Raw genomic sequence first — 56,846 nt, forward strand, 5'->3', positions numbered from 1 at the left:
CTGGGGTTGAAAGCGGTAGCCGTTCAGCCCCGATTCGACTGGTTTCGCGTAATGGTCGGCGACCGATTGCTTCGGGCAGACGACCAGAACGGTGACGTCGACCTTCATCATCAGCCACGCGGCGGCGGCGTAGCGCGCGAACTGCCGGGCGTCCTTGTTGCTGTCCTGCTGGACTTCCACAATGATCACGTGGACCGGGCTCTGCTTCGGGCCAAGGGTGAAGACCAGGTCGGGCTCGATGTCGTCGGACGTCCGGGTGTTGAAGGTGCGATCCTCCTCCTGAATGAGGGGGGTGTCAGGTAGCTCGACACGCATGAGGTCGCGCAGGATCTCCGTCACCAGCTGAGGGCGATCGGAGAACAATTGGACCAGAGCGTCATGTGAGGGGGACGGCATGACGCTTAGCGTATCTAAACGCATACCCACTGTGACGAAAACTTGGGTAAGGACGGGTGGTCCGATCAAGACGGCAGGCGAGCCGCCTCCCGATCCGCGTGCGAGGCCGCGCCCGCGAGGGTGGCCGGGCGCATGGTCCAGATCAGTACGGCCAGCCCGGCGAAGATGACCGCCGCGACCGCACCGTTCACATGCAGACCGGCGGTGAAAGCCTCCCGCGCGGCATGCAGCAGCTCGGCCCCCAATCCGGTGCCGAGCGCGAACAGGGGGCCGGTGCCCAGCGCCAGCACGGTGATGCCGATCATCACCTGCGGCAGGGCGCTCGCGACGGTACCGACGCCGACCAGCAGCAGGCTGCCCAGCGACGACACCACCAGCCCGCCGGCGATCGCGGCCGGCTGCCGCATCCGCCGGGCCAGCGCGGGCGCCGCCATGGTGCCGGCCGCCGTGCCCAGGCCCATGGGTGCGAACAGCACCGCCGACGCGACGGGCGAGAAGCCCAGGACGCTCTGCAGGTACTGCGTCACCAGCAGCCCCGTGCCGGCCATCGCGATGCCCGCGAAGACGAGCGCGACGATCACGGCCGTGAACGGGCGGTTCCGGAAGAGCCGCAGGTCCAGCAGCGGCGACTCCAGGCGCAGTTGCCGGCGTACGAACAGGGACCCGAGGCCCGCCCCGGCGGCGAGCGCCACCGCCGGCACGGCCACCAGGAACACCGACCCCCACCAGAAGTGCCGGAGCAGGAACCCGGCGAGCACGGGCCCGAGTGCGCCGCCGGTGAACTGGCAGGTCGCCCAGATGGCGATGGCGCGCCGCTTCTCGACATCGGTACGGACGGCGCGCGGGAATCGGGGCGGCGGCGTCACCGTGTCAGGAGGACGACCAGCAGTCCCAGGCCGAGCACCAGGTCCAGCACGCCGCACCACTCGGCGTACGACCGGGCGACGATCTTGTTGGCCCGGTAGTGGAAGCCGTCCCACAGGGCGTGGCCGAGGAGGCCCGCCGCGACGAGATAGCCCCCGGCCGTCGGCGGGACCGAGAGGGCCAGCAGGCCGGAGGCCAGGAAGGCGAGGGCGCCCGCCGGTTGCAGGGCGTAGATCCGTGGGCTGCGCAGGCGGCCGTTGACGAGGCCGAGGGCGGTGAGGGCGATCACGACCAGGGCCAGCGGGGGCCACGGGTCGATGTCCAGGGCACGCAGGATCACGACCGTCGCGAGCAGGGCGATCACCACCGCCCAGGAGATGCGTGGGCGGTCGGCCACCGCCAGGAACAGGTAGCCCGCGGCGGGCAGGACGAACAGGATCACGTACTCGAGGCCGTCGCCGACGTCGGAGAGGCTGTAGACGGCCCAGGCCAGGGCCAGCAGGCTGGGCCAGCGGCGGCCCGCGGCGGTCAGTGCGCGCAGCCATGCGGGCGGGGGCTGGGCGTCCCGGGTGGCGGTGGGGGCGTCGGGGGCATCGGGGGCGTCGGGAGTGGGGGCAGCGGAGTCGGTCATGGGCACACTGTGGTCCGGCTCGTGCGGCGCATCGGCGGCTTGCTGGCAGCCGGTCCGGAATTCTGCGTTGTCGGTCCTTCGGCCCCGCCCGCCTGCCGCGTGCGCCCGCCTGCCGCGTGCGCCCGCCTGCCGCGTGCGCCCGCCTGCCGCGTGCGCCCGCCTGCCGCGTGCGCCCGGTGGCCGCACGACGTGAGCCGCCCTGATCAACCTGTCCGCGGGTACGTCCCCGCTCAGCGCGCTACCCCACCGGCGCCTCCCCGTACGGAACCAGCCTGACCGGCCCGATCAGCCCGTACGGCTGCCGCGCCAGCCCGCCGTACACGGCCGGGTCCGCCACCCTGAGCCGGTCGAGCCGCAGCGAGCCGCGCCGGTCCGCGGTGTGCCGCAGCACGACGACCTGGTCGGGGTTGCTGGCGAAGACCTCGCGCTGGTGCCGCACGCCGTCACGGGTGAACCGCACGCTGGTGACGGCGCTGGTCAGGTCGAGCTCGCGCCGGTAGTCGGTGAACTCGGCCGAGCCGGGACAGCTCAGCGTGAGGTCGCCGAGCACCTGGTACCACGCCTGCTCGCTGGGCGTGCCGAGCAGGTTCTCGTCCGCCAGGTTCCGGGCGGCTTGCCACTTGTCCTCCCAGACCAGCCGCCTGATCTCCGGCAGCGCCTCCAGCCCCACCTCGGCCGGGCGGGTGTACCAGAGCTCCAGCGCATCGGCCTGCCTGTCGTCAGCCCATGCCGGGAGGGCGTCGGCACCGCTCACGATCAGGGACCCGGCCGCCGCGCCTGACCCGGTGGCGAGCACTCCGCGCCGCGTGTATCCGTTGCCGGCCACTGTTGATCACTCCTGCCCCATACATAGGATGTCTGTCGTGAATCGCATCGATGCCCACCATCACGTCTGGGACCTGTCCGCGCGCTCCCACGCCTGGCTCGACGCCGCCGGGATGGCTCCGCTCCGCCGCACGTTCACCCTCGACGACCTCGCCGGTCACGCGGCCGCCAACGGTGTGACCGCGACCGTGCTGGTGCAGGTGCTGCCCGATCTCGACGAGACCAGAGACTTCCTGACGCTCGCCGCAGAGTCAAACCTTGTGTCGGGAGTCGTCGGATGGATCGACCTGGCCGAGCCCGGCGCCGCCGACACGCTCGCCGCCCTGCCGGAAGGGCTGGTGGGCGTGCGGCACGGCGTGCAGTCCGAGGCCGACCCCGCCTGGCTCAACCGGCCCGACGTGCGCAGGGGGCTGGCCGCCGTGGCGGGCGCGGGGCTGGCCTACGACCTGCTGACGCTGCCCCACCAGCTCCCGGCCGCCATCGACACGGTGAGCGCGCTGCCGGAGCTGACGTTCGTGCTCGACCACCTGTCCAAGCCGCCGATCGCGTCAGGGGAGCTGGAGCCGTGGTGCGGCCGGATCCTGGAGCTGGCCGCGCGGCCCAACGTCTACTGCAAGCTGTCGGGGATGGTCACCGAGGCCGACTGGGGTTCGTGGCGCACCTCCGACCTGCGGCCGTACGCCGAGACGGTGCTGGAGGCATTCGGCCCCGAGCGGGTCATGTTCGGCTCCGACTGGCCGGTGTGTCTGCTCGCGGCCGGGTACGACCAGGTCGTCTCGGCCGCGGACGAGCTGTGCGCCGGGCTTTCGGAGAGCGAGCGGGAGGCGGTGTTCGCCGGGACGGCGCGGCGGGCGTACCGGCTAGGAGGCTGACTCCACCCGGAACGTCGTGTGGTAGGTGCGCGACTCCTGCGGCCCGAGCCAGATCATGCTGCCGTCCTGCCGGGCCGCCGCGTCGCCGGACACGTGGTGCGTGGACGGCTCCGGGCCGGCCGCGTAGTTGCCCGAGCGCAGGTTCAGCCACTCGAAGACGTACGGGAACTCCGCCGCCCGCCACTCCACGGCCACCCGCATGCCCAGCCGGCCGTTGACCACGGCCACCCGGTACAGCCCGTCGGCCCGGGGGGACGAGGCGCGCTCGTACACTCACCCCGGCGCGCGATGGAGATCGTCCGACCCGCGTACAGTCCTCCAAGTCAATATGATATAAGCGCCTTTGTCCACGTGGCCATTTATGTCCGGATTCTGTGACACAAGCCCTTATGAGAGCGCCGCCACACCCCCATCGGTAAGCCGTATTTCCCCAGGTGGACAGCCGTATTGAGCCCCCCGGAACCCCCTAGTCGATCTATTGTGAGTGACCTTACCGTTATATGACGCCGTTTCTGACTGTTATATTTTTGCTTATATTCTGCGCCCTGATCGCCATCCCGACATCGCGTTGACATTTCACGATGCGAGATGGGTTTTCGTTGCGGGGGGCGCCTCTCCGCCTGGAAGGTTGCGCCCCCGGTCAGCGCGAACGGAGAGTGATGGGCAAGTACCTGCTCCGCAGGTTGGCAATAAATGTGATCCTGGTCGCCATAGCCGCGAGCCTGGCCTACATGCTCGCGGCCACCACCATGAACCCGCGGGCGGCCTACGAGGGCCGGCAGCCGCCGGTGCCCGAGGCGACCATCGATGCCACACTTGACGCCTACAACCTGAACGACAAGACCCCCGTGCTCACGCGCTACGCGACCTGGGCCAAGGGTGTCGTGACCGGAGACTTCGGCAAGACCTGGAACGGCGGCTCGGTCAACGAGGAGATGGGCCGCCGCGTCATGGTCAGCCTGCGCCTGCTGCTCATCGGCACGCTGCTGGGCTTCGCCCTCGGCGTGGCGCTGGGCGCGTACTCGGCGGTCAGGCAGTACAAGCTCAGTGACCGGTTAATCGGTGTCACCTCCTTCGTGATCATGGCGATCCCCGTGTTCGTCCTGGCCACGCTGCTGGCCATCGGCACGTACAACCTGAACAGGGGGCTCGGCTTCACGCTGATCGAGTACACCGGCGAGTACAACCCGCAGCTGTCCGGGTGGGACCAGTTCGTCAACCGGCTGAACCACCTCATCCTGCCGACGATCTCGCTCAGCCTCGGCTCGATCGCCTTCTACAGCCGGATCCAGCGCAACATGATGCTCGACGTGCTCGGGCAGGACTTCGTCCGCACGGCGATGGCCAAGGGGCTGCGCCGCAGGACGGCGCTGACCAGGCACGCGCTGCGGACCGCGCTGATCCCCTCGGCGACGTACTTCGCCTTCGCGTTCGGCACGATGTTCACGGGCGCCACGTTCACGGAGAAGATCTTCGCCTGGCACGGCATGGGCGCCTGGCTGGTCGACTCGATCAACCAGAACGACGTGAACTCGGTGGCCGCGGTGACGTTCTTCGCCGCCGTGTGCGTGCTGGCCGCGTCCTTCCTGTCGGACCTGCTGGTGGCGGCCCTCGATCCACGGGTGCGGGTGAGCTGACATGCGATCCAAGGTCGTTCTCGGGCGCCTGCTGCGCAACAAGCAGGCCCGCTACGGGTTCATCGCCCTGTTCCTGCTGGTCGTGCTGGCCTACGTGGGGCCGTTCTTCGGCGCGTACGACTGGACGGAGAAGGACTTCCTGTCCTTCCTGTCGGCGCCGGACGCCGACCACTGGTGGGGCACCACCTCGATCGGCCAGGACATGTACGCGGTCACCCTGCGCGGCATGCAGAAGTCGATCATCATCGGCCTGCTGGTGGCGCTGATCTCCACGGGCCTGGCCGCGGTCGTCGGGGCGTTCGCCGGATATTTCGGCGGCTGGGTGGACAAGGTGTTGATGTGGGGTGTGGACCTGCTGCTGGTCCTGCCCAGCTTCCTGATCATCGCCATCATCTCGCCCCAGCTCAGGAACGGTTCGTGGCTGTGGTTCGTGGCGCTGCTGGCCGCGTTCTCCTGGATGATCACCTCCCGGGTGGTCCGCAGCATGACGCTCTCGCTGCGTGAGCGTGAGTACGTGCTGGCCGCCGCCTACATGGGCATCCCGCGCTGGAAGATCATCTTCCGGCACATCGTGCCGAACCTGGCCTCCCTGCTGATCATCGACGCCACCCTCAACGTCAGTGGCGCCATCATCGGCGAGGCCGCGCTGTCCTTCTTCGGCTTCGGCATCCAGCCGCCGGACGTCTCGCTCGGCACGCTGATCGCGGAGGGCTCCCGCAACGCCACCGGCTACCCGTGGCTGTTCGCCTTCCCCGCCGGACTGCTGGTCGCGCTGGTGCTCAGCGTCAACCTCATCGGCGACGGCCTGCGTGACGCACTCGACCCGGGGAGCAACTCATGAGCATCTTGGAGGTCAGGGACCTCACCGTCACCTTCCCCGGCGGCATCGAGGCCGTGCGCGGCGTCAGCTACGACGTCGAGCGTGGCGAGGTGCTCGGCATCGTCGGCGAGTCCGGCTCGGGCAAGTCCGTGACCTCGCTCGCCGTCATGGGCCTGCTGCCGCAGAACGCCGTGGTCAGCGGCTCGGTCAGGCTGCACGGCCAGGAGTTGCTCGGCATGAAGGAGGACGAGCAGGTCAAGGTGCGCGGCAAGGCCATCAGCATGATCTTCCAGGATCCGCTGTCGGCCTTCACCCCCGTGTACACGATCGGCGACCAGATCGCCGAGGCCGTCCGCATCCACCAGAAGCTGAGCAAGGACAAGGCGGCCAGGCGCGCCGTCGAGCTGCTCGACCTCGTCGGCATCCCGAACCCGAACCTGCGGGCCAAGGCGTTCCCGCACGAGTTCTCCGGCGGCATGCGGCAGCGCGCGATGATCGCCATGGCCATCGCCAACGACCCCGACCTGCTGATCTGCGACGAGCCGACCACCGCGCTCGACGTCACCATCCAGGCGCAGGTCCTGGAGGTGCTCAAGACCGCGCAGCAGGAGACCGGCGCCGGCATCGTGATGATCACCCACGACCTGGGCGTCATCGCCGGCATGGCCGACCGGGTGCTCGTCATGTACGCGGGCCGCCCGGTCGAGCAGGGGCCCGTGGACGACCTCTACTACCGGCCCCGCATGCCGTACACGATGGGGCTGCTCGCCTCGATCCCCAGGATCGACGGCGAGGAGGGGCCGCTGGTGCCCATCGAGGGCAACCCGCCCTCGCCCGCCTCGCTGCCGCCCGGCTGCCCGTTCGCGCCGCGCTGCCCCATGAAGGTGGACATGTGCGACGACGAGGAGCCGCCGCTGACGCCGTTCGGCGGCGGGCGCCACGTGGCCTGCATCCGCGCGCACGAGATCGAGCACAAGGGCCTCACGGGCGCCGACGTGTTCCCCGTGCCGGTCATCCCGCCCAGCGACGTCGTACGCGTGCCGCGCGCCGAGCGCGCCACCGTGCTGGAGCTCGACGGGATGAAGAAGCACTACCCGCTGATGAAGGGCGCGATCTTCAAGCGCCGCGTCGGCACCGTGTTCGCGGTGGACGGCATCAGCTTCGACATCGCCGAGGGCGAGACGCTGGCCCTGGTCGGCGAGTCGGGGTGCGGCAAGACCACCACGCTGCAGCAGATCATGCAGCTCCAGCCGCCGCAGGACGGCCGGGTGGTGGTGCTCGGCAAGGACAGCGCCAAGCTGGACAAGGGCGCCCGCAAGGCGCTGCGCGGGGACCTGCAGATCGTCTTCCAGGACCCGATGGCCGCGCTCGACCCGCGCATGCCGGTCGGCGACATCATCGCCGAGCCGCTGCGCGCGCACGGCAAGAAGGACGTCAGCGCCAAGGTCGCCGAGCTGCTGCAGCTCGTCGGGCTGGCGCCGGAGCACGCGCAGCGCTATCCGCAGCAGTTCTCCGGCGGCCAGCGGCAGCGCATCGGCATCGCCCGCGCGCTGGCGCTGGAGCCGAAGCTGCTCGTGCTGGACGAGCCCGTGTCGGCGCTCGACGTCTCCATCCAGGCAGGCGTGATCAACCTGCTGGAGGAGCTGAAGAACAGGCTGGGCCTGTCCTACCTGTTCGTGGCCCACGACCTGGCCGTGGTGCGGCACCTGGCCGATCGTGTGGCCGTCATGTACCTGGGCAGGATCGCCGAGATCGGGGCGGTCAGGAACGTCTACGACCGCCCCGCGCATCCCTACACGCAGGCGCTGCTGTCGGCGATCCCCCTGCCCGACCCCGAGATGGAGCGCACCCGCAAGCGCATCCTGCTCGAAGGAGACCTGCCCAGCCCGGCCGACCCGCCGTCTGGATGCAGGTTCCGCACCCGCTGCCCCAAGTTCGCCCAGCTCAGTGAGGCCGAGCGGCGGCGGTGTGTGGACGAGGAGCCCTCGGTTGCCCGGCTGGCGAACGTCACCGACCACGGTGCCGCCTGCCATTACGCGGAGGAGATCGAGGTCATCACGGCCTCGGACAATCAGGAGGAAGAGTGAAGGTTCGTTACCGTGCGGCCGCGGGGCTGGCGGTCCTGGCCCTGGCCGTCGCTGCCTGCGGCGGAGGCGGCGAGTCCGGCAACAAGCAGCCGAACGCCGAGCAGACGAAGCAGGCGCAGCAGCAGATGGCGGAGACCCCGTCCATCGCCATCAACCCTGTCCCGTACGAGCAGGTGAAGGACGGCGGCACACTCACCCTCTCCATCGGGCAGTGGCCGACGCAGTGGAACGGCAGCCACGTGGACGGCAACCAGGCCGACACGGCGGACATGCTCGACCCGATCATGCCGCAGCTCATGCTGTCGGACGAGAGCGCGGTCTTCACGCCGAACCCCGACTACGTCACGGACGTGAAGAACGAGACGACGGGCGGCAAGCAGGTCGTCACCTTCACGCTCAACGACAAGGCCAACTGGTCGGACGGCACGCCGATCACGTACAAGGACCTGCAGGCGCAGTGGAAGGCCAACAACGGCGAGGACAAGAAGTTCAAGCCGGCCTCCACCGACGGCTGGGACAAGATCGAGTCGATCGAGAAGGGCGACTCGGACAAGGTCGCGGTCATCACCTTCAAGGAGCCGTACCTCGAGTGGCAGGGCCTGTACAACCGGGCCAGCTCGTGGCTCTTCCCGGCCTCGGCCAACGAGACGCCGGAGGCCTTCGAGAAGGAGTACCTGCAGAAGATCCCGGTCACCGCGGGTCCCTTCAAGGTCGAGAGCCTCGACGAGGGCACCAAGACGCTCACGCTCGTGCGTGACGACAAGTGGTGGGGCAAGAAGGCCAAGCTCGACAAGGTCATCTTCCGCGCCATCCCCGACCCGTCCGCCGAGGTGAACGCGTTCGCCAACGGCGAGCTCGACGGCGTGCAGATCCCGGGCGGCAGCCCGGCCGACCTGAAGCGGGCCAAGGAGGTGCCGGACGCGGAGATCCGCAAGGCGCTCAGCCCGAACTGGCGGCACATCACGGTCAACAACCAGAGCGAGTTCCTGAAGGACAAGTCGGTCCGCCAGGCCGTGCAGTACGCCATCAACCGCGACGTGATCACCCAGTCCGACCTGAAGGACATGGAGTGGCCGATCCACACGCTCGGCAACCACGTCTTCATGAACAACGACAAGCGCTACGTCGACAACTCGGGTGACCTCGGCAAGTACAACCTGGAGAAGGCCAAGCAACTCCTCGACGCCGCCGGCTGGAAGCAGGAGGGCGAGGTCCGCAAGAAGGACGGCAAGGAGCTCACGCTCGACTTCGTCATCCCGGCCTCGACGCCGAACTCCAAGACGGAGAGCGAGCTGACCCAGGCCATGCTGAAGGAGGCCGGGATCAAGGTCGAGGTGGAGACCGTCCCGGTCGACAAGTTCTTCACGGACTTCATCATCAAGGGCGACTTCGACCTGGTGGCCTTCTCCTGGATCGGCGTGCCGACCCCGTTCGGCTCGCTGCCCCAGATCTACAAGACCGGCTCGGAGAGCAACTTCCCCAAGTCCAACGACCCGGCCGTGGACGCCGCCATCGACGAGGTCGGCAAGGCCACCGACCCGGTGAAGGCGGCCGAGCTGGCCAACGCCGCGGACAAGCTCATCTGGGACATGGTGCACACCATCCCGCTGTACCAGCTCCCCGACATCCGCGCCGTGAAGAAGACCGTCGCGAACTACGGCTCGCGCGGCTACAAGTACTACGACTGGGCGTCGATCGGCTACACCGCCTGATCCCCGCCGCATGAGGAACCCCCGGCCGCCGCGGCGACCGGGGGTTCCCGCGTTGCTCAGCCGTGCGAGTCGGCCACCCCGCCCTTGAACGTGGTGAAGCAGGACGGGCCGTTGGGGCCGTCGAAGCGGACGGAGTCGAAGAAGTCACGGAAGTCGACGTAGAAGTTGCCCTTGTCGCGCGGCTGGGTCACCGCCGAGCAGCCGCCGTAGCCGGCCTCGGAGTAGAGGTGGATCCAGGAGTCGGTACGGTTCCAGTCGGACTTGGCGCGGTCGGCCATGCCCAGCGCCGCCAGGTCGGGGGTGTCGGTCTTGATCTGGATGACGTCCCCGGTGCCGTCCAGGCCGGAGAACATGCAGTAGTAGCCGTCCTGGCACCGGTCGTACCCCTCGGCGGCCTGAGCCGGCGCCGCCAGGGCGGTCAGGGCGGCGGCGGCCAGCGGGAGCGCCAGCATGTGAAGCTTCTTGCCCACTCTTCCTCCATGGGTGAAACTTTCCTTCCGCCCGAACATACCTGGCGCGATCTTGTCAGGGAAGGGGGTCGATCCGATCGGCCGCGAACTCCCGCAGCGTCATGGGCGGCCGCCCGCCGTGGCGCTCGATGGTCTCGGTGACGCGGTAGAGCGGGTGGTCGCCGGTGCCGATGGCGTGGAAGAGGGCCCACAGGTGGGTGAGGTGCTCGACCGCGTACGGGTCGCCGTACACGTCCATCGCCCCCGCCTCCCACTCGTCGGGCGGCACGTCCACGTACTCGACGCCGAGCGCCCGCGCCGCCTCCCCGGCGGTGGACATCTGCCCCGTCAGCAGGCACACCGGCTCGACCGGCTCCGGATCCAGCAGCAGCCCCGCACCCACCGCCGCCACGTCGGCGGCCGCGATCAGCGGGATCCGCGTGGTGGGCGGCCCCAGCGGCAGCGCCAGCCGGCCCGCCGCGGCCACGACGACGGCCAGGTTCTCGAAGAACACCGCCGCCCGCAGGTGCACCGCGCCCACCCCGGCCCAGTCGAAGACCTGCTCCGACAGCCAGTGCCGGCGCATCCGCGGGGTGCCCGCCTCGGGCTGGGCGTCGAGCTGCGAGACCTCGACGACGCGCGTCACCCCCTCCTGCCGGGCGGCGGCGGCGAACGCCGAGGTCGCGTCCATCAGGCCCGCCGTCACCGGATAGGTGAAGAACGCCCGCGTGACCCCGCGCATCGCGGGCCGGACGTCGGTGATCTCGCGCAGGTCGCCGAACACCACCTCCGCGCCGAGCTTGCGCAGCTCGGCGGCCCGGTCGTCGTCGGCGCGGACGAAGGCCCGCACCTGCTCGCCGCGCTCCAGCAGCAGCTCCGCGACACGCCGCCCGGTCGCGCCCTGCTGCCCGCCGGCCGCTCCGGTGACCAGAATCATCTCTCCTCCTGAAGGGTGAGCCTGAACAGGCCGAGCCGCTCCAGATCGCGCAGGAACGGCCCGGCGGGGAACGCCTCGGCAGGGCCGAAGACGCCCGGGCCTGGGCCCTGGTCGCCGGCCAGCCGGACGGCGGCCTCGACCGAGGCCAGCGCGCTCATCCGCCACAGGTCGTGCCCGCGCGCCTGGCCGGCCCGGTTGCCGTCCTGCGTGATCACCTGCACGGCGACCGTGAAGTGGGAGCCCGCTCGCGTCTCCGGGTCCACGTGCTCGCTGGTGAACGCCTGCTCCTCCGCGAACGTGTGCGCCGTGAGCTGCGCCTCCACCTGCCTGGCCGCGACGTGCCTGGGCACCGTGACGACCTCGGGGAACGGCACGGGCGCGATCATCGTGCGCGGCCCGAGTGGCGGCGGGAACGGGAAGACGGCGTTGCGCGGCTCGACGTAGCCGACGTGCTCGGCGCCGTCGGTGTAGGTGATCCGCCGGGTGTCGGCGAACAGCAGCTCGGCGGTCTTCCTGGCCCCCGTGGTCAGGCGCCAGCCGGTCACCGAGTACGCGGTGATCACCCGGTCGATGCCGGTCAGGCCGGCGGCCGCGGCTCCGGCGAGCAGGTCGCCCAGCCCGCCGTAGAAGCTCATGGCCGTGACCATGGTGATGCCCGCCTGCCTGGCCGGCTGCTGCATGGTGTCGAACATCCACTTCGTGTGGTGCTGCTCCAGGGCGTGGTCCACGTAGTGGCAGCCGGCCTCGGCGGCGGCCGTGGCCAGGGCCCTGCCGGTGTCCGTGAACGGGCCCGCGCAGTGGATCAGCACGTCCGCCGAGCCGGCGAGATCGCGCAGCGCGGCTGGCTCGTCGAGGGCGGCCTCGTGCACGAGAGCTCCGCCCAGCTCCTCGGACAGGCTCTTGAGCGCGCTGCCGTCGCGGCCGGCCAGGACGATCTCCAGGCCCCGGCTGCGCAGGTCGGCGGCCACCAGGCGGCCGGTGTGGCCGGTCGCGCCGTAGACGGCGATGTGCGGTGGTGACATCATGGTGCCTCGTTGAGATACTCGGAGTACGTAACTATGTTCGAAGTTACGTACCACGAGTATGTAAGTCAATGGGAGCAGGATGATTCGCCGTACCCAGGCAGAGCGCTCGGACGAGACCACGGGGCGGCTGGTGAGCGCCGCGCGGGAGCGGTTCGGAGCCACCGGATACGCGCTGACCTCGATCGACGCGGTCGCCGCCGCGGCCGGGGTGACCAAGGGGGCCGCCTACCACCACTTCGGCGGCAAGGCGGAGCTGTTCCGCGCGGCGTTCGTGGCCGAGCTGGAGGCGGTGGACGCCAAGCTGCTGGGCATCGCCGCCGAGGAGGCCGACGTGTGGGCGGCGCTGCGGCGCGGCTGCCGGACCTTCCTGGAGCACTGCCTCGATCCGGGGTTCCGGCAGATCGTGCTGCTGGACGCTCCGGCGGTGCTGGGGTGGGAGACCGTGCGCGAGATCGAGCACGATCACATGTTGCGGATCCTGCGCGACGGGCTGCTCATGGCGGTGGCCACCGGGCAGGCGCCGGACGGTGACCTGGACGCCCGCGCGCAGCTCATGTTCGGCGCGCTGTGCGAGGGCGGCATGCTGCTGGCCCGGTCGAAGGAGCCGGCGGCCGACCTGCCTGGCATCGCCGCGGAGGCCGACCGCCTGCTGTCGGCGCTGGTCGCGCCACCGCAGTGAGCGGTGGGCGACCGGCTGGTGCCGTCGCCGTGGTGGGTGACCGGCAGTTCGTCAGGCCAGGGAGACGGTGATCCGCTGGGTGGCTCCGGCCGCGTTGCGCAGGTCGCCGAAGGTGAGGCGGAGCGAGTCGCCCGTACCGGCGGTGGCGACCGCCGGGGGCGCCGACAGCACCTCGCGGACCGGGCGGTCCCAGGTGAGCGCCAGCGCGGCGGCCCCGCGCGGCGGGTCGGAGACCGACAGCTGGGCGGTGCCGTCGGCGCGCTCGCGGATGAGCACGCACGCCGGGGCGCTCGCCGAGAGCGGGCCCACGCGGGCGGGCGCCCACAGGTTCGCCGCCGTCAGGCCCAGCTCGGGGACCCTGATCACCTGCGCGTACGGGGTGTTGGACAGGATCTGCACCCGGCCCGCGACCGCCGCCCTGGCACGGGTCGCCGCCTCGGTGGCGCCGGGCATGAGCACGTACGCGTAGGAGGCGCTGATCGGATCGGGGCCGTGGTCCAGCCACATGGTCAGGTAGCGGCGGGTGATCGGGTCGGGGGAGCCGCCGGCGTTGACGTCCCGCCACGAGCCGGTCCGTTCCTCCAGGAGGAGGTCCAGGCTGGTCGGGGAGGGGAAGACGTAACCGGCGTGGCCGGCCACGTGCACCCAGGAGACGTCGGTGCGCCGTTCGCGCGCGGCTCCTCCCCAGGGGCCGGCCGCCCGCTCGCGGGCGCGACGCTCGTCGTCCGCGCCGTCGCGGTCACGGCGCCCGCCGTCCTGCGGGCGCCTGTTCCACAGGTCGCCGTTCACGCGTACGGAGGTGCCGCCGCGCGCGCCCAGGTTGCGGTTGTCCACCACGGTCTCCACGGGCACCCCGTCCGCGCCGGTGATCCCCGCGCCCAGGCACACCACGCAGTCGTCCAGGAAGAACCACGCCTTCCTGGCCGCCATGGTGCTGCCCAGCCCGCGCAGGTCCTGCCCCACCGCGGCGAACTCGCCGTCCGTCGCGCCGCCCACCCAGCTCACGTCCGGACGGGGCAGCCCCCACGCGCCGCCCTCGCCGTTCGCCAGCCGCTTGGTGGACACGGTGATCCCCGGCAGCCGGTACGGGTCCGCCGTCGCCCAGAACGCGTCCGTGTACTGCTCCTCGCCGAACCCGTCGCCCCACCACGACAGCCAGCCGGCGCCTGTGTGCCAGCCCCGCGCGTTCTCGCCGTTGCCGTATTCGTAGTGCGCCACCCGCCGCGACGCCATGCTCACCGAGGCCGCCCAGGTGGGCCGCCGGTGGACGGCGCGGTCCATGCTGGGGAACAGCCGGTGCCCCACCGGCTCGGCCGCCGCCTTCCCCGCCGAGCGGGACACGGCCAGCAGCCGGGCCGTACGGGCGACGCCCAGCGACCGCTTGCCCGCCACCGGACGGCCGCGCTCCAGCCAGCCCTTGACCATGGCCCGCCAGCGCTCCCCGCGCTCACCGCCCGCCACCTCGGCCAGCAGCGCGATCGAGGCGAGCATGTTCTGCCCGCGCAGGCGGTCGTCCTGCCCGGCCCTGCTGATGCCGCGCCCGGCCACGTTGTCCATGAGCAGCCCGTTGTAGACGAACGGCGCCACCGCCTCGTCCACCGTGCCGAGGAAGGCCCGCAGCTCGGGCCCGTCCAGGTCCCAGGGCGAGCCGCGCAGCAGCGCGCCCAGCATCGCGACCCCGCCGAACAGCACCGCGCCGTAACCCCCGACGTAGGGGACGCAGCCGTGCTGGATGAAGGAGCCGTCGGCGTAGAAGCCGTCGCCCCGGGTGACCGGGGCGAACACCGGCGTCAGCGCGTCCCTGGCGAGCTGGATCCGCCGCGCGTCGCCGCTGAGCACCCCGCGCAGCGCCAGCACCTGGCACAGGTCCACCCGGTTGGCGCCGGTGCTGCTGCCCGTGTAGCTCGTCACCGCCGACTCCGGCACGAACGCGTCCACCGCCGCGCAGCACGCCGCCGCCCTGCGGCCGGTCAGCCGATCCGACATCAGCAGCGCCGTGTCCAGCAGCGCCTGCGGGCCGCCGATCCGCCAGTGCCACCAGTTGCCGTACGCGGTGGTGCCGGGGCGGTAGACGTCCGCGAGCAGGTGGTCCAGGCCCGCCAGCACGGCGCGGCCCAGCTCGGTGTCGCCGGTCACGCCGGTGCCGGGCTGCGCGTACGCCTCGGCCATCACCCTCAGCCTGGTGAAGCTCTCGTGCAGGTTCGCCGACAGCGCTGCCGGGTCGCCGGTCGCCGGCCCGCGTGCGGCCGGTCCGGAGCGGACGTGGCTGTGCCGGGTGATCCCGATCGCCGACGGGCCCGCGTACAGGAGGCCGTGCTGTGTGATCATGGTCTCCGCCGGGCCCGCGGAGGCGAACGCGGGCCCCGCGGCCCCCGCGGCCCCCGCGGGGCTCGCGGAGGTGAGGTGGTGCAGGGCGGCCGTGCGCTCGTCGGCGTAGCGCAGGCCGCGCCAGAGCGCTCCCGGCCGCGGGCTCATCGACTCGCGGTGCCGGGCCGCCGCCCGGCCCAGCTCCGCCAGCCTGCTCCGGTACGGCTCCGCCCCCCGGTCGAAGCCCTCGCCGAGCAGCAGCGCCCGCCACCGGGCCTTCAGGTCCGCATGGCGTGGCACCGCCCCGGCCGGGCCGGCCATCCCCATGGCGGGCCCGGCGCTCATCCCGGTGGCGAGCCCAGTGGTGAGCCCCGTGCTCAGTGCTGCTCCGCCTGCGGCGCGCAGGAGCGCACGCCGTGTCCATCCACCCGACATGAAATCCCCCGAGGCCGGTCGTGCTGCTGCGGACATCGGGGACGATATAGGGCGCTCAGGCCGGTGACCGGGCCGACTTCAGTGGCGTTGATCAACTAATGACCGATTCATGCCCCCGTCGAGGTGATCTTGCCGAACCCGGCTCCCATACGTACCGCCGCCGGCGATGTGGCCGGTGGTGCCGACGCCCGCGATGGTCTCGGGAAGCGCTTTCCGGACGGCATCGTCGACAGCCCTCACGGGTGGTAAAGCGGCGATGAAACTTTCACCGGATCGCGGCCCGTTTTCCCTGGTGCTCGCCGAAAGTGGGGACGGCGGCTCACGCGGGCCCGGGAAACTCGGCAGATGTCACCTAGAGTGCGTTTGGGAGCGCTCCCAAACACCCCTTCGAGCCGAGCGCGGAGCAGCGTGCCATGAGCAACCCGAGAAGATGGACGAGCAGGGCCGCCGCGCTGATGCTCGTCGCCGCCAGCCTCGTGGCGGCACCCCCGGCCGCCGCCGCGGCCTTCCCCTACCAGGACCCCACCCTCCCCGTCGCCACCCGGGTCAGCGACCTCCTGTCGCGGATGTCGCTGGATGAGAAGCTCGGCCAGATGACCCAGGCCGAGCGCGGCTCCGTCAGCGAGTCCGACGTCACCACGGCCAGGCTCGGCTCGGTGCTGTCGGGTGGCGGCTCCGCGCCGTCACCGAACACGGCGACGGCCTGGGCCGACATGTACGACAGGTACCAGAACGCCGCCCTGGCCACCCCGCTCGGCATCCCCATGATCTACGGCGTGGACGCCGTGCACGGGCACAACAACGTCCACGGCGCCACGATCTTCCCGCACAACATCGGCCTCGGCGCCACCCGCGACCCCGCCCTGGTCGAGCGGATCGGCCGGGCCGTGGCCGAGGAGGTCTCCGGCACCGGCATCGACTGGAACTTCGCGCCCTGCCTCTGCGTGGCCCGCGACGACCGGTGGGGCCGCACGTACGAGTCGTTCGGCGAGACCCCCGAGCTGCCCGCGTCGATGTCCGCCATCGTCACCGGCCTGCAGGGCAGCGCGCTCAACGGCCCCGCCTCCGTGCTGGCCACCGCCAAGCACTACCTCGGCGACGGCGGCACCACGAACGGCACCGACCAGGGCAACACGCAGCTGTCGGAGTCCGAGCTGCGGGCGATCCACCTGCCGCCGTTCGAGGCCGCCGTGGAGCGCGGGGTCGGCTCGGTGATGATCTCCTTCAGCAGCTGGAACGGCACCAAGCTGCACGGCCACCAGTACCTGATCACCACGGTGCTCAAGGGCGAGCTGGGCTTCGACGGGTTCGTGGTCTCCGACTGGAACGGCATCGACCAGATCGACGGCTCGCCCGGCACCTCGGCGCAGGACGTGCGCACCGCCGTGAACGCCGGCATCGACATGGTCATGGTGCCCGTCGAGTGGCGCCGCTTCATCGACCTGCTGCGCGCCGAGGTGCAGGCCGGGCGGGTCACGACGGCCCGCGTGGACGACGCGGTACGCCGCGTCCTGACCAAGAAGTTCGAGCTCGGGCTGTTCGAGAAGCCGCTCACCGACCGCTCGTACACCTCCGGCGTGGGCAGCGCGGCGCACCGGGCGCTGGCCCGCGAGGCGGTCGCCAAATCGCAGGTCGTGCTGAAGAACGCGGGCAACGTGCTGCCGCTCGCCAGGACCGGCGGCAAGCTCTTCGTGGCCGGCAAGAGCGCGGACGACATCGGCAACCAGAGCGGCGGCTGGACGATCTCCTGGCAGGGCTCGTCGGGCAACATCACCCCCGGCACCACGATCCTGCAGGGCATCAGGAACACCGTGGGCTCCGGCACCACCGTCACCTACAGCCGCGACGGCAGCGGCATCGACGGCACCTACCGGGCCGCCATCGCCGTCGTCGGCGAGACCCCGTACGCCGAGACCCAGGGCGACCGTCCCGGCGGCCTCGGCCTGGACAGCGCCGACCTGAACACCATCAACACCCTGCGCGCCTCCGGTGTCCCCGTCATCGTGGTGCTCGTGTCAGGCCGCCCCATGGACGTCGCCTCCCAGCTGTCCGGCTGGAACGCGCTGGTGGCCGCCTGGCTGCCGGGCACCGAGGGGCAGGGCGTGGCCGACGTGCTGTTCGGCGCCGCCCAGCCGACCGGCAAGCTGCCCATGACCTGGATGAGCAGCGCCTCTCAGCAGCCGATCAATGCGGGTGACGGCAAGACGCCGCTGTTCGCGCAGGGGTTCGGACTGACGTACGAGCCCTCCAGCGGGGACGACACCAGCCCGCCCACCGCGCCCGGCACGCCCGCCGCCTCCGCCGTCACCTCCTCCTCGGCCACCCTGACCTGGACGGCCGCCACCGACAACGTGGGCGTCACCGGCTACGACGTGGTCCGCTTACAGGGCTCGGCCGAGTCGGCGGTGACCACCTCCACCACCGCTTCGGCCTCCCTCACCGGCCTGACGGCCAACACCTCCTACACCTTCGCCGTCTACGCCAGGGACGCGGCCGGCAACCGCTCACCCCGCTCGGGCCCGGTCACGCTGACCACCACGGGCGGCGGCACGGGCGGCGGCTGCACCGCCACGCCGTCCACCCAGAGCCAGTGGGCCACCGGGTACGTCATCCAGGTGACGGTCACCAACACCGGCACGACGGCCAGGACCGGCTGGACCGTCACCTTCACCCTGCCGCCCGGCCACACGGTCAGCGGCGGCTGGAACGGCACGTTCACCACCTCCGGCCAGACCGTCACGGTCCGCAACGTCGGGCACAACGGGGCGCTGGGGCCGGGGGCGAGCGCGGCCTTCGGCTTCCAGGGCACCCGCCCGAACGGCGACACCTCCCTGCCGTCCGGCTACACCTGCGCCTGAACACCGCGCGAGCCGGTGGTGCCTTCAGCGCACCACCGGCCCGGCGGGTCCCTCTCGTGCGGCCGCGTTACCGGCCAGGCGGGTTTCTCACCGTTCCTCGTACACCCGCCCGAACTCGACCTGCGGCGTGCCACCGGCGAAGTTCCGGTCCACCTCGGCCCGCTCGGCGGCGCTGGGCGTGGCGTTCCTGCAGCTCACGGGGGCGCTCGAACCGGACATCAGGTCGGTGCAGCGCCCGGTGCGCCGGTCCGGCAGGCCCAGGATGTGCCCGATCTCGTGGGTGGCGATGCGGAGCGGGTAGTAGCCCTGGTTGACGGCCTGCCGGCCCATCCAGATCGTGCCCCGGCCCAGGCTGGTCGGCTGGGCCCGGGGCCAGCCGTTGTCGGCGTACACGACGAAGTGGGCGGGGGTGCCGCGGACGAGCCGGACGTTGACCACGTTGGCGTTCCAGACCTGGGCCGCCTGGTCGATCGTGGCGCTGAACTCGGCGGCCCGGCTGGCGTCGTACCTGAGCACCGTGACCAGGGCGGTGGCCTGAGCGGGCGCGGTGACCAGCAGGAACGCCAGGCTCAGGACGACGGAGAGGATGATGCGGAGAGGTCTTGACACGGAGCCTCCTCCAGGAGTTGGGGGTGTTGTGACGGTATGCGCGCCCACTCGTCCCGGAGACGTATCAAGTTGCCCCTATCGCCGTGATATGGCCGGCGTCAGCAGATGCTCTGGCGGCTGTTGATCAGCGTGTTGTTCCTGAACGTGGTGTTGACGCCGCACGGGCTCTCGGTGATGGCCGAGTTCGTCACCGTCAGGTTCTGGATGACGATGTCGGAGGTGTTGGGGAACTCCGAGCGGGCCGCCAGCCGGATGTCGCCCGGACCCGTCACCGTGCCGCCCTGGGCGGCGATGTTCACGTTGTGGCAGTTCTCGATGAGGATCGCGTTGTTGCCGGTCTGGGCGAGGTCCACCCGGTTGATGACCGCGCCGCCGCTCTCCGAGACGCAGAAGACGCCGCGCCCGCCGCCGCGCGCGATGACCTGGTTGACGCGGATGTTGGTGGGATAGGCGCTGCCGATCCGGCCGTTCCTGTTGGCCATGCGGAAGGCGGCGTAGCCGGTGCCGGTGCCGGCGCCCTGGGCGTCGACCGTGTTCACCGTGGCGTTGATGGTGTCGTTCAGCAGCAGGCCGGAGTGGCCGGTGTTGCGGGCCGTGACGGTGCCGACGGTCAGGCCGTCCACGCCGTACGTCTCCACGCCGTGGGTGCTGGTGCCGGAGACGTGGACGTTGTCGATGCGGACGTTCCTGGTGCGTACGCTGCGGTCGCCGTGGTTGTCGATGCGGATGCCCAGGCCGCTGGACAGGCGCAGGTCGATCTGGCCGAGCGTGATGTCGACGCCGTTGCGCACGAAGATGCCGTACAGCGGGCCGCCGGTGACGTTCAGGTGCTGAACCTCGACGTCCGTCACGCCTCTGGCGTACACGACGGCCTGGTCGCCGGAGCCCGAGCCGGTCACGTTCACGGTGCCGCACACGTCCAGCACCGTGTAGCTGGGCAGGGAGAGCCGCGAGCCGGCGCTCATCGAGCCGGAGCCGCGCACCACGACCCGCTGCTTCGAGGTGCGGCCGGCGGTGAGGCTGCCCACGGCGGCCTGCATGGCCGACAACATGCTGCTTCCCGTGTAGACGGTCCTGCTGCCGTTGCGGGCCGTCCAGGTGCTGCCGCTGAGCACCGCCTCCGCGTTGTACGCGCCGTCACCGCACGCGAGCGCGGCCGTCCCTGCGGCGCTGCGTGCCGTGGCGGTGGCAGTGGCGGTGGCGGGGGCGGACAGCGGGGCCGCCATGAGCGCCAACGCGGTGAGCCCGGCGGCGAGGCCGGTAGTCCTGGGCTTGCTGATGCTTCGCATACTCCGCTCCTGGGGGTCGGTGCGTGCTGAATCGATTCATCGCTTGGCGAGCCTGTGAACTGGGGTGATGCGGGGAAGCTGCCGGCTGGATCGGTGGGGAGTATTACAACGTTCAAATCGGCCGTCAACAAGTCGTGAAACTTACACGACGGGGCGCTCTGGCTGGATTTGAGTAGGGGGATACTCATGCTGTGCCGGGGGCGTCCTTCTAGCGTCACCAGGCATGAAGACCTGGACGGCCGCCTTGGCCCTCATGTCGTGCCTGGCCTTGACCGGCTGCGGCAGCGGCGCCCTCAGCGGGCCCGGCTCCTCCTCGGACGATGCCGTCTCGGGCGACTCGTCCTCGTCCTCGTCCTCCTCCTCCGATGGGCGGTTCACCTCGGGTGACGGGGGCGGTGGTGGGGTGGCGGCCGGCAGTGGCGAGGAACAGCCGGGATCCACCGGTGGGCCGACACGGAAGACGCGGTACGACTTCACGCTGCCCGTGGGGGAGACGGCGGTGGACGTGAATGAGGGGGATGTCTACAAGGCGTTGTCGGAGGGTCGCTGCGACGACGCCCAGGCTCTGCTCGATGAGAAGCGGGGGAGCTTCCGGTCGGAGCGGACCGTGCCGTTGTTCGAGGCCGGGGTGCATCTGTGCCGGGGGGACGTGGCTGCTGCCAAGGCCGCCTACAAGCGGGCGGTTTATGAGAACGAGTCGAAGGTGTGGTTCATCTGCGCGTTGGATCGGGCGGTGGGCAGTGTGGTGCGGCAGCGGCCGAAGTCGGCGTTCGGCGGGTGCCCGCCGGTCGTGGAGCTCGGCTCGACGCCGGAGCCTGAAAGTTCGACTGAGACTTCGCCTGAGACTTCGCCGGAATCGTCACCGGAGTCGTCGGAGGAGTCCTCTCCCGAAGCCTCGTCCTCGCCGTCGCCCTCTCCTGACTCCTCGCCCGAGTCCTCGCCGGACACGGAGTCGTCGTCTGACACGACGGAGTCCTCCTCCGAATCCTCGTCCGAGTCCGCGCCTGACGCGGGCTCGACCGCCGACGAGTAGCGGGCGTGCGTCCGTGAACGGCGAGCCCACCATGGAGATCGCGAGAAAAGCCACCCCGCAGAGGCCGCCTGACGACGAGCGGCCCCCGGCGTCGGCCCCCGAGCCTCGCCCGCAGCCCGCGCCCCCGCCCGACAGCGACTCGCTCACCGAACTCGTGGCGGGCGAGGAGGACCAGCCGGCGGGCGGGGAGGACGAGGGCGGCGGGCCGGCCGGCCACCCGCTGCTCCGCTGGGCCGTGGGCGTGCTCGCCAACGTCACCGTCCTGACCGGCCTGCTCGTGTACTTCGGCTGGCAGCGCAGCGAGATCCAGGCCCTGGAGCTGGGCATCGACGACAGCGTCCTCGGCATGTCCCCGACCGACTACGTGCTGCGCAGCGTCCGCCAGGCGCTGACCCTGCTGCTGGTCGTCGCCATCGGCGGGCTGGCGTGGCTGCAGCTCGACCACGTCCTGCGCCCCCGCGTCCTCAGGGACGGCACCACGGACGAAGCGGATGAAGCCGCGCCGGGTAAGGCCAGGAGCCGGGACCGCCTCGTCACCCACTCCCTGCGTTTCATGTCCTGGGCCTGGCTGGTGCTGCCGCTCGCCTGCTGGGCCCTGGGCTTCGTCGAGCCGCTGCTCGAAATCGCGTTCCTGATCTTCCCCTTCAGCATCGGCGTGGGCGCCCTGCTCACCCTGTACGGCACGTACCTGCGCTCCCTCATGCCCGGCCGGCTCCCACGCACGAGCATGCCCCTGCGCTACGCGTTCACCGCGATCATCGTCTGCGTGTCGCTGTTCTACGGAGCGGGCAACTACGCCACCGTCCTCGGCGTCTCGCTGGCCGAGAACATGGAGGTCGACAGGCTGGCGAGAGTACGCGTCTACAGCACCCAGCGCCTGAACCTGGCGGCCGGCCAGGAGACCACCCTGCCCGGCTCCACCGGCAAGGACGACTACCGCTACCGGTACACGGGCCTGCGCCTGCTCCTGCACACCAGCAAGGGGTACTTCCTGGTCGCGGAGAACTGGCGGCCCCAGCAGGGCGTCGTGATCATCCTTCAGGAGTCGTCCACGGTCCGGCTGGAGCTGGGCGCGTGACCGCCGCCTCGCTAGGCCACGCTCACGTCCAGGAATATCGGCTTCTTGGCGGCGAGGAGCGGGGCGCCGTGCTCGTCGGTCATCTTCCAGAAGATCTTGCAGCGGCCGGGGGACTCGGCGGCGCGCACGCGTACCGTGATGTCGACCGACTCGCCCGGCAGGACCGGGCCGATCGCGACCCGCTTGGGCGCCTGGCACGGGGTGTCGTTCATGCGGGTGAGGTAGCGGTCCTGCCAGGGGATGTTGCCCGAGTTGCGCAGGCGCCAGGTCTTGTCGAAGGACGTGCCCGACCGGACGACGGTGCCGTCCGGGTAGGTGACGTCCTTCTCGAGGACCGAGTCGTCGAACGGGGTGATCGGCGTAGTCGGGTGGGCCGCGGGCTCGCTGTCCGCGTCGTCCACGAGCTGCGGGAGGACCCAGCCGACCAGGATGGCGCCGGCGCCCACCACCCCGCAGACGGCGGCCAGAACGGCGTGCCGCCGCCCGCGCCGGGAGCGGTTGCCGCGAAGGGGCGGCGAGGACGGTTCGGCGCCCGCTCGCGACGTGCCGGAGGGGCGGGCGTCGGCTTGCGGCGTGCCGGAGTCCGGGGCGTCGGGTGGCGATGCGCTGGAGCCGCAGGCGCTGTCGCGGGTGGCCTGCTCCCAGTACGCCCGCCACTCACGCCTGACCTCGTCCCCATCCCCGCCCAGCCGATCGACGGCCAGCACCCGGACGAACTCCCATGTCGTCTCCCAGCTCGGCATCGCGATGCCCCGGGCCGCCGCGGCGAGCGAGGACTTGGAGGCGGCGGCTCCGAGGCGGGAGGCCATGTCCGCGAAGGACGGGTCGCCCGCCTGCTCCTTGAGCTCCCAGAGCCGGTGGGCGAAGAGCGCGACGGGGCCGGAGCCCGGGTCAGGCCGGACGGGGCGGCGGCCACGCCGCGCTCCCGTGCCCTCGTCCTGCGATCCGGGCGACTGCGTCATCCCACCTCTGCTTCGGTCGGCCGCGCCGCGCGGCCCCCCGCCGCACGGCATCAAGACCCCTGGAGGTTACCAAACGCAACCGGGCCGCGCCGGGCGGTGGAGTGTCACGTCACTCGGCCCTGATGCCGTCGATGAACACCTCGCCCCCGGTGTTCAGGAACACCCACACCGCGCGGATGTCGCTCCGGTCGAGGGTCACCCCCACAGGGCGACTGATCTGGTCGAACCGCTCGGTGACGGTCTCGCTGCGCCTCCAGAGGTGACATGCGGTCAGTGACTGTGGACGCCATAGACGCGGGTGACGGCCGTCGATATGGCGATCAGCCGGTTCACCGATCCTGCGGTGTTGTCGAACTGTTCGGATGCCGCTAGCTGGGCGGATCGCCGTGGGTTACGGAGCCGTACGTCATGAATCGGTTGAGCGACGATCCGCCCAGCCGCGTCAGACGACCAGCTCCGCGGGCCCGGTGAGCAGGCTGACGCCCTTGCCCGCGAAGTTCGCCAGGTCGGCGACCGCCGCCTTGCCCTCCTCGCTGGCCGCGGCGGCCTCGAACGCCTGCTGGTCGTCGAAGGTCAGCACGGCGACCAGGTGGTAGGGAGGCTGCTCGCCGCCGGTGGCGGCGGGCCGCATGGTCGTGTAGGAGCGCACGCCCGGCATGCGGGCCGCGAGCGGGGCGTGGGTCTCGTCGTAGTGCTTGTCGAACGCCGCGGCGTTGTCCGGCTGGTTGTAGAGCACGATGAGCTGGAAAGCCACTGTCGCCTCCGGAGGCAGACGGGGATGTGCTCTCGATGAAACCTCCGCTGCGGCTGCGGCGATAGGGGCGGCGGCCCGGCGGTTCTCGTTCTACCGTGAACGCAGGGGATGGTCGAGGGAGGGGCGCGCATGGATCCGATCGTTCTGGCGGCCGGCACGGCGCTGGTGGCCGCCATGGCCACCGACGCCTGGGAGGCGGCCCGCGACGGCGCGGTGGCACTCTGGCGGCGGGCCAGACCCGCCGAGGTGGAGGTCGTCGGGGCGGAGCTGGAGGGCGTGCGCGGCCAGGTGCTGGAGGCCCGTGCCGACGGCGACGAGGACACCGAGCGGGCGCTGGCCGGGTCCTGGCAGATCAAGCTGCAGGCGCTGCTGCGCGCGGACCCGGCGCTGGCCGTGGAGATCCAGCGGGTGCTGGACGAGGTGCTGCGGCCCGCGCTGGCCTCCGACGAGCAGGGGTCCGCCCGTTCCGTCGTGATGAAGGCGAAGGCGAGCGATCAGGCTCGGATCTATCAGGCGGGCCGCGACCAGCACATCACCGAGCGCTGACCTCTCGGCCTTGAGCTAGCGGCTGCCGTGCCTGGCGGCCAGGCGGACCACGGCCGGGCGCATGAGGGCGGACGGCGGGTCCACCAGGCCCACCACGCGGGCGAACGCGATCGCGCACGACGGGTCCCGGGTGGCGGCGCGCTGGACGCGGGCCACGTACCTGGCGATCAGCCGCGACAGCAGCGGCGGCTCGCCCGGGACCCCCGGGAAGGCGAGGTCCGCCTGGAGGGCGAGCTGCCACACGGGGTCGGTGGCACGCATGGCGGCGCGGAAGTAGCGGCGTTCGAGGTCGTCTCGTGGTGGCTGGGCGGTGTGCCCCGCGAGCCGTGACGGGCGGCGTGCCCCGCGAGCCTCCGCCCACGCCCGCCCTCCCGGCAGCCGCGCCCCTCAGCCGAGCCAGCCGGGTACCACCAGCACAGCCCACGCCGCCAGCGGCCCCACCAGGACGATCACGCCGCCGTAGGTGAGCAGCTTGCGGTAGAACTCGTCCCGCTCCATGCCCTTGACGTTCGCCACGAGCAGCGCCCCCGTCGTCGAGAACGGGCTGACGTCCACGATCGCCGACGACACCGACAGCGCCGCGATCATCGCGACCGGCCCCAGCGTGCCCTGCGCGAGCAGCGGCACGGCCAGCGGCACCAGCGCGCCCAGGATGCCCACGGTCGAGGCGAAGGCGGACACGACGCCGCCGACGTAGCAGATGAGCAGCGCCACCAGCAGCGGGATACCGATGGCGGCCACCGCCGAGCCGACGTAGTCCACGGTGCCGATCTCCTGCAGGACGCCCACGTACGTGACGACGCCGCAGATCAGCAGCACCGTCGGCCAGGCGACCTTCTCCACCGCGCCCTTGTTGGACTTGGGAGAGGTCAGCATGAGGACGACGGCCACGGTGACGGCGGTCAGCCCGACGTCCAGCTTGAACGCCAGGACGGCCAGGCAGAGCCCGAGGATGCCGGTCAGCGTCAGCGCCTGGTGCGTGGTGAGCCGCAGGCTGCCGCCGGTCGCGGTCGCGGTCGCGGTCGCGGCGCCGGGAGCGGCCTCCGCTGTGACGACGCCACCGCCCGTGCCACCACCTGAGGTCCCGGACGCGGTGCCCCCGGTGGCGGGGTGGGCGTCGCGGCCGACGAGGTGACGGCCGCCGAAGACGAGGAAGACGCCCACGGCCGCGGCGGCGTTGAAGGCGAAGCTCGACAGGAACAGCACCAGGTTGTCCGAGGGCAGCCCGGCCTCGCTGGTGACACCGTTCACGATCCCGCCCAGCACGCTGATCGGCGAGAACGCGCCCGCCTGCGTCCCGTGCGCCACCATGAGCCCGATCAGCATCGGATGGATCCGGTAGTCGGCCGCGAACCCGAAGGCGATCGGCGCCAGGATCGCCGCCACGGCCGGCGCGGGCGCGCCCACGGCGGTCAGCAGGGCCGAGATGACGAACACGACCAGCGGGATGGCGACCAGCCGCCCCCGCACGAGGTGCACGGCAGCCCGGACCAGCCAGTCCACGGTCCCGTTGTTGGTGGCGATGGCGAACAGGAGCGTCACCCCGACCAGGATCACGAACAGGCTGCCGGGGAAGGCGTCCAGGATGGTGTCGGTCTCCATGCCGGCGGCCAGCGTGCCGACGAGGAAGGCGCCGACGAGGGCCAGCGCGCCCAGGTTGACGGGGAAGATCGTGGCCACCACGAACATGGCGATGAGGGCGAGAATGGACAGGAGCTCTGCGGACACTGCGTACTCCGATCTCCCCCGAGGCGTTATGGCAGGCCGGCCGCCCAGTGGATGAGCTCGACCGGATGGCGGGCAGCGCGTCCCGCCCCGTGTGCGATCTGCTGGCGGCACGAGACCCCCGTGGCCGCCAGCAGGGTGTCGGGTGAGGAGGCGGCGATCGCCGGGAAGAGCCGGAGAGCGCCGATCTTCATGGACAGGCCGTAGTGCTCGGCCTCGAAGCCGAAGGATCCGGCCATGCCGCAGCAGCCGGCGTCGAGCTCCGTCACCTCCGCTCCCGGGATCCTGGACAGCAGCGCGCGCGTGGCGGCGGTGCCGGTGACGGCCTTCTCGTGGCAGTGGCCGTGCAGCAGGATCCGGCGCCCGCGCAGCGCGTCGCCCAGGGCCAGCGAGCCGTCGTCGACGGCCTCGGTGAGCAGCTCGGGGACGAGCCGGGCGCGTGCCGCCACCGCCGCCACGCGCGGGTCGCCGGGCAGCAGCGCGGCGTACTCGTCCTTGAGCGTCAGCAGGCAGGACGGCTCCAGCCCGACGATCGGCGCGTCGGAGCCGGACAGCCGGGTGACCAGGTCGCCGGCCATCGCCCTGGCCCGGTCGAGCAGGCCCTTGGAGATGCTGGAGCGGCCGCAGCAGCCTTCGGCGGCCAGGCGTACCCGGTAGCCGGCGTGCTCCAGCAGCTCGACGGCGGCCCGCCCGATCGCGGGCTCGGTGTAGGTGGTGAACGAGTCGGCCAGCAGGATCACCTCCCGCCCGGCCTGCTTGACGGGCCTGCGGGCGAACCAGCGCAGCAGGTTCTCGCGCCGGAAGCGGGGCAGCGGGCGGCTCCTGCTCAGGCCGAGCGGGCCGCGGACGGCGCCGGCCAGCCAGTTCGACAGCGGGGCGGTGGCGGAGCCGAGCCGGTTGAGCGTCCTGATCGCGCCGAACGCCCGCGCCCGCAGCGGCACGCCGTGCGTCTGCTGGTACTGGTGGAGGAACTCGCTCTTCATGGCCGCCAGGTCCACCCCGAGCGGGCACTCCGACTGGCACGCCTTGCACTCCAGGCAGAGGTCCAGGATCCCGTGCAGCCGCTCGTCGCCCAGCGCCTGCCGGGGATCCGGCGACGACAGCGCCTTGACCAGGGCGTTGGCCCGGCCGCGGGTGGAGTGCTCCTCCTCGCGGGTGGCCATGTACGACGGGCACATGACGCCGGTGTCGTCCTTGCGGCACACGCCGACGTTCATGCACCGGTCCGCGGCCCCGTGCAGGCCGCCCGCCCCGAACGAAAGCGTGGTGGCGAGCGGGCGCGGCGCCGGCATGGCCGGGTCGCGCAGGTGGTCGGTCATCGGCGGGGCGTCCACGATCTTGCCGGGGTTCAGCCGGCCGTGCGGGTCGAACAGGTGCTTGACCTGCCGCATCGCCTCGTAGACCGGCTCGCCGAACAGGCGCCGGTTGAACTCGGAGCGGGCCAGGCCGTCGCCGTGCTCGCTGGAGTTCACGCCGCCGTGCCGGGCGGCCAGCTCGGCGATCTCCTCGGCGACCGCCCGCATCGTGCCGATCTCGCCCGGCCGGCGCAGGTCCACGAACGGGCGTACGTGCAGGCAGCCGACCGAGCAGTGGCCGTAGAAGCCGGCCCGCAGGCCGTGGCGGTCGAGGATGCGGGCGAACTCCTCGACGTAGGGCAGCAGCCGGTCCGGCGGCACGGCCGTGTCCTCGACGAACGCCAGCGGCCTGCGGCTGCCCACGCTGGAGGCCATCAGCAGGCCCAGCCCGGCCTTGCGCACCTTCAGCACGGCGGTCTGCTGCTGCGCGGTGACCGCGCGCAGCGTGTGGTAGCCGTGGCCGTTGGACTTCCAGATCGCGGCCAGCTTGTCCACCCGGTCGGCCACCTCGGCCGGGCTGTCGCCGAAGAACTCGACGAACAGCAGCGCCTCGGGGTCGCCCTCCAGGATGCCGCCCAGCCCGGCGTAGTCCACGCGTTGCCTGGACAGCTCGAGGATGGCCTTGTCGAGCAGCTCGACCGAGGCGGCGTCGAAGGCGAGAGCGTCGGCGGTGGCGGCGATGGCGGCCGGGGTGGAGGTGAAGTGGCCGACCGCGATGGCCTTGGCCTTCGGCAGGTCCACCAGCCCGACCGTGGCCTCGGTGACCACGGCCAGCGTGCCCTCCGACCCGACGACGAGCTTGGTGAGGTCACCGTGCACGGCCTGGTCGAGGCGGTAGCCGCCGGAGTGGCGCCAGAAGCGCGGGAAGCCCGACAGGTCGAGGCCGTCCAGGATGCCGGCGACGGCGGTGCGCAGCCGGGCGTCGGTGGCCAGGTCGGGGGTGGTGGCGTCGGCCAGCACCACGCGCAGCGCCTGGACGTGGTCGATGGTGGAGCCGTACAGGACGGAGTGGCTGCCGGCCGAGTTGTTGCCGATCATCCCGCCGATCGTGGCCCGGTTGCTGGTGGAGGTGTCGGGCCCGAACATCAGCCCGTGCTTGCGGGCCGCCCGGTTGAGCTGGTCCTGCACGACGCCGGGCTGCACCCGGGCGGTCCTGCCGTCGATCTCCAGGATGCGGTTCATGTGCCGGGAGAAGTCCACGATCACGGCCGCGCCCACCGTCTGGCCGGCCAGGCTGGTGCCCGCGCCGCGCGGCAGCACCGGCACGCCCAGCTCGCCGCAGGCCAGCACCAGGGCCTGCACGTCCTCGGCGTGCCGGGGGAAGGCGACGGCGAGCGGCTCGATGGCGTACATGCTGGCGTCGGAGGAGTACAGGTGCCTGGTGTACGGGTCGTCCCGGACGTCGCCGGCGATCAGCTGGGTCAGCGTACGGGCCAGGCTCACCGGGCGCCCTCCAGGTAGGCCAGAGCCGCCCGCGCGCCGCCCTCCTTGATCGGCACCCCGGCCGCCGACAGCCCCATCTCGACCCCGCTGAGCGTGCCTGCGAGCATCAGGTCGTTGAAGTGGCCGAGATGGCCGATGCGGAAGACCCTGCCCGCCAGCCGCCCGAGCCCGGTGCCGAGTGACATGTCGTAGCGCTCCAGGATCAGCCGTCTGACCGCGTCGGCGTCGTGCCCGTCGGGCATCAGCACGGCGGTCAGCGAGCTGGAGTGCTCGCGCTCGTCGGCGCAGAGCACCTCCAGCCCCCAGCCGCGCACGGCCCGCCTGGTCGCCTCGGCGTGCCGGTCGTGCCGGGTGAAGACCGCGTCCAGGCCCTCCTCCTCCAGCATGACGAGCGCCTCGCGCAGGCCGTACAGGAGGTTGGTGGGCGGCGTGTAGGGGAAGAAGCCCTGACGGTTGGCCGCGATGATCGGCTCCCAGTCCCAGTACGACCGGGGCAGCCGCCCCCGGTGGGCCAGGGCCTTCTCGCTGACCGCGTTGAACCCCATGCCGGGCGGCAGCATCAGCCCCTTCTGCGAGCACCCGACGGTCACGTCCACGCCCCACTCGTCGTGGCGGTAGTCCATGGAGCCCAGCGACGAGATCGTGTCCACCAGCAGCAGCGCCGGATGGCCCGCCCGGTCGAGGGCCGCGCGGATCTCGGGGACGCGGCTGCGCACGCCGGTCGAGGTCTCGTTGTGCACCACCATGACGGCGGCCACGTCCGGAGTGAGGCGGCCGGCCAGCGCGCCGGCGTCGGCGCCGTGCCGCCAGTCGCCCGGCACCACGTCCACGACCAACCCCAGCCGGGCGGCCAGCTCGCACCACAGCGAGGAGAAGTGCCCGGTCTCGAACGCCACCACCTTGTCGCCCGGCGACAGCGTGTTGACCAGCGCCGCCTCCCACGCGCCCGTCCCGGACGAGGGGTAGAGGACGACGGGCCCGGCGGTCTTGAACACGGTCTTCAGCCGTTCGAGCAGCTCGCCGGCGAGCCGGGCGAACGCGGGCCCCCGGTGGTCGATCGTGGGCTGGGCGATGGCCCGCAACACCCGATCGGGAACGTTGGTCGGCCCTGGAATCTGCAAGAAGTGCCGGCCCACTGTCTGACCACCTCCGTGCCATCACACGGCACGGCGTGCCGCTGTGCGGTTCATTAACATTAAAATCGGGCCGCAGAGGAGTCAATGCATGCAGAACGTGATCAACACCCTCCGGGTGCTCGAAGAGGTCGCCGACCGGCAGCCGATCGGCGTCGGCGAGCTGGCGCGCGGCCTCGGCCTGCCCAAGAGCACCGTGCAGCGCTCGCTGAAGACGCTGCACGAGGCCGGGTGGATCAGGCCGGCCGGGGGCGAGGTCACGCGCTGGCAGGTGACCAGCAAGGTCCTTCGAGTGGCCCGCCGCACCGAGCTGGGGCTGCGTGACGCGGCCGTGCCGGTCATGGAGGAGCTGCGCCAGCGCACCGGCGAGACCATCCACCTGATGGTGCCCGAGGGTGACGCGGTCGTGCTGATCGAGCGGCTGGAGACCGACAAGCCGCTGCGCATCGTGCTGCCGCTGGGCATCCGGCTGCCGCTGCACGCCTCCGCCAACGGCAAGGCCGTGCTGGCCCACCTCGGCCGCTCGCCGGACGAGCTGCCCGGCTACACCGGCACCACGATCACCGACCCGGGCACGCTCCGCGCCGAGTTGGACGCCGTGCTCGCCCGCGGGTACGCCGACAACCGCGGCGAGTGGCGCGCCGACATCGCGGCCGTGGCCGCGGCCGTCCTCGGCCCTGCCGGGCCGGTCGCCAGCCTCAGCGTCTCCACCCCGGCCAGCCGCATGACGGAGGAGCTGCGCGCGGAGTACGGCAAGCTCGTCACCCAGGCGGCCGCCACGCTCGCCGAGCTGCTCAGCTGAGCCTGCCGCGGTGCGGCGGGGGAGCCCGCCGGCACGCCGCTGGTGCACCCGTTCTCCTGGACCGGCAGGAAGGTGACGGAGGCCGCGGGCCGGTCACCGGCCAAGGGCCGGCGGCACCTCAACCCGTCGTCGTAGCGGTGGGGCCGGGCGAGGCGGTGCCCTGGCCCGTCGTGCCGGGCGACGGCGGCGCGGTGGCCGGCGGCGCCGACGACGGCGGGCCGGCCGGCGCGGTCGGCAGGTTGGCGAAGTGCCCCGTCCGCGCCTTCACCGGCACCATCAGGCGCACGGGCTCGGCGTCGCGGAAGGTGAACGTCATCGGCACCACGTTGCCCCGCACCCCGCTGGCGGTGCCGATGGGCTTGTTGCCGGTGCCCACCGCGTAGTCGGGCGGCAGGGTGAGCGGCTGCCCCGTGAGCTGCACGGTGCCGCCGCCCTCCATGGTGACGCGTTCGAGCTGGTCGGGCCGCTGGGCGTCGTTGACGATCACCCCGTAGAGCGCCTGCTGCGGTGGGTGCGAGGCGGAGTCGGCGCCGCCCAGGAGGAAGATGTTGCGCAGGCTCAGGGTGCCGCCCACGTTGGCGTTGGCCCCGTCGTTCTGCGGAACCCTGTTGGCCTCGTCGAATCCGGCGTTCATGCAGCCGCTGGCCGTCAGGGCCACGGCCACCACGACAGCGGCGATGGGACGCATCACGATTGCCCTCCTCCCGGACCGGTAGTCGGTCCACTACCCCCCTGGGCACCGCCCCGAACCAGCGCTTTCGCGGCCTGGTGACCATCGATGATGCATCATGTACCGTCACCGTTAACGCGTGACCTACCCCAGGAGCGGTAGATGGTTGAGCAAGGACTCGACGCGACAGGTCAGCAGAAACGACGGCAACTGGTCCGCGCGGTGGTCGCCTCCGCCGTGGGCACCTCGATCGAGTGGTACGACTTCTTCCTCTACGGCTTCGCCGCCAGCACCATCTTCGCGGAGCTGTTCTTCCCCACCAGCGACCAGACGACCGGGCTCCTCCTGGCCCTCGGCACCTACTTCGGCGGCTTCGCCGCCCGCCCCATCGGTGCGGCGATCTTCGGCCACTACGGTGACCGCATCGGCCGCAAGGCCACCCTCATCATCACCCTCATGACCATGGGCATCGCCACCGCCCTCGTCGGCCTGGTGCCCACCTACGAGCAGATCGGCATCTGGGGCGGCATCCTGCTCACGCTGCTGCGCCTGCTGCAGGGCATCAGCGTCGGCGGCGAGTGGGGCGGCTCCGTGCTGCTGGCCACCGAGTGGGGCAAGTCGAAGGGCGGGCGGCGCGGCTTCCTGGGCAGCTGGCCGCAGTTCGGCGTGCCCGTCGGGCTCGTGCTCGGCTACCTGGCCCTGCAGGTGTTCGAGCCGCTGGACCCGTACTGGGGCTGGCGCATCCCGTTCCTGCTCAGCGTCGTGATGGCGGCCATCGGCCTGTACATCAGGCTCGGCATCCTGGAGACGCCGGTCTTCGCCAAGGTCGTCGCGGAGAACAAGGTCGAGCGGGTGCCCGTGCGGCAGGTGCTCAAGATGAACTGGCGGGAGATCGTGCTCAGCGCGCTGCTGCGCACCGGCCAGCAGGCGCCGTTCTACATCTTCACCGTCTTCATCCTCACCTACGCCACCAAGACGCTGGGCTTCGCCTCCAGCGACGTCTACACGTACGTGATCGTGGCCGGCATCGTGTCGCTGTTCACCGTGCCGTTCTGGGGGTTCATCTCCGACCTCGTGGGGCGCAGGCGGCTCTACATGATCGGCGCCGCGATCATGGTGGTCTGGTCGTTCGTCTACTGGCCGCTGCTCGACACCCGCGTGCCCGCGCTGGTCTTCCTGGCGATCGTGCTGGCCGCGCCCATCCACGACATCCAGTACGGCCCGCAGGCCACGTTCATCGCCGAGAGCTTCACCGGGCGGCTGCGCTACAGCGGCGCCTCGCTCGGCTACCAGCTCGCCTCGGTCACGGCGGGCGGGCCCGCGCCGCTGATCGCGGTCTGGCTGTACGCGACGTACGGCAGCTCGACGTCCATCGCGATCTACATGGCGATCTGCGGCGTGATCAGCGTCGTGGCGGCGTACCTGCTGAAGGACCGCTCGCAGCAGGACTACGCGGTCGAGTACGACGAACCGCAGGCCAGGACGCCCGGTTAGGCGAGCCGTTCGAGGGCGGCCATGGTCGCGTCGAGGTGGCGCAGCACGATCTCCACCGCCTCCTCGGCGCGCCGCAGCCTGAACGCCGTCACCAGCTCGCGATGGTCGCGGTCGGCCTCGTCCCTGCGTGCACGCTCCTGCCCGCGCAGTGACAGGCCCACGTAGACCGCGGCGCCGTCGCGCAGGCCCTTGAGGATCGCGCACAGCCGGGGCGAGCCGGCCGCGTCGCTGAAGACCGCGTGGAACCGCCGGTTCAGCTCGACCCACTCGCCCCGGCCGCGCTCGGCCTCCATCGCCTCCCGCAGCCGGTCGGCCCGGTCGATCTCCTCGTCGGTGATGCGCTCCACGGCCTTGCGGATCGAGACGGGCTCCAGCATGCGGCGCAGCTCGTAGATCTCCCTGACCTCGGACAGGTCCAGCTCGCGCAACATCGCGCCCTTGTGCGCGTCGATCCTGATCAGGCCCTCGCCGGCCAGATCGCGCAGGGCCTCGCGGACCGGCGTGATGCTCACCTTGAGCTGGGCCGCGATGTCGGCCTGGACGAGCCGGTAGCCCAGGGGCAGGTCACCGCCGAGGATCGCGCGCCGCAGCGTCTCGTAGACGAAGGCGTGCGCGGTGCGCGCGGGCGGGCCGGGCTTGAGCACGACGGACGACACGCAAGCCACTATAAGCGGCGCCCCGCCGCCGCCCCGGGGGAGGTCAGGCGTCCTCGGCCACCACCGGATCGCTCAGCCGCGTACGGCGCCGGCGGCGACAGGCGGTAGGCGTCGATCCGGCCCTTCTCCAGCGCGGCCGGCAGCGCCGGACCGCCGCCGAGCGGCACCGGCTCCACGTCACGCTCCGGGCCGGGGCCGACCGCGCCCGGGTAGTAGCGCATGGAGGTGTCGCTGGGGGAGCCCGGCGACCGTCTACCGGCGAGATCAAGCCGCCTATCTGGCGAGCAGCTCCCGCAGCGCCTTGACCACCTCCGCCGGCGCCTCCTCGGCCATGAAGTGCCCGCACGACACCGTCCGGTGCTCCAGGTCGTCGGCCCAGGCCCGCCACCGCCCGGCCGCGTCGAACCCGAGCGCCGAACCCCAGTCCTGCTGCAGCACCGTCACGGGCATGGCGAGCCTCCTGCCCGCCCGCTGGTCGGCCTCGTCGTGCTCGACGTCGATCGTGGCCGTCGCCCGGTAGTCCGCCACGATCGACGGGACGGCCTCGCGGGACGCCTTCAGGTAGGCGGCACGCACGTCGGCGGGGATCGCGTTCGGGTCGTTGGCCCAGAGGTCCAGGAAGTAGCCGAAGAACGCGTCCGCCGCCCCGCCGATCATCGCCTCGGGCAGCCCGGGCGGCTGCGCCATCAGGTACAGGTGGAACCCCACGGCGGCGGAGCGGCCCCGCATCACCTCCCAGGAGTCGAGCGTGGGCAGCACGTCCAGCGCGGCCAGGTGGGTGATGGCGTCCGGGTGGTCCAGCCCCGCCCTGATCGCCACCAGCGCGCCCCGGTCGTGGCCCGCCAGCGCGAACCGGTCGTGGCCCAGGGCCCTGGCGAGGGCGACGATGTCGGCGGCCATCGTGCGCTTGGAGTAGGCCTGGCCGTCCGGGTCGGCCGGCTTGTCACTGTCGCCGTAACCGCGCAGGTCGGGGCAGATGACGGTGTGGTCGGCGGCCAGGTCGGCGGCGACGTGCCGCCACATGAGGTGGGTCTGGGGGAAGCCGTGCAGCAGCACGACGGGGGTGCCCGAGCCGCCGATGGCCACGTTGAGCGCCACGCCGTCGGCGACGGTGATGCGGCGGTGGGTGAAGCCGGTGATCTGAGGTGTCATGTGCTGGCGCTCCTGTGCGTCGCTCCGGTGTTGATCGGTGCTCCCCAATCTGCCGCCCGCCGATCAGCACCGGATCAGCAGCGACTCAGCCCTGATCCCAGCCCCCACCAGCCACGACGTCCACCGCTCACGGGCGGATAGATTGGGCGGCAGATGGTGACTTTCGGGGTGCTGGGGCCGCTGACGGCCGGGAACGAGCGCGGCCCGGCGCGGCTCAAGGGGCCGCGCCACCGCGCCGTCCTGGCACGCCTGCTGGTCGCCAGAGGCCGGGTCGTGCCGGTGTCGTGGCTGATCGACGACCTGTGGGAGTCACCGCCGGAAGGCGCGCTCGGCGCGGTGCAGACCTTCGTCGGAGAGCTGAGAAAGGCACTCGAACCCGACCGCCCGCCCCGCACCCCGTCCCGCCTCCTCGTCACCGCCCCGCCCGGCTACGCCCTGCGTGCCGAGCCGGAAGCGGTGGACGCCTGGCGCTTCGAGTCCATGCTCACGCGAGCCTCCCGCCTGCTGGCCGGAGCCGGAGCCGGAGCCGGAGCCGGAGCCGGAGCCGGAGCCGGAGCCGACGCCGACGCCGACGCCGCCCAAGCCCACGCCCTGCTCGGCACCGCCCTCGGGCTGTGGCGCGGCCCCGCCTACGCCGAGTTCGCCGACCTGGACTGGGCGCGGGGTGAGGCCGCCCGTCTGGACGAGCTGCGCCTGCTCGCCGTCGAACGCCGCGCCGAGGCGGCCCTGGCCTGCGGTCGCGCGGCCGAGTCGGTGGCCGATCTAGAAGCGCACGTCGCCGGCCACCCGCTGCGGGAGGACGGCTGGCGGCTGCTGGCACTCGCGCTGTACCGGGCGGGACGGCAGGGGGACGCGCTGGCACAGCTGCGGCGGGCCAGGGCGGTGCTGCGGGACGAGCTGGGCGTGGACCCGGGTGACGGGCTGCGGCGCCTCGAAGCCGACATCCTCTCCCAGGCCCCGCACCTCACCCCACCCCCTGCGCCGCTCACCGGTCGGCCGGACGAGGAGGCGACGCCCGCCGCGAGCGGTGCGGAGGGCGGCGGGTACCCGTTCGTCGGCCGGGTCGCCGAGCTGGCCGTGCTGGAGGGCGTGGCGGCGGACGTCACGGCGGCGGGCCGGGCACGGCTGGTGCTGGTCTCCGGCGCGGCGGGCGGGGGCAAGACCGCCCTGGCCGCGACGCTGGCCCGGCGCCTGGAAGCGGACGGCTGGACCACGGCCTGGGGCGCCAGCCCGGAGCTGCAAGGCGCCCCGTCAGCCTGGCCCTGGACCCAGATGCGCGAGCAACTAGGGCCCGCCGCCCCCACGCCCACGGCCGAGCACATGGAAGGGGACACCCCGCTCGCCGCCCGCTTCAAGCGCCACCGCGCCATCGCCGCCCACCTGGCCGCCGTCGCCGAGCGCGCCCCCCTCCTGCTGGTCTTCGACGACCTCCACTGGGCGGACGAGGACACCCTGGCCCTGCTCACCACGCTGGCCACCGACCTGGGCCCGGCACCCGTGCTGATCCTCGCCACGTACCGCTCGACCGAGATCTCCACCGGCCTGGCCGACGCGCTGGGCAGGGCCGCACGCGCCGAACCGGCCCGCGTCTACCTGGGCGGCCTCACCCAGCCGCAGGTGCGCGAGCTGGTCCAGGCTCTCACCGGCCGCCCGGCGAGTGACGGCGACGCGCGGACCATTCACACGCGCAGCGGGGGCAACCCGTTCTTCGTCAGGGAGCTCACCCGCCTGTGGCAGAGCGAGGGCGACGCGGCCCTGCACGGCACCGTCCCGGCCGGGGTCCGCGAGGTCATCCGCCACCGCCTGGCGGGGCTCGCGGAGGCGGCGCGTACGCACCTCCACCAGGCCGCCGTCCTGGGCCAGGAGGTCGATCTCGACGTGCTGGTCCCGCTGGCCGGCGACGAGGAGTCGGTGCTGGAGTCGGTGGAGTCCGCGCTGCTCGCCGGGTTCCTGGTGGAGCAGGACGCCGACCGGCTGCGGTTCGCGCACGCGCTGGTGCACGAGACGCTCTACGGCGACGTCACGCGTGCCCGCCGCGCTCGCTGGCACGCCAGGGCCGCCGAGATCGTCGAACGGATCCGGCCCGGTGACGTGGAGACCATCGCCCATCACTGCGTCCGCGCGCAGGGCCGGGCGGGCGCCGACCGCACCGCCCGCTACACGCGCATGGCGGCCCAGCGGGCGGAGGCCAGGTCCGCGCCGCACGAGGCCGCGCGGTGGTGGCGTGCCGCGCTGACCGCGCTGGAGCAGCCGAGCAGGCCCGACACGCGGGCGCCCGGCCCGGCCGGCGACGGCGGCGGGGTGGCCGAGCGGCTGGAGGCCGTCATGGGGCTGGTCAGGGCGCTGGCGGTGAGCGGGGAGCTGCGCGAGTCGCGGCGGTACAGGGCCGAGGCGGTGGACGCGGCGGAGGCGCTCGGCGATCCGGTGGTGACGGCCGGGGTGATCGGGGCGTTCGACGTGCCCGCGAGCTGGACCGCCAACGACGACCCTGCCCTGTCCGCGCGGCTCGTCGCCGCCGCCGAGCGTACGCTGGCCGCCCTCCCTTCTGACGGGCACCAGGCCGAACGGGCGCGGCTGCTGATCACCATCGCCATGGAACGCCGTGCCGACCCCGGCCCGCGCGGCGCCCAGGCGGCCCGTGAGGCGGAGGACCTGGCCCGCCGCCTGGGCGATCGCACCCTGCTCGCCTACGCGCTCAACGGCCGGTACATGCAGATGTTCCAGCGGGCCGGGCTGGCGCCGGAGCGGGCCGCGATCGGGGAGGAGCTCGTCCGGCTGGCCGAGGGGCATGACGGGCTGGTGACGTTCGAGGTGCTCGGGCGGCTGATCCTGCTGCAGTCGGCGGCGGCCCGCGCCGAGCTGGACGCCGCCGATCGGCACGCCGCCGCGGCCGACCGGCTGGCGGAGCGGTACGACCTGCCGCTGGTCGGCGTGTTCACCGCCTGGTACGCGGCCCTGCGCCTCGCCGTCACCGCCGGGGCGGGCAAGCAGGCACGGTCGGCCTATCGCGCGGCTGCCGCCCGGCTCAGCGGCACCGGGATGCCCGGCGTCGAGGACGGCTTGCTGCCACTCGCCCTGCTGTGCCTGGAGGTGGGCGGGGACGACGGGCCGCCGCGGGCGAGCCTGTCAGAGGCCGAGGACTGGGGGCCGTACGAGAGCTGGGCCCGCCCCCTGCTGCTCCTGGCGCGGGGACGCCCCGAGGAGGCGGCGCAGGCGGCCCGCACGATCCCCGACTCCCCGCCCGACCTGCTGCTGGAGGTGAGAACCTGCCTGCACGCCCTGGTCGCCATCGAGCTGGCCGACCGGCAGACGATGGAACGCCTCTACGACCGGCTCCTGCCCGCCCAGGAAGAGCTGGCCGGCGCCGGCAGCGGGCTGGTCACCCTGGGCCCGGTCGCGCTGTACCTCGGCCGCCTGGCCGCGGCCCTCGGCAGGCACCGCGGCGCCGCCGCGCATCTCCGGCAGGCCGAGGCGCTCGCAGAGAAGGCGCGGGCACCGCACTGGGCCGAGGCCGCCCGCCGCCGGCCAGCCGGAGGCAGCGGCGCGACCGCATGACAGGGAAAGCGGCAAACAGCCCACACCAGCCACTTCCTCTCCAGACCTGTAATCTGCATGTCGGCACCTCCTCTGGCGACGCCTCCTTCGCGGGTCCGAAAGTTTCGGGAAAATTATCGCCCCGTTGAGCCCGTCCAGCCCTCCTGCCAAGGTCGGTCCGGTGCTCGGCAGGATCTGCAACTTAGCAGGTGGCCCCACTCTTGACACGATTCAACCGGCCCCTTATGTTGCCGCAATATTAAACAGATCTGCTTGAAAGTTTCGGCGTCATCCCCGCGTAACACCCCCCGCTCTCGCCGCGGACGGCGCCGTCATGGCCGAAGGGATGGCATGAGGGGCCAGGAACCAATCGACACGAGCTCGGCACCCGGCGAGAGCGAGTCATGGCGGGACGTCCGGCTGTCGCCCGCCGCGCGGGCCGACGCGCTCATCCCGCTCATGACCCTGGAGGAGAAGATCGCCCAGCTCGTCGGGGTGTGGGTCGGCGCCGACGCTTCAGGGGGCGGAGTCGCCCCGCACCAGACCGACATGGGCAGCGGCCCCGAGTGGGACGACGCCATCCGGCTGGGGCTGGGCCAGCTCACCCGCCCGTTCGGCACGGCGCCGGTCGACCCGGTGGCGGGGGCGCGCTCGCTGGCCGCCTCGCAGGCCGAGATCGTCCGGGCCAGCCGGTTCGGGATCCCGGCGCAGGTGCACGAGGAGTGCCTGACGGGCTTCGCGGCCTGGCGGGCGACCGTGTACCCGGCGCCGCTGAGCTGGGGCGCCTCCTTCGACCCCGAGCTGCTGGAGCAGGTGGCGGGTCAGATCGGCCGGTCCATGCGCCGCGCGGGCATCCACCAGGGCCTGGCCCCGGTGGTGGACGTGACCAGGGACTACCGCTGGGGCCGTACCGAGGAGACGATCGGCGAGGACCCGTACCTCGTCGGCACGCTCGGCGCCGCGTACGTGCGCGGCCTGGAGGGCGCCGGCCTGGTCGCCACGCTCAAGCACTTCGCCGGCTACTCCAACTCGCGCGGCGGCCGCAACCTGGCGCCGGTCGCGATGGGCCCACGGGAGCTGGCGGACGTGCTGCTGCCGCCGTTCGAGATGGCGCTGCGCCTGGGCGGCGCCCGGTCCGTGATGAACTCCTACGCCGAGATCGACGGCATGCCGGTGGCGGCCGACGAGAGCATCCTGACCGGCCTGCTGCGCGACGAGTGGGGCTTCGAGGGCACCGTGGTCGCCGACTACTTCTCGGTCCGGTTCCTGGAGCGGCTGCACAAGGTCGCCGGTGACGGCGGGCAGGCCGCCGGGCTGGCGCTCAGGGCCGGGATCGACGTCGAGCTGCCCACGGTGGACACGTTCGGCGCCCCGCTGGTGGACGCGGTCAAGGCCGGGACGGTGGACGAGGCGCTGATCGACCGCGCCCTGCGCCGCGTGCTCATCCAGAAGGCCGAGCAGGGCCTGCTCGACGAGGGCTGGCAGCCGCTGCCCGGCCCGGCCGAGGACGTCCGGCTCGACGACGAGGAGAGCCAGGAGCTGGCCCTGCGGCTGGCCCGCGAGGCCGTGGTGCTGGTGCGCAACGACGACGCCGTGCTGCCGCTGAGCCCCGCCGCGAAGGTGGCGCTCATCGGCCCCGTCGCCGACGACCCGATGGCGATGCTGGGCTGCTACGCCTTCCCCAACCACGTGGGCCCGCACCCCGAGCAGGGCCTCGGGCTCGACCTGCCGACGCTGCGCGAGTCGCTCGGCGCGCTGGTGCCCGGCCTCGCCCACGCCCGGGGCTGCGCGATCACCGGCGCCGACACCGGCGGGTTCGCCGAGGCGGTCGAGCTGGCGGCGCGCAGTGACGTGGTCGTGCTGGCCGTCGGCGACAGGGCCGGGCTGTTCGGGCGCGGCACCTCGGGCGAGGGCTGCGACGCCACCGACCTGCGGCTGCCCGGCGTGCAGGCCGACCTGGTCCAGGCCGTGCTGGCGACCGGCACCCCGGTGGTGCTGGTGCTGCTGGCAGGCCGCCCGTACGCGCTGGGAGAGGAGGTGGCCGCGGCCAAGGCCGTGCTGTTCGGCTTCTTCCCCGGCCAGCGCGGCGGCCAGGCGCTGGCCGAGGTGCTGACCGGCGCCGTGAACCCGACCGGCCGCCTGCCGGTCAGCGTGCCGCGCGACGCGGGCGGCCTGCCGGCGACCTATCTGGCCCCGCCGCTCGGCCGCCGCTCCGACGTGTCGTCGGTGGACCCGACGCCCGCCTACCCGTTCGGGCACGGCCTGAGCTACACCACCTACGAGTGGAGCCAGGCGAGCGCGAGCGCCACCGAATGGCCGGTGGACGGCGCGGTGACCGCCGGGGTCACGGTCCGCAACACCGGCACGCGCGCGGGCGCCGAGGTCGTGCAGCTCTACCTGCACGACCCGGTGGCGCAGACGACCAGGCCGGTGGTCCGCCTGATCGGCTACGCCCGCGTCCCGCTGGAGGCCGGCGAGTCCGCGCGGGTCACCTTCACCGTCCCGGCGGACGTCACCTCGTTCACCGGCGCGCACGGCCGCCGCGTCGTCGAGCCGGGCGACGTCGAGCTGCGCCTCGGCCGCTCGTGCGCGGACGCCGAGGCGATCCTGCCGCTGCGCCTGACCGGCCCCGAGCGCGAGGTCGGCCACCTGCGCGAGCTGCAGGCGCCGGCGCGCATCGACCGCGACCTCCCGGAGGGCCGAGGATGAGCACACCCCAGACCCTGAGCCCCGCCGAGACGCCGGCGCCCGAGGCCAAGCCGGCGGCCGGTCGCCGCCGGCGTCAGGGCGGCAGCTCGTGGGGGCGGGCGCTGCGCCGCGACTGGCAGCTCTACTCGCTGGCGGTCCTGCCGCTGCTGTTCTTCCTGGTCTTCCGGTACGCGCCGATGATCGGCAACGTCATCGCCTTCAGGAAGTTCGAGCCCGGCGGCAGCATCTTCGGTGAAGAGTGGGTGGGCCTGCGCTACGTGAAGCTGTTCCTGAACGACCCGACGTTCTGGAACGTGTTCACCAACACGCTGGTCCTCGGCGGGCTGACCCTGCTCTTCTGCTTCCCGCTGCCGATCGTGCTGGCCCTGCTGCTCAACGAGGTGCGCAAGCGCGCGCTCAAGAGGTTCCTGCAGTCGGTGACGTACCTGCCGCACTTCTTGTCGATCGTCATCGTGGCCGGTCTCGTCATGCAGATCACCTCGATCGACGGGCCGATCAACGCGTTCCTGGGCTACATCGGCAGCGAGAAGATCTCGTTCATGCAGGACCCGGACTGGTTCCGGACGATCTACGTCGGCTCGGAGGTCTGGCAGACCGTCGGCTGGGGCACGATCCTCTACCTGGCCGCGCTGACCACCATCGACGACCAGCTCTACGAGGCGGCCAGGATGGACGGCGCCGGCCGGTGGCGGCAGATCTGGCACGTGACGCTGCCGGGCATCCGGCCCACGGCGGTCACGCTGCTGATCCTCAACATCGGCACGTTCATGGCGGTGGGCTTCGAGAAGGTCTTCCTGCTGTACAACCCGCTGACGTATCCCACGGCCGACGTGATCTCGACGTACGTGTACCGGATGGGCCTGGAGGCCAGCAACTTCAGCTACGCCGCCGCGATCGGCCTGTTCGAGGCGCTGGTCGGCCTGGTGCTGATCCTGTCGGCCAATGTGATCTCCCGCCGCACAGTTGGGACGAGCCTGTGGTGACAACGCACGACATGACCCGGGGCTACCGCGTCTTCCAGTGGTTCAACGGCGTCGTCCTGACGCTGGTCGTGGTGGTGACGCTCTACCCGTTCGCCAACATCCTGGCCCGCTCCTTCAGCTCGCAGAGCGCCATCGCCGCGGGCGAGGTGAACCTCGTTCCCCAGGGGTTCAACCTGACGACGTACAAGATCGTCGCGTCGGACCCGATGTTCTGGACGAACTACCGCAACACGGTCTTCTATACGGTCGTCGCCACGCTCATCGCGATGGTGATGACCACGTGCTACGCGTACGTGCTGGCCAAGAAGCACCTCAAGGGCCGCAAGTTCCTCGTCGGTGTCGCGGTCTTCACCATGTTCTTCTCCGGCGGCCTGATCCCGAACTACGTGCTGATCACCAGCCTCGGCATGAAGAACTCGATCTGGGCCATCGTCCTGCCCAACGCCATCAGCGTGTTCAACCTCCTGGTCATGAAGGCGTTCTTCGAGAGCCTGCCGCAGGACCTGGAGGAGGCCGCCGCCATCGACGGCCTGAACACCTACGGCATCCTGTGGCGCATCGTGCTGCCGCTGTCGAAGGCGGTCATCGCCACGATGATCCTGTTCTACGCGGTCTCGTTCTGGAACTCCTGGTTCGCGGCGTTCCTGTACATGGACCGCTCCGACCTGTTCCCCGTGACGGTCTACTTGCGCAACCTCATCGCCGGCGCGACCGGCGCGGACTCCTACGGCGCGGCAGCCGCCGAGGTGACGCAGGTGGGGGCCAACATCCAGGCGGTGACGATCGTGCTCACCGTCCTGCCGATCCTGGTCATCTACCCGTTCGTCCAGCGCTTCTTCGTCTCCGGCGTCATGCTCGGCGCGGTCAAGGGCTGACCTCCCGACGCCTCACCACACCCCCAGAAAGGAACCCCCATGCGCGACATCTCGCGGCGTCAGGCGATCATCGGCCTCGGTGCCTTCGCCTCCCTCGCCCTCACCGCCTGCGGCAGCGACACCGAGACCCCGGCCAAGGCCACGGACGCGGCCAACAAGGCCGGCTCGATGGCGTCGTACGGCGTCGGCCAGCAGTTCAAGGCCACCGAGCCGCTGTCGTTCGACGTGCTCTACAACAACCACTCGTTCTACCCGAACAAGCCCGACTGGCTGTTCTGGTCGGAGCTGACCAAGCGGACCAACGTCACGTTCAAGCCGGTCGAGGTGCCGCTCAGCGACTACGAGAAGAAGCGCGGCCTGCTCATCGCCGCCGGCGACGCCCCGCTGATCATTCCGAAGACCTACCACCCGCAGGAGGAGGCGTTCGTCTCCTCCGGTGCGATCCTGCCGGTCAGCGACTACTTCAACCTGATGCCCAACTTCCAGGACAAGGTCGCCAAGTGGCAGCTCCAGCCGGAGCTGAACTCGATCATGCAGACGGACGGCAAGATCTACCTGCTGCCCGGCCTGCACGAGGCCGCCTGGGCCGACTACTCCTTCGCGGTGCGCACCGACATCCTGGAGAAGCTGAAGCTGGAAGTCCCCAAGACGCTGGACGACTTCTACAACATGCTCAAGGCGATGAAGGCGGAGTACCCCGACCTCTACCCGATGACCGACCGCTGGGGCGTGCCCACGCCCGGCGGTAACCTGATCAAGCTCATCGCGCAGGCGTACGGCACCAAGGGCGGCTGGGAGTACCAGCACGCGACGTTCGACGCCGCCCAGGGCAAGTTCGTCTACACCGGCGCCATGCCGCAGTACAAGCAGGCGATCGAGTACCTGAACAAGCTGGTGAAGGAGAAGCTGCTCGACCCCGAGAGCTTCACCCAGCAGGACGAGGCCGCCAAGCAGAAGTTCATCTCCGGCAAGTCCTTCGTGATCAGCACCAACGCGCAGTCGCTGATCAACGACTATCGGGCGGCGCTGACCGAGAACGTCAAGGACGCCAAGATCGTCAAGATTCCGGTGCCGACCGGCCCGGCGGGCGACGTCAAGGTCGCCACCCGCCTGGAGAACGGCATCATGATCTCCAAGAAGGCCCTGGAGAACAAGAACTTCGTGGCCATGATGCAGCTCATCGACTGGCTCTGGTACTCCGACGCGGGCCAGGAGTTCGCCAAGTGGGGCGTCGAGGGCACGACGTTCACCAAGGAGGGCGACAAGTACAAGCTGGCTGAGGACATCGACTTCGTCGGCCTCAACCCCGGCGCGCCGAAGCACCTGCAGAAGGACTTCGGCTTCGGCAACGGCGTGTTCGCCTACGGCGGCCCCACCAAGCTGCTCCAGTCCACGTTCTCGGAGGAGGAGATGGAGTTCCAGAACGTGATGAACGCCAGGAAGACCTGGCCCGTCGAGCCGGCCGCCCCGCTCAGCGAGGAGGAGCGCGAGCAGGTCTCGCTCTGGGAGACGCCGCTGAAGGACCACGTCACCCAGAACACGCTGAAGTTCATCCTCGGCGAGCGTGACCTCGCCGAGTGGGACGCCTACGTCAAGGAGCTGGAGTCCAAGAACTCCACCCAGTACGTCACCCTCGTGAACGGCGCCTACGAGCGGTTCAAGCAGGCACACGGCGGCTGATCCTCCCCAGGCCGGGCCGCCTCCTCCTGCCGGGGGCGGCCCGGCCGCGTACTTCCAAGGACTTCCCGATGCGCAACCTCGTTCCCGGCGAGCCCACCGGGCGGCTGTCCGACGCCTGGCGCTTCTGCGTCGGCACCGGACGCCTCGACCTCGCGCTGCGGCGCGATTACCAGGACTCCCTGGCGCTCGTCCAGCGGGAGATCGGCTTCCGGCACATCAGGGGCCACGGCCTGTTCAGCGACGGCATGGGCGTGCACCGGCCGTACGAGCACGGGGGCGAGCGGCGCGTGCTGCACTCGTTCACGTATCTGGACCAGGTCGTCGACGCCTACCTGGAGCTCGGCATCCACCCCTTCCTGGAGCTGGGCTTCATGCCGTCCGGGCTGGCCTCGGGCGAGCAGACCGTCTTCTGGTGGCGCGGCAACGTCACCCCGCCCAGCTCCTGGCAGGAATGGGCCGGCCTGGTCAGGGCCACCGTGACCCACCTGATCGACCGCTACGGCCTGGACCTGGTGCGCCGCTGGCCGATCGAGGTCTGGAACGAGCCCAACCTCAAGGACTTCTGGCAGGACGCCGACGAGGCCGCCTACCACCGCCTCTACGAGATCACCGCCCGCACGATCAAGGACGTGGACGCGTCGCTGCAGGTCGGCGGCCCGGCCATCTCGCCCGGCTCCGACGAGTGGATGCCGCGCTTCGCCGACTTCGTCACCTCACGCGACGTGCCGTGCGACTTCCTCAGCCGCCACGCCTACACCTCGGGCCCGGCCCAGCACGTGCCGTTCGGCGTGCACCAGACGATGGCGCCCGCCTCCGGCCTGCTGGAGCAGTTCGCCACCACGCGCCGCCAGCTCGCGGGCGGCCCGCTGGCCGAGCTGCCGGTGCACATCACCGAGTTCAACTCCTCCTACCGCCCCGACAACCCGATCCACGACACGGCATTCAACGCCGCCTACCTGGCGCCCGTCCTGGCCGAGGGCGGCGAGCTGGTGGACTCCTTCTCGTACTGGACGTTCAGCGACATGTTCGAGGAGGCCGGGATCCCGGCCTCGATCTTCCACGGCGGCTTCGGCCTGCTGACCCACCGGCAGATCAAGAAGCCCGCCTACCACCTGTACGCGTTCCTGGCCCGCATGGGGGACCAGCTCCTGACCAGGGGCGCGGACCACCTCGTGACCAGGGACTCCAGCGGCCGGGTGACCGTGCTGGCGTGGGCTCCGGTGGACGTCACCGGCGGCCCCGCCGTCACCGGGCACACCGTGCGCCTGTCGATCCCGTTCCCGGGCGAGTCGGTCTTCATGCTGCGCTCGTCGGTCAGCGAGGAGCTGGGCAACGCCTGGGCCGCCTGGTCCGAAATGGGGCGTCCCAGGTCACCACACCCCAGACAGCTCGATATCCTCCGAGAAGCGGCGGAACCGGTTCGCCGCCACCGCAGCCTGCCGGTCACCGGCGGGACGGCCGACCTCGACCTGACGCTCGACCGCCACGAGGTCACGCTCGTCGAGCTCACCCCGGTGGTGGACGAGACCCCGCCGTGGTGGGACGACAGCCGGATCCTCGGCCTGGAGGAGGGCATGTGACCAGCGACGTGACGGACACCGGGAAGTTCGGCACCGGGCCGCTCTCCCGGGTGTCCGCGCTGATCTACACCCTGCTCGTCGTCGAGCTGCTGGTGCTGCTCACCGTCGTGCCGGGCCTGGTGGCGCTGGTCCTGCTCGACCGCTCGGCCGGCAACGTGCCCCTGATGGCCGCCTGCCTGCTGCCCGTCGGCCCCGCGCTCTCCGCCGCCCTGTACGCGCTGCGCCACCGCCGGCGCGATCTGACCGAGCTGCGCCCGGCGCCGGCCTTCTGGCGCGGTTACCGGCTCAACTTCGGCGCGGCCATGAAGATCTGGGTGCCCTGGCTGGTGATCCTGGCCCTGGTCGGGACGAACCTGGGCAACTTCTCGGCCGCCGGGGTGCCGGGCTGGTGGGGGGCGCTGCTGGTCGTGCTGGCGGCGGGCAGCACGCTGTGGGTGGCCAACGCGCTGGTCATCACGTCGCTGTTCGCGTTCAGGGCGGTGGACGTGGCCAAGCTGGCGGCCTGGGCGCTGGGGCGCTTCCCCGCCGCCACGCTGGCCAACGCGTGCCTGCTCGTCGTGGCGGGCGGCGTCACGCTCGTCGCCACCGAGGCCGCCGTGGCGCTGCTCGCCTCGGTGCTCACCGCGACGGTGCTGTGGAACTCCCGCGCGATGATCGCCGAGGTCGAGCAGCGCTTCACCCGTCAGTAGCCGGGCTCGGCGGGCCCTGCCGCCGCCGGCAGCAGCCATGACGGCCGTCAGTGGATGCGGCGGCCGTGCTCGTCGGGCACCCCCGACTTGCGCAGGAAGTAGGTGTTGACCTGGTCGCGCCACTCCTCGGCGCACCGCACCTGCTCGTCGAGCCGCTCCTTGACCCGCGTGTACAGCGCCGCGTCCACCGAGCCCGCCACCTTCTCCCAGGCCAGCCGCATCCCGGCCGCCTCCTCCGCCCCCGCGAAGTGGGTGTCGTAGATGTGCTGCACGACCGTGGTGCCGCTCTGCAGGACGTGCTCGTACGGCACGTGGTGGAAGAACAGCAGCAATTCGTCGGGGCACTCGGCGAGCGACTCGTACACCTCCGACCACGGCGCCGGGTACTGGCCGGTGTAGCCGGTGCCGGTGGCGCGGGTGCGGTCGACGCCGACGCCGTCACGGTCGGCGAAGTGGTAGGTGCCCCACGGCGTGTACTCGTATCCGTCCACGTCGGGGCCGTAGTGGTGGCCGGGGCGGACCATGAAGCCGACGCCGAGCGGCGCGGTGTAGCGCTCGTAGGTCTCCCAGGAGCCGTCCATCATCTCGTGCAGCGTGCCGCGCACCGCGTCGGGCGCGCCGGGGAAGGTCAGGCCGATCCACTCGTCCAGGATCGCCGCCGGGCCGAGCTCCGGCGCCCAGGCGAGCCGGCCGAACGCGTACAGGTTGGCCTGGGCCAGCGGGTGACCCGTCCAGTACGGGTCGTCGCCCACGTTCGACACCGCCACCAGGCCACCCCCGGCGGCCACCTCGGCGACCGTGCGCTCGCCCGGCCCCCAGAAGCGGAACCCGAGCACCTCGCTCCACATCGGGCCGAGGTAGCACACGTGCCGCTGCTGGCCGGTGTACTCCTGCGTCACCTGCAGCTCCACCGCGAGCCTGGTGGCCGGCATGGCCGCGATCACGGGGGAGATCGGCTCGCGCGTCTGGAAGTCCATGGGGCCGTACTTGACCTGGAGGATCGCGTTGTCCCTGAACTGACCGTCGAGCGGGGCGAAATGGTCGTGGGCGGCGCGGGCGCGGTCGGTGGAGCGGTCGCGCCAGTCCTGGCGGTGGTCGTAGACGAAGGCGCGCCAGTGCACGACGCCGCCGTGCGGGGCCAGGGCGTCGGCCAGCATGTTCGCGCCGTCGGCGTGGCTGCGCCCGTACGCGAACGGCCCGGGCTGGCCCTCCGAGTCGGCCTTGACCACGTACCCGCCGAAGTCGGGGATCGTCTCGTAGACCCGCGCGGTCGTGCCCGCCCACCACTCACGCACACCCTCGTCCAGGGGGTCGGCGGTGTCCAGGCCGCCGAGCACGATGGGGGAGGCGAAGTTCACCGACAGGTGCACGCGGATGCCGTACGGGCGCAGCTCCGCCGCGATGGCGGCGACTTCGCCGAGCCGGTCGGTCAGCAGGTGGGCCTCGGTGGCGTGCACGTTCACGTTGTTGATCGCGACCGCGTTCACGCCGGTCGCGGCGAGCAGCCGGCCGTACGCGCGTAGCCGTGTGAGGTCCTCGGTCAGCAGGCCGTCGCGCCAGAAGATCGAGCCGCCGGAGTAGCCGCGCTCGACCTGGCCCATCACCGGGTGCACGTCGATGTTGTCCCAGTGGTCCAGCATGCGCCGCCGCAACGCCGGCCGGTGCACCTGCGCCGCCGCCCCACTGACCGCCGCCCCACTGACCGCCGCCTCCCTGACCGCCGCCTCCCCGACCGCCGTCTCTCCGGACGCGGTCTCTCCGGACGGGGCCTCCCCGAACGCCGCCTCGCCGAGCCGCACCACCTCGAACCAGCCGTACAACAGGCCCGCGGGATCGTCGGCGAGCACCACCGTGACCCCGTCACGGCGGCCCAGCAGGAAACCCTCGGCGCCGATCTCCGGCCCCAGCAACGCCTGCGCGGCGGCGGGCAACGGGCCGGACGAGGACAGCGCGAGCACGAGGTCGGCCGCCTCGCCGGGCGCGACCACGGCCCCGCCGTGCCGTTCACCCGCCGCGGCCACCTCGGCCCGCACGGTGGCGACCGGTCCCGCGTCGCCGGGGTCGCCGGCCAGCACCAGCACGCGGCGCGAGCCGACGGCGCGGAACGCCTCGGGAGGCAGCCAGGCCGGATGCACGTCGGGCACATGGGGAACGATCAACGGGGGCTCCTTAGAGTCGGCGAGCGGGCGGGGACACGGCCCGTTCACCCGCGGCTTCACCCGCGGCGGCGGATGCGCGCGCACGCAGCGGTTTCGCCCCGAATCTACCGGTTCCCACCGAGCCGCCCCGCACCGCCTCACGTGCTCGCGCCGAATCACCGCCGAGGGCCATCGGTGGTCAGAGCAGCCGGTCGCGGGCGTAGCCGGCGGCCTCCGTGCGGTTGCGCACGCCGATCTTGGCGAAGGCGTTGTTGATGTGCGTCTTCACGGTCGTCCCCGCGATGAACAGCCGGGCCGCGATCTCGGCGTTGCTCAGCCCCCTCGCGATCAGCCGCAGCACCTCCACCTCCCGCACCGTCAGCCCGTCAGGGCAGTCGGTCACCGGCTCGGCGGCACCCCGGGACAGCACCTCGACCAGCCGCCTCGCCGCCGCCGGCGAGAACGTCGACTGACCCGCGGCGGCCGAGCGCAGCGCCGCCGCCAGCTCGGCCCGCCCCGCGTCCTTGGTCAGGTAGCCGCGCGCGCCCGCCAGCAGCGCCGCGTCCACGGACCGGTCGTCGTCGTACGTGGTCAGCACCACGACCGCCACCCCGGGATACTCGCGGGCGATCCGCCGGGTCGCCTCGACGCCGTCCATGACCGGCATCCGCAGGTCCATCAGCACCACGTCCGGCCGCAGCTGCGCCACCAGCCGCAGCGCCTCCTCGCCCTGACCGGCGTCGCCCACGACCTCGACGCCGTCCACCAGGTCCAGCAGTGCCACCAGCCCTTCGCGCATCACCTGCTGGTCGTCCACCACCAGCACCCTCACTCCGGCACCTCCGCCCGTACCTCCCATGCCTCGCCGACCGGCCCGGCGCTCAGGGTGCCGCCCGCCAGCGCCACCCGCTCCCGCATCCCGGCCAGCCCGTACGTGGGCCGCTCCGCCGGGTGTTCGCGGGCGGGTGGGAGCGCGTTGCGGACCGTCAGGCGGACGGAGTGCTCGCCGTACGACAGGCCGAGCGTGACCGGCTGGTCCGGGGCGTGCTTGGCGGCGTTGGTGAGGGCCTCGCGGGCCGTGCGCAGGAGGCAGACCTCGGCCGCCGGGGTGAGGGGCCGCCGGGTGCCGGTCGTGCCCAGCTCGGCCCGTACGGAATGGTCCCTGCGGTGCTCGGTCACCAGCAGGCCGAGCGCGTCAGGCAGCGGCGGCACGTCCTCGCGCAGCGCCGCCACCGCCGCCCGCGCCTCCACCAGCCCCTCCCTGGCCAGGCCGCGCGAGCGGCGGATGCGGGCCACCGCGCCCGCCACGTCGCCCCGCTCGGTCAGCAGCGCCTCGGCCACGTCGAGCTGCACCCCCAGTGCCCCCAGGGAATGCGCGAGCACGTCGTGCAGCTCCCTGGCGATGCGGGCGCGCTCGTCCAGCGCCATGGCGCGGGCCCGGTCCTGGAGGGCGCGGCGGTACTGGCGGCGGTGCAGCGCGAACAGCACCGTGCAGACCATCACCGCGCCCTGCACGACGATCGAGGTCCTGGGCCGGTCGAACCAGAGCAGGCTGCCCGCCATCAGCCCCACGTCGGCCGCGGTGACCAGGCAGATGGCCGCCATGCCGGGCGTGGAGTGCGCCGAGTACAGCAGCAACATCGCGAACAGGAACACCGTGGGCGCCGCCGACTCCGACCCCGTCACGGTGGCGGCCACGGCGGACCCGAGCGCGAGCAGCGGCGTGGCGGGTGCGGGGAAGCGGCCGTCGAGCAGGACGAAGGCCAGCCAGCAGGCCATCGAGACGCCCAGCGCCGACCAGACGGGCACCGCCCACCGATCCGGCGCGGCGACGACCAGCGACCAGGCGAGCACCACCGTCAGCAGCGCCCTGGTCAGCCGCCCGGTCTCCGGGTCGTCGGCGGCCAGCAGCCGCTTGACCCGCCCCCACACCTCGCGCATGGGCTAGCGGGAGTCCCGCAGGCTGAGAATCATGTCCACCAAGATAAGGCGGAACGCGACGAACCCGATGACCACGATCACGGCCACCACGGCGACCGCGATCAAGAACTTCCCGTTCACTTTGCCCCCGTTGGCGTCCAGCAGCCGTTGCAGCAGTTCAAGCCGTTTGTCCATGCCGCAGACGCTAGGCAGGGGGGCGGGTGGAGCGGCACGTCGGAAAGGTGGAGACGAGGGTGGAGCCGGCGCACCGTCCGGTGCGCCGGACCGCGCCTACTTGCCGTTGCCGCGCGCGGGGCCGCTGCCGCGGACCCTGCCCGGCGGCTCGCGGGTCTGCCCCGGCGGGACGCCGGCGGCGCTCGGGGCGACGGCCGGGGTGGGGGTCCGGCCGGGCCGGGCCACCTTGGTGCGCTCACCGGCCGAGGGCGGCACGGCCGGGGCGAGCTTGCCCGCCTCACGGACACCGGCCGACGGCGGCACCGAGCCCCTCTCCTGCACCCGGCTGGGGCTGGGGCTGGGGCTGGGGCTGGGGCGCGGGGTGGCGGGCGAAGAGGTCGCGTAAGGGCGCGCGGAGGCGGTGGGCGGGCCAGAGGTGGTGGGCGGTGCCGGGGCGGCGGCCGAGCGTGGGCTGGTCGCGGCGACCGGGCGCCCGGTGCGGGGCTCCCCGGCCGGCTCCGTGGCCTGCTCCGCGCCCACCTCGGGGGCGGGCAAGGGGTCGAACGCGCGGGAGCCGCCGGGCAGGGCGATCAGGACGGCGGCGAGCACCAGGTGGACGACGCCCAGCAGCAGGGTGGAGACCCGCAGCACCAGCCCCCGGCGTCGGCGCCGCGTCTCGTCGGCGTGGTCGTTCAGCATTCGCGGCACGTTCCTGCCGATGCCATGCGGGGGTGTCCTTCGGGGCGGGTGGGGCGGGCGGGTCTCTTGATCTAGGCATGGATGGACTTGAGGGTCAAGTCCATCCTACGAAGATCACGGTCTGGCTCCGGCCCAGCGAGCGTGCTCAAATCGTTCCAAACCGCTCGGAGCGGCTGCGCTATGATCACAGCGGACAACCCGCTCGCGCCGCTCACGGGACTCGAGGAACGATGTCGAGCATGAAAGAGGTCGCCCGGCTCGCCGGGGTCTCCGTCGGCACCGTGAGCAACGTGCTCAACCGGCCGGAGATGGTCGCGCCCGACACCCTGCGACGGGTGCGGGAGGCGATCGAGCGTCTCGGCTACGTGCGCAACGGCTCCGCCCGCCAGTTGCGGGCGGGGCGGAGCCGCACCATCGGGGTGGTCGCGCTGGACTTCGGCAACCCGTTCTTCATCGACGTCCTGCGCGGCGTCGAGACCGCCGCCCAGCAGGCGGACGTCACCGTGATGGTGTTCAACAGCAACAAGGACGCCGGCCGCGAGGCGGGGCTGCTGGAGACGTTCGAGGAGCAGCGGCCCATGGGGGTGCTGATCACGCCGGTGAACGACCGCGGCGAGGAGGAGCGGCTCAGCAGGCTCGTCGCGCGCGGCATCCCCGTGGTGCGCTTCGACAGCTCGGCCAGCCACAGCGGCGGCTGCGCGGTCGCGGTGGACGACGTGCTCGGGGGCCGGCTGGCCGGCCTGCACTTACGCGAGCGGGGGCACAGCCGCATCGCCTTCGCCGGCGGCCCGTTCACGGTCCGGCAGGTACGCGAGCGCCGCGACGGCCTGGCCGGGGTGCTCGGCCCCGACGACACGCTGACCGTGATCCCGCTGCCCGACCTCACCGTCGCCACCGGCCGCACCGCCGGCGAGCGGATCGCGGACCTGCCGCCCGGCGAGCGGCCCACGGCGGTCTTCTGCGCCAACGACCTGGTGGCGATCGGGGTGCTGCAGGAGATGACGCTGCGCGGGCTGCGGGTGCCCGCCGACCTGGCCATCATCGGCTACGACGACATCGACTTCGCCGCGGCGGCCGCGGTGCCGCTGTCGTCGATCAGGCAGCCGCGCGAGCAGCTCGGCCGCACCGCCGCCACGCTCCTGCTGGAGGAGGCCAACCGGGGCGACGAGCACGAGCACCGCCAGGTGATCTTCCAGCCCGACCTGGTGGCCCGCACCTCCACGACGGCGCGCGTCCGGGTGAATTAGTTTTTCCCGGTTATTCGTTCATCGCCCCCGGGAATAATTCGGTCGGCAATTCGCCGACACCTCGAAGGAGAAGCATGATTGCGCTCCTTGTCATCGACGCGCAGCAGGAATACTCCCGTTCCGGGTCACTGCCCGTCGAGAGATTCGAGCAGGCGATCGGCAACATCAGACGCCTGCTGGAAACCGCGCGATCGAGTGACGTCGCCACGGTGGTGCACGTCCGCCACATCAGCAAAGTGCCCGGGGATCAGAGTTTCGACGCGGGCAGCCCGGGGATCGACTTCGTCGACGACGTCCGGCCGCTGCCGGACGAATTAGTGCTCACCAAGCACTACATCGGCTCGTTCTCCAATCCCGATCTGGACCGGTTCCTGCGCGCCCAGCAGGTCGACCAGGTGGTGATCTGTGGATTCACCTCGTTCATCTGCTGCGACACGACCGCCCGTGAGGCGGTGCAGCTCGGTTACAAAGTCTTTTACGTGGACGACGCGATCAGCGAATTCAGCCTCGGCAATATCAGCGCCCAGGACCTGCATCGCACCGTCGCCGCCGTGCAGGGCGCGGTGTTCTCGACGGTGACCACCACCGAGGACGCCGTCGCCCTGCTCGCCGGGAAGGCGTGACCTCCTACGGCGGCCGGGGAGACCTCGCTGTCCCCCCGGCCGCCGCCGGTCTCAGACGGGGATCACCCGGATCGACGGGTGCCCCTCGGTGTTGAGGTAGAGCCGCTCCTTCTTGTGCTCCTGCTCCAGCTCGACGACCAGCCGGTAGCGGTAGGTCCCCGGCCTGAGGCTGGGCAGCACGGTGCCGGCCCAGTAGTAGTAGACGGGCGTCAGGTCGTCGCGCATGCGGTCGGGCGCGCCGTAGATCTTCAGCTCGACGCAGACCTTCTTCTCCGCGACGTCCTCCTCGTCACCCGACTCGACGTCCAGGAAGACGATGTTGTTGATCTTCGGCATGGGCGGCCAGGTGCCGTCGCGCCGCCGCTCCATGTCGATGGGCCGGATGATCCAGTTGAGCACCTGGCCCGGCTTGCAGACCGTCTCCAGCCGCGCGGTGCCCTGACCGGAGCCGCCCACGCTGTTGTCCACCATGTACATGGCGCCGGCCAGCGACTTGTGCTCGGTGGCCTTCTCCATGTCCACGAGCGTGACGATGTTGAGCTGGACGGAGTTGAGCTGCCCGGGGTTCTGCTTCTCGACCTTGCCCGAACTCGCCCTGGTGGCTGGCATGACCATCGGCGTTGCCTCCTTCAGCCCACCAGCGTGGGCGACAGCGTGGTGACGATCGGCTCGGTGCGCGTCCCGACCAGGAACTTGATCCGGTACGGAACCACGTCGATGTCGTCCTTCTTGACGGTCCCGATCCAGTACGCGACGTCGGTGCCGGGGTACACCTTGCGCTCCGGCTCGATCACGGCCCTGTCGACCTCGATGGCGGCGATCCCGACGAACGCCTCGCACTCCAGCGCCAGGCAGTTCCACAGCACCCGGTCACCGGCGCGCACCCGGGTCCGCAGCTCCTCGGTGCCGAAGCCGGTGGAGCCGCCGGCCTTGTTGGTGTCGTAGAGGTACAGGTGGCCGCGCACGCTGCCGGCCGCCAACGCGCCGACCGCGTCCAGGACGGCGGTGATCGAGATCGGCGCCCTGCTGTTGTCCCGCGTCTTCGCTCTGGGTGGCACGGTTCCTCCTCCGGGGGATGGGGTTCAGGCGGGCGGGATGGGCAGCAGGCCCAGGCCCGACTTGGTGAAGGCGTTGCGCTTGGGCTCGGAGACGATCCTGAGCTTGGACTCGCAGGTCAGGTCCACCGGCTCCCACGTCCAGTCACCGCCCTGCAGCAGCAGCCGGTGGAGCTGGACGGCCATCGTGTACGCGTAGGTGCCCGGCCGCGTCGAGTCCACCGTGGCCGACCAGTACCAGCCGTCGGTCACCATGTCGGGGGAGCCGTACTCGGCCGGATACATGATCTTCTTGTCGACCGCCTCGCCGTAGATGTCGGTGATCACGGGAGGCGGGTAGGTGTGCGCCGCCGCGCCGTCGTAGGAGATGACGTTGCCCGTCACGTCCAGGATCTTCTGCGTGGCGGGCCCGCGCGTGCGCCGGGTGCTCCTGACGCGGGTGCCGAGCGTCTGCTGAAGGTGACTGAGCTGCGCCGCGGCGTCGCCCCCCTGATTCGCGGGCTTGTGCACCATGGCTTCCAGCTCGCTCAACGCCTCCCGGTCGGTCTGCCGCGCCCGCTCGGCCTCGTAGCCGCGCGGCACGGTCGGCGGGATCGAGCCCAGGCTGTACGGCAGCCAGTTCAGCACCTGCTCCGTCGCCTGCGAGCCGTCGCGCCAGTAGGAGCCGTGGATCGCGGTCACCAGCTCGCCGGTGCCCTGGCCCTCGGAGCCGTGCAGCTTCATGTTGTCGAACAGGTAAGCGTTCCCCTCCAGCGTCTTCATCTCCAGGGCGTTGGCGACGTCCACGAGCAGGATGATCGCGAGTTGCTGGGGCATGGGCCTTCCTTCCCTAGATCCGCATCAGCGAGGGCGTCTCGACGTGCAGCACGCTGTAGGGGCCTTCGTACATCTGGAACTCCAGCCGGTAGCGGTAGGCCACCCCCGGCACCATGTAGTAGGGCACCATCCCGGCCCAGATCTCGAGGTCCAGCTTCTCGCTCTCCACGGTGGGCGCGCCGGTCACGGCGGCGGGCCCCGGCGGGAAGGCGCCCGGTCCGTGACCCGTCGCCGCCGCGTACGCGGGCTGGGCAGGCGAGGGCGCCGGCATGCCCGGGTGGGCGCCCGCGACCGGCGCCGCCCAGCCGGCCTGCGGAGCCGGGTAGGCGGGCTGTCCCGGCGGCTGCAGCCGGAGGAACTCGATGTTCCTGATCTCGACCGGCGTCTGCAGGTCCACCGCCAGCGCGGTCCACTGGACGACCTGGCCCGGCTGGACGATCGTGCACAGCTCAGGCGTCCCCTGGGCCCTGCTCGCGAACGAGCCGTCGTCGATCAGGACCAGGTTCCCGTTGAGCAGCGAGCGGTCGGACAGCGCCCCGATGACGTCCACCAGGGCGATGATGCTCACCTGCGGTTTCACGGCCACTTCCGATCTCCCTTCTTGGTGTCAGCCCCGGTCGCGGACCAGCGGCACCTTGCCGACGCTCGTCCGCTCGATCTCGGGGGACGAACGCGGCACGAACCGGAGGTGGAACCGGTAGCCGGTCTTCTCGATCGAGGCGGGGTTGGCCTCCCCCTGGTTGAACAGCGACAACGAGCGGGGCAGCGCGTTGAGGAAGACGTGGTGCACGCCGTACGGGGCCAGCGCGGCCTCGGTCGCGTACGTCAGCGCCGCGACGTCGTCCACGGCGGCCAGCAGGGTGATCGTCCGTTCCTCGCGCTGGTTGAC

General features: G+C 71.7%; 52 protein-coding genes (2 of these 52 cut by a window edge). 21 read left to right on the forward strand and 31 right to left on the reverse strand.

Annotation, left to right across the window (positions count from 1 at the left end; genetic code table 11):
* The 4 genes from LCN96_RS14005 to LCN96_RS14020 all read right to left on the reverse strand — a co-directional run.
* Nucleotides 1-339 carry the 5' portion of an RpnC/YadD family protein gene (locus LCN96_RS14005; RefSeq protein ID WP_225273041.1) on the reverse strand. It extends 492 nt beyond the left edge of the window, so the window shows 339 of its 831 coding nt (coding positions 1-339); the start codon lies at nt 337-339; its stop codon lies off the left edge, out of view.
* A 122-nt stretch (nt 340-461) separates the two neighbouring features.
* Nucleotides 462-1,262: an MFS transporter gene (locus LCN96_RS14010; RefSeq protein WP_225273042.1), complete on the reverse strand. Its 801-nt coding sequence runs from the start codon at nt 1,260-1,262 to the stop codon at nt 462-464.
* A complete protein-coding gene (locus tag LCN96_RS14015; protein WP_225273043.1) occupies nt 1,259-1,891 on the reverse strand; it encodes a hypothetical protein in 633 nt (210 codons plus the stop codon). The genes LCN96_RS14010 and LCN96_RS14015 overlap by 4 nt, the downstream gene beginning before the upstream one ends.
* A 238-nt stretch (nt 1,892-2,129) precedes the next feature.
* Nucleotides 2,130-2,717, reverse strand: coding sequence for a glycoside hydrolase N-terminal domain-containing protein (locus tag LCN96_RS14020; protein ID WP_225273044.1), 588 nt, complete (start codon nt 2,715-2,717; stop codon nt 2,130-2,132).
* 37 nt (nt 2,718-2,754) lie between these two features.
* Here LCN96_RS14020 and LCN96_RS14025 point away from each other — a divergent pair, with 37 nt between their 5' ends.
* The gene (locus tag LCN96_RS14025; protein WP_225273045.1) at nt 2,755-3,588 is read left to right on the forward strand and encodes an amidohydrolase family protein; all 834 of its coding nucleotides are present in this window, start codon (nt 2,755-2,757) and stop codon (nt 3,586-3,588) included.
* On the opposite strand, the gene LCN96_RS14030 is transcribed toward LCN96_RS14025, so the two are convergent.
* Nucleotides 3,577-3,861, reverse strand: a complete 285-nt coding sequence (locus tag LCN96_RS14030; protein WP_225273046.1) for a DUF4432 family protein — start codon at nt 3,859-3,861, stop codon at nt 3,577-3,579. The two genes, LCN96_RS14025 and LCN96_RS14030, sit on opposite strands and share 12 nt — an antisense overlap.
* 386 nt (nt 3,862-4,247) lie before the next feature.
* Here LCN96_RS14030 and LCN96_RS14035 point away from each other — a divergent pair, with 386 nt between their 5' ends.
* Genes LCN96_RS14035 through LCN96_RS14050 form a run of 4 tightly spaced genes read left to right on the forward strand, consistent with a single transcriptional unit; the run spans nt 4,248 to nt 9,844 of the window.
* Nucleotides 4,248-5,225, forward strand: a complete 978-nt coding sequence (locus tag LCN96_RS14035; protein ID WP_225273047.1) for an ABC transporter permease — start codon at nt 4,248-4,250, stop codon at nt 5,223-5,225.
* Nucleotide 5,226: 1 nt separating this feature from the next.
* Nucleotides 5,227-6,066, forward strand: coding sequence for an ABC transporter permease (locus LCN96_RS14040; protein ID WP_225273048.1), 840 nt, complete (start codon nt 5,227-5,229; stop codon nt 6,064-6,066).
* Nucleotides 6,063-8,132 carry an ABC transporter ATP-binding protein gene (locus LCN96_RS14045; RefSeq protein ID WP_225273049.1) on the forward strand — a complete coding sequence of 690 codons (2,070 nt, stop codon included), beginning with the start codon at nt 6,063-6,065 and terminating at the stop codon, nt 8,130-8,132. The genes LCN96_RS14040 and LCN96_RS14045 overlap by 4 nt, the downstream gene beginning before the upstream one ends.
* The gene (locus LCN96_RS14050; RefSeq protein ID WP_225273050.1) at nt 8,129-9,844 is read left to right on the forward strand and encodes an ABC transporter family substrate-binding protein; all 1,716 of its coding nucleotides are present in this window, start codon (nt 8,129-8,131) and stop codon (nt 9,842-9,844) included. Before LCN96_RS14045 ends, LCN96_RS14050 begins: the two co-directional genes overlap by 4 nt.
* 56 nt (nt 9,845-9,900) lie before the next feature.
* Here the strand turns inward: LCN96_RS14050 and LCN96_RS14055 are convergent, their stop codons facing one another.
* The 3 genes from LCN96_RS14055 to LCN96_RS14065 are packed head-to-tail and all read right to left on the reverse strand — an operon-like array spanning nt 9,901 to nt 12,255.
* Nucleotides 9,901-10,314, reverse strand: a complete 414-nt coding sequence (locus LCN96_RS14055; protein ID WP_225273051.1) for a peptidase inhibitor family I36 protein — start codon at nt 10,312-10,314, stop codon at nt 9,901-9,903.
* Between the two features lie 55 nt (nt 10,315-10,369).
* Complete coding sequence (locus LCN96_RS14060; protein WP_225273052.1) at nt 10,370-11,230, reverse strand: NAD(P)H-binding protein; 861 nt, start codon at nt 11,228-11,230, stop codon at nt 10,370-10,372.
* Nucleotides 11,227-12,255 (reverse strand): saccharopine dehydrogenase NADP-binding domain-containing protein, encoded by a 1,029-nt coding sequence (locus LCN96_RS14065; RefSeq protein ID WP_225273053.1) that lies wholly within the window; start codon nt 12,253-12,255, stop codon nt 11,227-11,229. The genes LCN96_RS14060 and LCN96_RS14065 overlap by 4 nt, the downstream gene beginning before the upstream one ends.
* Nucleotides 12,256-12,334: 79 nt before the next feature.
* Here LCN96_RS14065 and LCN96_RS14070 point away from each other — a divergent pair, with 79 nt between their 5' ends.
* Nucleotides 12,335-12,934, forward strand: a complete 600-nt coding sequence (locus LCN96_RS14070) for a TetR/AcrR family transcriptional regulator (protein ID WP_225273054.1) — start codon at nt 12,335-12,337, stop codon at nt 12,932-12,934.
* Between the two features lie 51 nt (nt 12,935-12,985).
* Here the strand turns inward: LCN96_RS14070 and LCN96_RS14075 are convergent, their stop codons facing one another.
* Nucleotides 12,986-15,586 (reverse strand): polysaccharide lyase 8 family protein, encoded by a 2,601-nt coding sequence (locus LCN96_RS14075; RefSeq protein ID WP_225273055.1) that lies wholly within the window; start codon nt 15,584-15,586, stop codon nt 12,986-12,988.
* A 503-nt stretch (nt 15,587-16,089) separates the two neighbouring features.
* Between LCN96_RS14075 and LCN96_RS14080 the strand changes: the two genes are divergently transcribed.
* Nucleotides 16,090-18,534 (forward strand): glycoside hydrolase family 3 N-terminal domain-containing protein, encoded by a 2,445-nt coding sequence (locus LCN96_RS14080; RefSeq protein WP_225273056.1) that lies wholly within the window; start codon nt 16,090-16,092, stop codon nt 18,532-18,534.
* Between the two features lie 87 nt (nt 18,535-18,621).
* Here the strand turns inward: LCN96_RS14080 and LCN96_RS14085 are convergent, their stop codons facing one another.
* Nucleotides 18,622-19,143 (reverse strand): snapalysin family zinc-dependent metalloprotease, encoded by a 522-nt coding sequence (locus LCN96_RS14085; protein WP_225273057.1) that lies wholly within the window; start codon nt 19,141-19,143, stop codon nt 18,622-18,624.
* 98 nt (nt 19,144-19,241) lie between these two features.
* Nucleotides 19,242-20,432 (reverse strand): hypothetical protein, encoded by a 1,191-nt coding sequence (locus LCN96_RS14090; RefSeq protein ID WP_225273058.1) that lies wholly within the window; start codon nt 20,430-20,432, stop codon nt 19,242-19,244.
* 223 nt (nt 20,433-20,655) lie between these two features.
* Here LCN96_RS14090 and LCN96_RS14095 point away from each other — a divergent pair, with 223 nt between their 5' ends.
* Entirely contained in the window at nt 20,656-21,465 is an 810-nt protein-coding gene (locus LCN96_RS14095; RefSeq protein ID WP_225273059.1) for a hypothetical protein, read from the forward strand.
* A gap of 31 nt (nt 21,466-21,496) precedes the next feature.
* On the forward strand, nt 21,497-22,543 hold the full coding sequence (locus LCN96_RS14100; protein ID WP_225273060.1) for a hypothetical protein: 1,047 nt from the start codon (nt 21,497-21,499) through the stop codon (nt 22,541-22,543).
* 11 nt (nt 22,544-22,554) lie between these two features.
* Here the strand turns inward: LCN96_RS14100 and LCN96_RS14105 are convergent, their stop codons facing one another.
* A complete protein-coding gene (locus tag LCN96_RS14105) occupies nt 22,555-23,505 on the reverse strand; it encodes an NBR1-Ig-like domain-containing protein (protein WP_225273061.1) in 951 nt (316 codons plus the stop codon).
* 442 nt (nt 23,506-23,947) lie between these two features.
* Nucleotides 23,948-24,259, reverse strand: coding sequence for an EthD family reductase (locus LCN96_RS14110; RefSeq protein WP_225273062.1), 312 nt, complete (start codon nt 24,257-24,259; stop codon nt 23,948-23,950).
* Nucleotides 24,260-24,388: 129 nt separating this feature from the next.
* On the opposite strand from LCN96_RS14110, the gene LCN96_RS14115 reads away from it, so the two are divergent.
* Nucleotides 24,389-24,805 carry a hypothetical protein gene (locus LCN96_RS14115; RefSeq protein ID WP_225273063.1) on the forward strand — a complete coding sequence of 139 codons (417 nt, stop codon included), beginning with the start codon at nt 24,389-24,391 and terminating at the stop codon, nt 24,803-24,805.
* A gap of 15 nt (nt 24,806-24,820) precedes the next feature.
* On the opposite strand, the gene LCN96_RS14120 is transcribed toward LCN96_RS14115, so the two are convergent.
* The 4 genes from LCN96_RS14120 to LCN96_RS14135 all read right to left on the reverse strand — a co-directional run bounded on the left by LCN96_RS14120 (nt 24,821) and on the right by LCN96_RS14135 (nt 30,449).
* Complete coding sequence (locus tag LCN96_RS14120) at nt 24,821-25,066, reverse strand: hypothetical protein (protein ID WP_225273064.1); 246 nt, start codon at nt 25,064-25,066, stop codon at nt 24,821-24,823.
* Between the two features lie 126 nt (nt 25,067-25,192).
* Nucleotides 25,193-26,533 (reverse strand): SLC13 family permease, encoded by a 1,341-nt coding sequence (locus tag LCN96_RS14125; protein WP_225273065.1) that lies wholly within the window; start codon nt 26,531-26,533, stop codon nt 25,193-25,195.
* 26 nt (nt 26,534-26,559) lie between these two features.
* Entirely contained in the window at nt 26,560-29,328 is a 2,769-nt protein-coding gene (locus LCN96_RS14130) for an FAD-binding and (Fe-S)-binding domain-containing protein (RefSeq protein ID WP_225273066.1), read from the reverse strand.
* Nucleotides 29,325-30,449 (reverse strand): pyridoxal-phosphate-dependent aminotransferase family protein, encoded by a 1,125-nt coding sequence (locus LCN96_RS14135; RefSeq protein ID WP_225273067.1) that lies wholly within the window; start codon nt 30,447-30,449, stop codon nt 29,325-29,327. The genes LCN96_RS14130 and LCN96_RS14135 overlap by 4 nt, the downstream gene beginning before the upstream one ends.
* A 103-nt stretch (nt 30,450-30,552) precedes the next feature.
* On the opposite strand from LCN96_RS14135, the gene LCN96_RS14140 reads away from it, so the two are divergent.
* Entirely contained in the window at nt 30,553-31,263 is a 711-nt protein-coding gene (locus LCN96_RS14140) for an IclR family transcriptional regulator (protein ID WP_225273068.1), read from the forward strand.
* Nucleotides 31,264-31,381: 118 nt separating this feature from the next.
* Here LCN96_RS14140 and LCN96_RS14145 read toward each other — a convergent pair whose 3' ends face one another.
* Entirely contained in the window at nt 31,382-31,954 is a 573-nt protein-coding gene (locus LCN96_RS14145) for a hypothetical protein (RefSeq protein WP_225273069.1), read from the reverse strand.
* Between the two features lie 141 nt (nt 31,955-32,095).
* Here LCN96_RS14145 and LCN96_RS14150 point away from each other — a divergent pair, with 141 nt between their 5' ends.
* Nucleotides 32,096-33,427, forward strand: coding sequence for an MFS transporter (locus LCN96_RS14150; protein WP_225273070.1), 1,332 nt, complete (start codon nt 32,096-32,098; stop codon nt 33,425-33,427).
* Here LCN96_RS14150 and LCN96_RS14155 read toward each other — a convergent pair.
* Genes LCN96_RS14155 through LCN96_RS14165 form a run of 3 tightly spaced genes read right to left on the reverse strand, consistent with a single transcriptional unit; the run spans nt 33,424 to nt 35,235 of the window.
* The gene (locus LCN96_RS14155; protein ID WP_225273071.1) at nt 33,424-34,083 is read right to left on the reverse strand and encodes a GntR family transcriptional regulator; all 660 of its coding nucleotides are present in this window, start codon (nt 34,081-34,083) and stop codon (nt 33,424-33,426) included. The two genes, LCN96_RS14150 and LCN96_RS14155, sit on opposite strands and share 4 nt — an antisense overlap.
* An 8-nt stretch (nt 34,084-34,091) precedes the next feature.
* On the reverse strand, nt 34,092-34,304 hold the full coding sequence (locus tag LCN96_RS14160; protein ID WP_225273072.1) for a hypothetical protein: 213 nt from the start codon (nt 34,302-34,304) through the stop codon (nt 34,092-34,094).
* 52 nt (nt 34,305-34,356) lie between these two features.
* Nucleotides 34,357-35,235 (reverse strand): alpha/beta fold hydrolase, encoded by an 879-nt coding sequence (locus LCN96_RS14165; RefSeq protein ID WP_225273073.1) that lies wholly within the window; start codon nt 35,233-35,235, stop codon nt 34,357-34,359.
* 153 nt (nt 35,236-35,388) lie between these two features.
* On the opposite strand from LCN96_RS14165, the gene LCN96_RS14170 reads away from it, so the two are divergent.
* The 7 genes from LCN96_RS14170 to LCN96_RS14200 all read left to right on the forward strand — a co-directional run bounded on the left by LCN96_RS14170 (nt 35,389) and on the right by LCN96_RS14200 (nt 47,285).
* Nucleotides 35,389-38,790, forward strand: a complete 3,402-nt coding sequence (locus tag LCN96_RS14170) for an AfsR/SARP family transcriptional regulator (protein WP_225273074.1) — start codon at nt 35,389-35,391, stop codon at nt 38,788-38,790.
* Nucleotides 38,791-39,120: 330 nt separating this feature from the next.
* The gene (locus LCN96_RS14175; RefSeq protein WP_225273075.1) at nt 39,121-41,478 is read left to right on the forward strand and encodes a beta-xylosidase/alpha-l-arabinosidase; all 2,358 of its coding nucleotides are present in this window, start codon (nt 39,121-39,123) and stop codon (nt 41,476-41,478) included.
* Nucleotides 41,475-42,461: an ABC transporter permease gene (locus LCN96_RS14180; RefSeq protein ID WP_225273076.1), complete on the forward strand. Its 987-nt coding sequence runs from the start codon at nt 41,475-41,477 to the stop codon at nt 42,459-42,461. Before LCN96_RS14175 ends, LCN96_RS14180 begins: the two co-directional genes overlap by 4 nt.
* Nucleotides 42,458-43,336, forward strand: a complete 879-nt coding sequence (locus LCN96_RS14185) for a carbohydrate ABC transporter permease (protein ID WP_225273077.1) — start codon at nt 42,458-42,460, stop codon at nt 43,334-43,336. The genes LCN96_RS14180 and LCN96_RS14185 overlap by 4 nt, the downstream gene beginning before the upstream one ends.
* Nucleotides 43,337-43,375: 39 nt before the next feature.
* Nucleotides 43,376-45,016: an ABC transporter substrate-binding protein gene (locus tag LCN96_RS14190; protein WP_225273078.1), complete on the forward strand. Its 1,641-nt coding sequence runs from the start codon at nt 43,376-43,378 to the stop codon at nt 45,014-45,016.
* Nucleotides 45,017-45,084: 68 nt separating this feature from the next.
* The gene (locus tag LCN96_RS14195) at nt 45,085-46,596 is read left to right on the forward strand and encodes a GH39 family glycosyl hydrolase (RefSeq protein WP_225273079.1); all 1,512 of its coding nucleotides are present in this window, start codon (nt 45,085-45,087) and stop codon (nt 46,594-46,596) included.
* Complete coding sequence (locus LCN96_RS14200; RefSeq protein ID WP_225273080.1) at nt 46,593-47,285, forward strand: YesL family protein; 693 nt, start codon at nt 46,593-46,595, stop codon at nt 47,283-47,285. Before LCN96_RS14195 ends, LCN96_RS14200 begins: the two co-directional genes overlap by 4 nt.
* A 47-nt stretch (nt 47,286-47,332) precedes the next feature.
* Here LCN96_RS14200 and LCN96_RS14205 read toward each other — a convergent pair whose 3' ends face one another.
* The 5 genes from LCN96_RS14205 to LCN96_RS14225 form a co-directional block, all read right to left on the reverse strand.
* Nucleotides 47,333-49,444 (reverse strand): alpha-glucuronidase, encoded by a 2,112-nt coding sequence (locus tag LCN96_RS14205; RefSeq protein ID WP_225273081.1) that lies wholly within the window; start codon nt 49,442-49,444, stop codon nt 47,333-47,335.
* 178 nt (nt 49,445-49,622) lie between these two features.
* Nucleotides 49,623-50,255, reverse strand: coding sequence for a response regulator (locus tag LCN96_RS14210; protein WP_318528351.1), 633 nt, complete (start codon nt 50,253-50,255; stop codon nt 49,623-49,625).
* Nucleotides 50,252-51,364, reverse strand: coding sequence for a sensor histidine kinase (locus LCN96_RS14215; protein WP_225273083.1), 1,113 nt, complete (start codon nt 51,362-51,364; stop codon nt 50,252-50,254). The genes LCN96_RS14210 and LCN96_RS14215 overlap by 4 nt, the downstream gene beginning before the upstream one ends.
* A gap of 3 nt (nt 51,365-51,367) precedes the next feature.
* Nucleotides 51,368-51,538, reverse strand: a complete 171-nt coding sequence (locus tag LCN96_RS14220; protein WP_225273084.1) for a hypothetical protein — start codon at nt 51,536-51,538, stop codon at nt 51,368-51,370.
* A 96-nt stretch (nt 51,539-51,634) separates the two neighbouring features.
* Nucleotides 51,635-52,216, reverse strand: a complete 582-nt coding sequence (locus LCN96_RS14225) for a hypothetical protein (protein ID WP_225273085.1) — start codon at nt 52,214-52,216, stop codon at nt 51,635-51,637.
* Nucleotides 52,217-52,455: 239 nt separating this feature from the next.
* On the opposite strand from LCN96_RS14225, the gene LCN96_RS14230 reads away from it, so the two are divergent.
* Nucleotides 52,456-53,463 carry a LacI family DNA-binding transcriptional regulator gene (locus tag LCN96_RS14230; RefSeq protein ID WP_225273086.1) on the forward strand — a complete coding sequence of 336 codons (1,008 nt, stop codon included), beginning with the start codon at nt 52,456-52,458 and terminating at the stop codon, nt 53,461-53,463.
* A gap of 74 nt (nt 53,464-53,537) precedes the next feature.
* Complete coding sequence (locus LCN96_RS14235) at nt 53,538-54,086, forward strand: isochorismatase family protein (RefSeq protein ID WP_225273087.1); 549 nt, start codon at nt 53,538-53,540, stop codon at nt 54,084-54,086.
* A gap of 51 nt (nt 54,087-54,137) precedes the next feature.
* On the opposite strand, the gene LCN96_RS14240 is transcribed toward LCN96_RS14235, so the two are convergent.
* The 5 genes in view from LCN96_RS14240 to LCN96_RS14260 are tightly spaced (at most 24 nt apart) and all read right to left on the reverse strand, a layout consistent with a single transcriptional unit that may run on beyond the window.
* A complete protein-coding gene (locus LCN96_RS14240) occupies nt 54,138-54,701 on the reverse strand; it encodes a hypothetical protein (RefSeq protein ID WP_225273088.1) in 564 nt (187 codons plus the stop codon).
* 14 nt (nt 54,702-54,715) lie between these two features.
* Entirely contained in the window at nt 54,716-55,144 is a 429-nt protein-coding gene (locus LCN96_RS14245; protein WP_225273089.1) for a hypothetical protein, read from the reverse strand.
* Between the two features lie 24 nt (nt 55,145-55,168).
* Entirely contained in the window at nt 55,169-55,957 is a 789-nt protein-coding gene (locus LCN96_RS14250) for a hypothetical protein (protein ID WP_225273090.1), read from the reverse strand.
* A gap of 13 nt (nt 55,958-55,970) precedes the next feature.
* Nucleotides 55,971-56,543 (reverse strand): hypothetical protein, encoded by a 573-nt coding sequence (locus LCN96_RS14255; RefSeq protein ID WP_225273091.1) that lies wholly within the window; start codon nt 56,541-56,543, stop codon nt 55,971-55,973.
* Nucleotides 56,544-56,564: 21 nt separating this feature from the next.
* Nucleotides 56,565-56,846 carry the final stretch of a phenylacetate--CoA ligase family protein gene (locus tag LCN96_RS14260; protein WP_225273092.1) on the reverse strand. 1,248 nt of this gene lie beyond the right edge of the window, so the window shows 282 of its 1,530 coding nt (coding positions 1,249-1,530); its start codon lies beyond the right edge, outside the window — the gene reads right to left on this strand; it ends in the stop codon at nt 56,565-56,567.

Source organism: Nonomuraea gerenzanensis (genome assembly GCF_020215645.1).
Taxonomy (GTDB): domain Bacteria; phylum Actinomycetota; class Actinomycetes; order Streptosporangiales; family Streptosporangiaceae; genus Nonomuraea; species Nonomuraea gerenzanensis.

Coding starts and splice junctions, on each gene's coding strand:
- LCN96_RS14015 (WP_225273043.1), bottom strand. CDS start 1,891: ATGACCGACTCCGCTGCCCCCACTCCCGACGCCCCCGATGCCCCCGAC.
- LCN96_RS14035 (WP_225273047.1), top strand. CDS start 4,248: ATGGGCAAGTACCTGCTCCGCAGGTTGGCAATAAATGTGATCCTGGTC.
- LCN96_RS14040 (WP_225273048.1), top strand. CDS start 5,227: ATGCGATCCAAGGTCGTTCTCGGGCGCCTGCTGCGCAACAAGCAGGCC.
- LCN96_RS14045 (WP_225273049.1), top strand. CDS start 6,063: ATGAGCATCTTGGAGGTCAGGGACCTCACCGTCACCTTCCCCGGCGGC.
- LCN96_RS14060 (WP_225273052.1), bottom strand. CDS start 11,230: ATGATTCTGGTCACCGGAGCGGCCGGCGGGCAGCAGGGCGCGACCGGG.
- LCN96_RS14065 (WP_225273053.1), bottom strand. CDS start 12,255: ATGATGTCACCACCGCACATCGCCGTCTACGGCGCGACCGGCCACACC.
- LCN96_RS14070 (WP_225273054.1), top strand. CDS start 12,335: ATGATTCGCCGTACCCAGGCAGAGCGCTCGGACGAGACCACGGGGCGG.
- LCN96_RS14075 (WP_225273055.1), bottom strand. CDS start 15,586: ATGAGCGCCGGGCCCGCCATGGGGATGGCCGGCCCGGCCGGGGCGGTG.
- LCN96_RS14080 (WP_225273056.1), top strand. CDS start 16,090: ATGAGCAACCCGAGAAGATGGACGAGCAGGGCCGCCGCGCTGATGCTC.
- LCN96_RS14090 (WP_225273058.1), bottom strand. CDS start 20,432: ATGCGAAGCATCAGCAAGCCCAGGACTACCGGCCTCGCCGCCGGGCTC.
- LCN96_RS14095 (WP_225273059.1), top strand. CDS start 20,656: ATGAAGACCTGGACGGCCGCCTTGGCCCTCATGTCGTGCCTGGCCTTG.
- LCN96_RS14100 (WP_225273060.1), top strand. CDS start 21,497: ATGGAGATCGCGAGAAAAGCCACCCCGCAGAGGCCGCCTGACGACGAG.
- LCN96_RS14105 (WP_225273061.1), bottom strand. CDS start 23,505: ATGACGCAGTCGCCCGGATCGCAGGACGAGGGCACGGGAGCGCGGCGT.
- LCN96_RS14115 (WP_225273063.1), top strand. CDS start 24,389: ATGGATCCGATCGTTCTGGCGGCCGGCACGGCGCTGGTGGCCGCCATG.
- LCN96_RS14120 (WP_225273064.1), bottom strand. CDS start 25,066: ATGCGTGCCACCGACCCCGTGTGGCAGCTCGCCCTCCAGGCGGACCTC.
- LCN96_RS14140 (WP_225273068.1), top strand. CDS start 30,553: ATGCAGAACGTGATCAACACCCTCCGGGTGCTCGAAGAGGTCGCCGAC.
- LCN96_RS14150 (WP_225273070.1), top strand. CDS start 32,096: ATGGTTGAGCAAGGACTCGACGCGACAGGTCAGCAGAAACGACGGCAA.
- LCN96_RS14160 (WP_225273072.1), bottom strand. CDS start 34,304: ATGCGCTACTACCCGGGCGCGGTCGGCCCCGGCCCGGAGCGTGACGTG.
- LCN96_RS14165 (WP_225273073.1), bottom strand. CDS start 35,235: ATGACACCTCAGATCACCGGCTTCACCCACCGCCGCATCACCGTCGCC.
- LCN96_RS14170 (WP_225273074.1), top strand. CDS start 35,389: ATGGTGACTTTCGGGGTGCTGGGGCCGCTGACGGCCGGGAACGAGCGC.
- LCN96_RS14175 (WP_225273075.1), top strand. CDS start 39,121: ATGAGGGGCCAGGAACCAATCGACACGAGCTCGGCACCCGGCGAGAGC.
- LCN96_RS14180 (WP_225273076.1), top strand. CDS start 41,475: ATGAGCACACCCCAGACCCTGAGCCCCGCCGAGACGCCGGCGCCCGAG.
- LCN96_RS14190 (WP_225273078.1), top strand. CDS start 43,376: ATGCGCGACATCTCGCGGCGTCAGGCGATCATCGGCCTCGGTGCCTTC.
- LCN96_RS14195 (WP_225273079.1), top strand. CDS start 45,085: ATGCGCAACCTCGTTCCCGGCGAGCCCACCGGGCGGCTGTCCGACGCC.
- LCN96_RS14215 (WP_225273083.1), bottom strand. CDS start 51,364: ATGCGCGAGGTGTGGGGGCGGGTCAAGCGGCTGCTGGCCGCCGACGAC.
- LCN96_RS14220 (WP_225273084.1), bottom strand. CDS start 51,538: ATGGACAAACGGCTTGAACTGCTGCAACGGCTGCTGGACGCCAACGGG.
- LCN96_RS14225 (WP_225273085.1), bottom strand. CDS start 52,216: ATGCTGAACGACCACGCCGACGAGACGCGGCGCCGACGCCGGGGGCTG.
- LCN96_RS14230 (WP_225273086.1), top strand. CDS start 52,456: ATGAAAGAGGTCGCCCGGCTCGCCGGGGTCTCCGTCGGCACCGTGAGC.
- LCN96_RS14235 (WP_225273087.1), top strand. CDS start 53,538: ATGATTGCGCTCCTTGTCATCGACGCGCAGCAGGAATACTCCCGTTCC.
- LCN96_RS14240 (WP_225273088.1), bottom strand. CDS start 54,701: ATGGTCATGCCAGCCACCAGGGCGAGTTCGGGCAAGGTCGAGAAGCAG.
- LCN96_RS14250 (WP_225273090.1), bottom strand. CDS start 55,957: ATGCCCCAGCAACTCGCGATCATCCTGCTCGTGGACGTCGCCAACGCC.